This window comes from Comamonas thiooxydans (assembly GCF_000964545.1).
In the GTDB taxonomy this organism is placed as follows: domain Bacteria; phylum Pseudomonadota; class Gammaproteobacteria; order Burkholderiales; family Burkholderiaceae_C; genus Comamonas; species Comamonas thiooxydans.
In genome coordinates, this window is sequence record NZ_BBVD01000002.1 from 112,945 (window position 1) to 169,830 (window position 56,886).

Here is a 56,886-nt window from a genome sequence, read left to right on the forward strand (position 1 = left end):
AGGAAATCGATCCCGACTTTCTGTTCATGATGGGTCAGGCAACCTCCATCGTTGTCGAACCCAAGAGCGTCACCACCAACGCCAGCAAGCCCGTGGGCACCGGCCCCTACAAGCTGGCGGCCTGGGCCAAGGGCGCATCGGTCACGCTGACCGCCTGGCCCGGCTATCGCTCGGCACAGAGCATTCGCATCAAGCGCGCCGTGTTCCGCTTCATCCCCGACCCTGCAGCACAGGTTGCAGCCCTGCTGGCCGGCGATGTCGATGCCTTCCCGCGCGTCTCGCCACGCAGCGTGCCCCAGTTCAAAGCCAATGCCCGCTTTCAGGTGGTGGTGAGCAACTCGCGCGCCAAGACCATTCTGGCCATCAACAATGCGCGAAAGCCGCTCAGCGATATCCGCGTGCGCCGTGCCATTGCCGCCGCCATCGATCGCAAGGCCGTGATTGCCGGTGCCGCCGATGGCTATGGCGTGCCCATCGGCAGCTACTATGTGCCCACGGCCTTTGGCTATGTGGACACCACAGGTGTCAACCCCTTTGACCTGGAAAAAGCCAAGGCTTTGATGGCTGAAGCTGGCGTCAAGACCCCGCTGACGCTGACCATGACGCTGCCGCCCGCGCCCTATGCGCGCCAAGGCGGTGAGTTGATTGCAGCCCAGCTGGCCAAGATCGGCATCCAGCTCAAGCTGCAGAATGTGGAATGGGCACAGTGGCTGTCGGGCACCTACACCAACAAGAACTACGACCTGACCATCATTTCGCATGTGGAGCCGTTTGATCTGGGCAACTTTGCCAAGCCCGATTACTACTGGGGCTACCAGTCCCAGGAATTCAACGAACTTTTCGACAAGATCAAGCACACACCGCGCCCCGCCGACCGCGCACGCCTGCTTGGCGATGCCCAGCGCCTGCTGGCGCATGATTCGGTGCACGGCTTTCTCTACACCCCGCAGTGGGTGACCGTGGCAAACAAGAAGCTGCGCGGGCTGTGGAAGGACATGCCGGTGTTTGTGAATGACTTGTCTGCTCTATCCTGGGGATAAGAACGACAAGCCCCCTTGAGGCGCCATGCGCCTTCCCCCTGGCCGGCCGCCCCTCTCTCTACGTGCTTCGCACACTATGGGAGGGGGGCGGAGGGGGGCGACAGCCTCGCTGCGGGGCGTTGCAGCCGGCACAGGCCCTTCCTCGCTGTCCTGGCCTTTTGAGTCGCGCCAGTTTTAAGAGTGTTTGCCTCTAGCGTTGCACCATCACAAGACGAAGTGCGAGCGCACCGAAAACGGTCGCAGCAATGCGGTTCAGCCAGCGCTGGGCGCGCACGGAGCGCTGCAGGATCTGGCCAAAGAGCCCCGAGAAACAGGCGATAGAGCCAAAGACCAGCCAAGCTGCTGCCATGAAGACGCTGCCCAGCACCATGACCTGCACTGGCACGCTGCCGCGAGCGGGGTCGGCAAACTGAGGCAAAAAGGCCAGAAAGAAGATCAGCACCTTGGGGTTTGTCAGGTTCATGACCACGCCTCTGCCCACCCAGCCCATGGCGGAGCGCAGAGTCAGCACATCACGCTGCTCCTGCGCCTTGGCACTTTCTTCGACGCTGACCGGCGCATGCCATGCGCCCCAGGCCAGATAGGCCAGATAGGCGGCGCCGCAGAGCTTGAGCGCCGTGAACAGCATGGGCGATGTGGCCACCACGGCCGCCAGCCCCAGTGCCACGGCGGCCGTATGTCCGACAATGCCCAGACACAGGCCCAGCACCACGCACAGCCCCACGCGCCAGCCGCGCTGTGCCGATTGCACCAGCACAAACAGGTTGTCGGGGCCGGGGCTCAGGCCCAGCAGCAGGGCCACGCTAAAGAATGTGATCAGGACTTCCCAGGTCGGCATTTTCAGCTCTCTTCAAAAACAATAGCTATTTGCGATTCATCGACAAGGGCTACAGGCCTTTTCGACAAACGACTCACTTCAACCCAGCCCCAGTGCCGTCACGCCCAGGGCAATCATCACGGCCCCGGCAATGCGCAGGGCCCGGTCGCCCTCGCCCAGCAACCTGCCGCCGATCAGGGCTGCGAACAACATGGACACCTCGCGCGCCGGTGCGACATGGGAGATGGGCGCGCTTTGCACGGCATAGAGCACCAGTACATAGGCAATGGGGCTGAAGAAAGCCACCACGGCCGCATAGCGCCACTGCAGACGCCACAGGCGCTTGGTCTCGGGCCAGTCCCGGGCGGCCAGCGGCGCCAGAATCACCAGCCGGATCAGGTTGCCCATATAGTCCACCAGAATCGGCGACATCAGCAGCATCTTGACGGCATAGCTGTCCACCACGGTGTAGCTGGCAATGAACAAGCCCGTCAGCAGGCCGTAGTAGAGGCCCGCCAGCACACGCTGACGCGCCTCCAGGTCCTGTCCGTCGCGAATGGCCACGATCATGCGCGGACCGCCCGCGATCAGGAACACGCCCAGCACCACGCCCGCAATGCCGGCAGCCCCCAGCGTTGAAATCTGTTCCCCCAAAAACATCACCGCCACCAGCGATGAGATCAGTGGCCCGCTGCCGCGCGCCAGCGGATAGACCACGGTGAGATCGGCCACGCGGTAGCCACGCAGCAGCACCACGAAATAAGCCACATGCAGCACGGCGCTGGCGGTGACGAAGGCCCACTCCATCCAGCCCCAGCCCGGCACCACATCCTTGCCCAGCCACCAGCCCAGCGGCAGCCAGATGACGGCATTGCAAATGGCGGTGTAGAGCGAAAAACGGGCATCTCCGCCCGCCTTCTTGGCCACGATATTCCAGCCCGAATGAATCAGGCCGGCCAGAATGATAAGAGTGAACGCTTGCAGGGACATGAGAGCCGGAAATGCAAAAGGCCGCGCGATGCGCAGCCTTTTGAAAGGAAAAATTCAGTGCTTCATCTGGCCGAACATGGCCAGTGCGTGATGAAACTGGCGCAGCACATGTGAGAGACGCCAAGCAAGGGCCGCCCCGCAGTGAAGGCGTCGTCCCCCCTCGGGGGAAGGCGCGAAGCGCCACAGGGGGATCATTTACTTGCGGGCTGCTATGAGCGACAGGAATTCGCGGCGCAGTTCGGAGTTGGTGAGGAAAGCGCCGCGCATGACGGAATTCAGCATCTTGGAATCCATCTCGCGCACGCCGCGCCAGGACATGCAGAAATGCGAGGCTTCCATGACCACGGCCAGCCCGTCGGGTCGGGTCTTGTCCATGATCAGGTCGGCCAGCTGGATGATGGCCTCTTCCTGAATCTGCGGGCGACCCATGATCCAGTCCACCAGACGCGCGTACTTGGACAGACCGATCACATTGGTGTTCTTGTTGGGCAGCACGCCGATCCAGATCTTGCCGATCACGGGACACAGGTGGTGGCTGCAGGCGCTGCGCACGGTGATCGGACCGACGATCATCAGCTCGTTCAAGTGTTCGGCGTTGGGGAATTCGGTGATGGCCGGCTGATGCACATAACGGCCGCGGAACACCTCATTCACATACATCTTGGCCACACGGCGGGCCGTGGCGCGCGTGTTGTGGTCGTGCACGGTGTCGATGACCATGGAGTCGAGCACGCCCTGCATCTTCTCCTGCACCTCGTCCAGCAGCTTCTCCAGCTCGCCGGGCTCGATGAATTCGGCAATATTGTCGTTGGCGTGGAAACGTTTTTTAGCTGCCTGCAGCCGCTCGCGGATCTTGACCGAAACGGGTGTTCCTTCGGCTGAGTTGTCTTTTTTCATGTCGGCGAGATCTCTGAACATCCAAGAATGGTACCAGTGAATCAACTTCCCGAAGCTACAAAGGATTTGCCGTCCAGATGCATGTTTACAAGGCATTGGAAGCTATGGTTTCAGGAGCAATCTCAAAATAAGCATGCACCCGACCGGAGACAACGAGCAAGCGCCGCCACGCGGCGAGGCTGTCGCGCCCGCCCGAGCAGCGGGCGCGGGGCCGGGCTCAGGGCCGCTACAGCTTGAACTCTGCGATCAGCGGCAGATGATCCGACATGCGCCACCAGATGCGCCCCTTGGGCACCTGCAGCCCCAGCGGGGTCAGGCCGCGCACATAGATATGGTCGAGCTGCGCAATCGGCAGCCGCGAAGGATAGGTCAGAATGCCCTGCGTTTCCTCGTACTCGAACAGGCCGAAACCCGCCAGCATGCGCTTGATCTGGTTGCCCCAGTCATTGAAGTCGCCCGCCACCACCAGCGGCGCATTGGGCGGCACCTCGCGCTCGATGAAACGCTGCAGCAGTGCAATCTGGCGAATGCGGCTGCCCGGAATCAGACCCAGGTGCACGACGATGGAGTGCACGCGCTTGCCGTGGATGTCCAGCTCCACATGCAGCAGGCCGCGCTGCTCGAAGCGATGGTCAGAGATGTCCTCGTGCTGGTAGCCGATCACCGGCCAGCGACTGAGCAGCGCATTGCCGTGCTCGCCGTCCCGGGTATAGGCATTGGTCAGATAGACGGACTCGTAGCCTTCGGGAGCCAGATACTCGGCCTGAGGCACATTGGGCCAGCGGTCGAAATACTGCTCCTCCTTGCGGTTCATCTTGCGAACCTCCTGAAGGCAGACGATGTCCGCATCGAGCTGCTCCACCGCGAGTCCCAGATTGTGAATCTCCAGCCTCCTGGCAGGGCCCAGGCCCTGCACACCCTTGTGAATGTTGTAGGTGGCCACGCGCAGGATCTGCGGCTCTGGCGGCGTAAACAACTGAACTTCAGACATAGGCACTGTGGGTTTCAAGGCTGTTGCCTGCAGCGGCGCTCGACCAGCGCCGGCTCGAAGCGCGGCAACAGCAAAATAGCTTCTGCGTTGGAAGAAGAAAAGCAGCGCTGGGCTGCCTCACGCCAATCATGCCAATCATGTGCGGTGTGCTCCCGGGGATTCAAGTGCACGCTCATGTGAAGTGGCACACGAAGGCCGAAGACACGCTCCTGGTTATGGCTGACGCCCGGCGCGTAACGATGCAGCCATTGCGGATAGATGGCGTAGACGTTCTCGAGTTCCCAATCGGTCAGGCAACACTCCGGCGCCAGCGCATCGATGCCGGTTTCCTCGAGCACCTCGCGCACGGCGGTTTCATGCCAGTCCTCGTCCAGGCTGTCCTTGCTGCCCGTGACGGATTGCCAGAAAGGCTCTCCCTCGGGCGCGGCAATGCTTCGACGCAGCAGCAACACCTGCCCGTCTTCACGGTAGATCACGACCAGCACGGACTGCGGAATCTTGTAGGGCCTGGCTTCCATCGCAGCATATTAGCGCGGCCAGCATGACAGCAGGCTGAGTCGCCCTGCTGCTTGATAGCCATCAATATTCATAGCTTCAACCGCTCTCCATTCATTGAATTCAGACTGATAACCATCTGAATTTCAAGATTGACAGGCGCAAGCAGCTCCCGATTTCAAAGCAACAAAAAAGCGCCAGCCGCTTTCGCGAACTGGCGCCCGGCGGTGAACAGCGACCGGCGCTGTTCACGGGGAGCTTGGGAATCAAGCCTCGGTGGTGACCACCATGGGGTTGCGCAGCTTGATGTGCAGCTCGCGCAGCTGCTTCTCGTCCACAGGCGAGGGAGCCTGGGTCAGCAGATCCTGGGCGCGCTGTGTCTTGGGGAAGGCAATCACGTCGCGGATGGAGTCGGAGCCGGTCATCAGCGTGATCAGACGATCCAGGCCGAAGGCCAGACCGCCGTGGGGAGGCGCACCGTACTGCAGCGCGTCCAGCAGATAGCCGAACTTGGCACGTTGCTGCTCGGGCGTGATGTTCAGGGCTTCGAACACCTTGGCCTGCACGTCGGCACGGTGGATACGCACCGAGCCGCCGCCCAGCTCCCAGCCGTTCAGAACCATGTCGTAGGCCTTGGCAATGCACTTGCCTGGATCGGTGTCCATCAGGTCTTCGTGACCATCCTTGGGCGAGGTGAAGGGGTGGTGCACGGCCACCCAGCGGCCGCTGTCCTCGTCATGTTCGAACATGGGGAAGTCCACCACCCACAGAGGCGCCCACTTGTCTTCGAACAGGCCGCTCTTCTTGCCGAATTCGCTGTGGCCGACCTTCAGGCGCAGGGCGCCGATGGAGTCGTTGACGATCTTTTCCTTGTCGGCGCCGAAGAACAGCAGGTCGCCATCCTGTGCACCGGTGCGCTTGACGATTTCGGCCAGCGCTGCATCGTGCAGGTTCTTGACGATGGGCGACTGCAGGCCTTCACGGCCCTTGGCCACTTCGTTGACCTTGATCCAGGCCAGGCCCTTGGCACCGTAGATCTTGACGAACTCGGTGTAGCCGTCGATCTCGCCACGCGAGATGGCAGCGCCGCCGGGCACGCGCAGGGCCACGACACGGCCGCCCTTGGTGGTGGCGGGGGTGGAGAAGACCTTGAAGTCCACATCGCCCATGATGTCGGTCAGCTCGGTGAACTCCAGCTTGACGCGCAGGTCGGGCTTGTCCGAACCGAAGCGGAAGGCCGCATCCTGGTAGGTCATGATGGGGAACTCGCCCAGATCCACGTTCAACTGGGTCTGGAACACTTCCTTGATCATGCGCTGGAAGATGGCGCGGATTTCCTCTTCGTTCAGGAAGGAGGTTTCGCAGTCGATCTGCGTGAATTCGGGCTGACGATCAGCGCGCAGGTCTTCGTCGCGGAAGCACTTGGTGATCTGGTAGTAGCGGTCGAAGCCCGAGACCATCAGCATCTGCTTGTACAGCTGGGGCGACTGGGGCAGCGCGAAGAATTCGCCGTCATGCACACGCGAGGGCACGAGGTAGTCGCGGGCGCCCTCAGGCGTGGACTTGCCCAGCATGGGGGTCTCGATGTCGATGAAGCCTTCCTTGTCGAGGAAGTTGCGCACCTGGATGGCGGTCTTGTAACGCAGCATCATATTGCGCTGCATCACGGGACGACGCAGATCCATCACGCGATTCGTGAGGCGCACGGTTTCCGACAGATTGTCATCGTCCAGCTGGAAAGGAGGCGTGACGGAAGCGTTGAGCACGTTCAGCTCATGGCACAGCACTTCGATCTGACCGCTCTTGAGCTTGTCGTTGGTAGTGCCGGCGGGACGCGCACGCACCACACCCTTGACCTGCACGCAGAACTCGTTGCGCACGTCTTCGGCCACCTTGAACATCTCGGCGCGGTCGGGGTCGCAGACCACCTGCACATAGCCTTCACGGTCGCGCAGGTCGATGAAGATCACGCCACCATGGTCACGGCGGCGATTCACCCAGCCGCACAGGGTCACGGTTTCGCCCATTTGGGCTTCGGTCACCAGACCGCAGTATTGAGAACGCATTGCCATGAAAATTCTTCCTGCACCTTAGGGGTGCGACAAGGTTGTTTGTTTGGATTCTTCGATCAGGGCGAGGTCTGGCGGAGCCACCACGCCCATCGAAACAATGTATTTGAGCGCCGCATCCACGCTCATTTCCAGCTCGATGCACTCGCTCTTGCGCACCAGCACGAAGTAACCCCCTGTGGGGTTGGGCGTGGTGGGCACGAAGACGCTCACATATTCATCGCGCAGCAAAGCCGCCACTTCACCGCTGGGCTGGCCTGTGACGAAAGCCACGGTCCATACGCCCTCGCGCGGCCACTGCACCAGCACTGCCGTGCGAAAAGCGTTGCCGCTGTCGGAGAACACGGTGTCCGAGACCTGCTTGACGCTGGAATAGATGGAGCGCACCACGGGAATGCGACGCACCAGCGCATCACCCCAGCCCACCAGCTTGCGGCCGATGAAATTGCTGGCAATGCCGCCCACGAGCAGCAGAATCAGCAAGGTCAGAATAACGCCAAAGCCCGGAATATGCATGCCCAGCAATCTGTCGGGCTGCCAGGCCTCGGGAAGAATGGCCAGCGTCTGATCAAGCGTTCCGATGATCCAGTTGAGCACGCCCAGCGTGATCACCAGGGGAACGATGACCAGCAAACCGGCAATCAGCCACTTGCGCAATGCAGACATAGTGTGGGTAAGCCTCAGGAATTGGCGGGCGCAGGGGCAGGGGCAGCTGCTGCAGGTGCAGCGGCACTGTCACTGGATGAAGAGGTGCTTGCAGCCGGCTTGCTGCCGCTGTTCTTGAAGTCCGTGGCATACCAGCCAGAACCCTTGAGCTGAAAGCCCGGAGCGGTGAGCTGCTTGGAAAAGGCCTCGGCCCCGCAAGCTGGGCACACGGTCAGCGGCGCGTCCGAGATTTTCTGCAGCACATCCTTGGCGTGACCGCAGGAGCCACACTTGTATGCATAGATAGGCATAGCGCTAAAAACGGAGAAAGTGCAAAAACCCTCAATTATAGGCGCCGCCCCTGGTTTTGCTGCGCTGCGCAAGCAAGCCCCGGTGCAGCCGGTTTGCTCTCTCAAGCCTTGATCTCGACCAAGGACTCGATTTCACGGTGATGGTTGCTGATCCACTGGGGCAGCAGCGAGCCCGCCAGCATGCCGGCAACCGCAGCCAAAAGACCAGCCAGCTGCTGTGGAAAAGCCTGGTTGAGCGCGGGCGTGACCATGAAGACCAGCCACACACCTATGCCCAGCGCCACGGCACTGATGGCGCCCTGGGTGGTGGCTCGCTTCCAGTACAGGCCGAACACCAGCGGCACGAAGGCCCCCACCAGCGGCACCTGATAGGCGCTGGCGACCAGCTCATAGATGGGCGTGCCCTCCATGGCTATCGAATAGGCCAGCACACAGGCCGCAAACACCAGCACGCTGATGCGCATGGTCCTGAGGTTTTCCTTGTCCGTGGTGTAGGGGCGGAACTGGCGCCAGATGTTCTCGGTAAAGGTCACGCTGGGAGCCAGCAAGGTGGCCGACGCACAGGACTTGATGGCCGAGAGCAGCGCGCCGAAGAACAGCACCTGCATGGCAAACGGCATCTTGTCCATCACCAGGGTGGGCAGCACCTTCTGCGGATCATCGGCCAGCAGGGCCGTGGCTTCGGCGGGCATGATGATGAGCGCACTGGCCACCAGGAACATAGGTACGAAGGCAAAGATCACATAGCAGGCACCGCCGATAATGGTGCCGCGCACGGCCGACTTCTCGGTGTCTGCCGACATCACGCGCTGGAAGATGTCCTGCTGCGGAATCGAGCCCAGCATCATGGTCACGGCAGCGCCGATGAAGAAAACGATTTCATGCAGCGAGGGCTCGGGCAGAAACTTGAAGAGATCGCGGCTGGTGGCCAGATCGACCACCTTGCCCGCGCCGCCCGCCATGTCACCGGCAAAGAAGGCCAGTATCAGCAGGCCGGCGACCAGGATGATCATCTGCACGAAATCCGTCACGGCCACCGACCACATGCCACCGAACAGGGTGTAGACCAGCACCGAGAGCACGCCTATCGTCATGCCCATGGGAATGCTGACGACACCGCCCGAGAGCAGGTTGAACACCAGGCCCAGCGCCGTGACCTGGGCCGAGACCCAGCCCAGATAGCTGAGCATGATGATCAGCGAGCAGACCACCTCGATAGCTCGGCCATAGCGCGAGCGGTAGTAGTCGCTGATGGTCAGCAGATTCATGCGGTAGAGCTTGGCCGCAAAAAAGACGCCCACCAGGATCAGGCACATGCCCGCGCCAAACGGATCTTCCACCAGCGCATGCAGACCGCCTTCGATGAACTTGGCTGGCACGCCCAGCACCAGCTCGGACCCGAACCAGGTCGCGAATGTGGTGGTGATGATCATGTAGAGCGGCAGATGACGGCCGGCAATGGCGAAGTCCGCCGTGTTCTTCACGCGTCTGGCGGCCCACAGGCCGATGCCGATGGTCACTAACAGGTAGACGATCACCAATGAGAGCAGCACGCTGGCACTCCTCGAACTCTAAAGAAAGGGAAAGCTCAGAAGCGGATGCGCAGCAGAACCTGCAGCACCACCAGACCGATGACGAAACCGATGCCGCCGCAAAGGATGGCCTGCAGCAAACGGTTTGTCGTTTTCTGCTGCTGCAGCAGCTCCTTGAGCAAGGTCTCGCTGTCATTGCCAGCGCCATGCCTGGACAGATACTGGTGCAGCACACGCGGAATGTCGGGCAGGATCTTGGCGTAACGCGGCGCCTGCGCCTGCAGCTCATGCCATAGGCGCTGCGGCCCCATCTGGTCCAGCATCCATTTCTCGAGGAATGGCTTGGCCGTGCTCCAGAGGTCGAGGTTGGGGTCGAGCTGACGGCCCAGGCCTTCGATATTGAGCAGCGTCTTTTGCAGCAGCACCAGCTGGGGCTGGATCTCGACCTGGAAACGGCGCGAGGTCTGGAACAGGCGCATCAGCACCATGCCCAGCGAGATTTCAGCCAGAGGCCGGTCGAAATAAGGCTCGCAGACGGCGCGGATGGCCGCCTCCAGCTCCTCGACGCGCGTCGTGGCCGGCACCCAGCCGCTTTCCACATGCAAGGCGGCAACACGCTTGTAGTCGCGGCGGAAAAAGGCCAGGAAGTTTTGCGCCAGATATTCCTTGTCGAACTCGGTCAGCGTACCGACGATGCCGAAGTCCAGCGAGATATAGCGCCCGAAGGTATCGGGCTCCAGGCTGACCATGATGTTGCCCGGGTGCATGTCGGCATGAAAGAAGCCGTCGCGGAACACCTGGGTAAAGAAGATGGTCACGCCATCGCGCGCCAGCTTGGGAATGTCCACGCCGGCTTCGCGCAGGCGCTCGACCTGGCTGATGGGCACGCCCTTCATGCGCTCCATCACCATCACGTCGGTGTGGCAGTAATCCCAGTGGATCTCGGGGATCAGCACCAGATCCAGCCCTTCCATATTGCGGCGCAGTTGCGCGGCATTGGAGGCTTCGCGGATCAGGTCCAGTTCGTCATGCAGATAGTTGTCGAACTCGGCAACCACTTCCTTGGGCTTGAGGCGCTTGCCATCATGGGAGAGCTTTTCCAGCCAGCTCGCCATCATGTGCATCAGCGCCAGATCCTTGTCGATCACGGACTTCATGCCCGGACGCAGCACCTTGACGGCAACGTCGTGCTCGACGCCGGACTTGTCGCGAACCCTGGCAAAGTGCACCTGGGCGATGGACGCGCTGGCCACGGGCTCACGCTCGAAGCTGATGAAGATCTGCTCCAGCGGCTTGCGAAAGGAACGCTCGATGGTGTCCACCGCGATCTGGGAATCGAACGGCGGCACGCGATCCTGCAGCTTGGCCAGTTCCTCGGCCACATCGGGCGGCATCAGGTCGCTGCGTGTAGACAACACCTGACCGAACTTCACGAAGATGGGTCCCAGCTCTTCCAGCGCTTCGCGCAGGCGCACGCCACGTGGCTTGTCCAGCTTGCGGCCAAAGGTCAGCACGCCGCGCAGGCTGCGCAGGCGCGGATGCGGAATCCCGGAGAGCACCAGCTCATCGAGTCCATAACGAAACACCACCCAGAGGATGGCCCAGCCCCGCAGAAAGCGGCTCATGGCTGTGTGTAATCGGCCCCGGGCATGGCTGCCACGGGTGCCGTGCCGGCAGGATTGGCGACATCGGCAGCAGAGGCAGACTTGCTGCCCATGCGTGCGCCGACGAACTGACGCAGCCCCTGTGCGGCCGTGCGTGCCACCTTGCCAATGGTATGGGCCGGCACATCGCCAATCAGGCGAGCCAGATCTTCCTCCACATCCCACTTGACGTTATCCACCAGCCAATTAATCTCGGCGGCAAACTGCACATCGCCTTCGATGCGAATGCTGGGCTTGTCGCCACGCAAGGCCGTCTGGACCAGCGACAGAGGAGAGGTCTCGGTGACTTCCAGCATCAGATCGGGTGCAGCCTCCGCAGGAGCCACGTCGAACAGGCCAGCAGGAGTGACCAGCAAGGCGACCGAATACTGGCGCCATTGCACGCGAGCAATACGCCCCTTCTGGCGCACGAGGCGGTCCATGGCCTCTTTTTCCTGCATCAGCACGTGATTGAGGAAAAGCACCAGACGCTGGTGCATTTCACTCACCAGCCATTCGGGAGCTTGGGGACCGGCCATCACGCGTTCGACGAGACCGCCCAGAAAAGAAAAAGGGGACTGTGTTGCCATAGTCCCCGATTATTCATGAAATTGATTCCCCCCTGTGGCGCTTTGCGCCTTCCCCCCAAGGGGGACGGCACCATCGCTGCGGGGCGGCGCTTATTGCAGCGCCTGCACGCCTGCCACCAGCCAGCCGCTGGTGCCACTCTTGGGCTTGGTCATGTTCCAGACTTCACGGAAGGGACTGGGGCCTGCCGATGCCTCTTCGCGGATCATGCCGGAGAACTCGACGCTGGCCATATAGCCATTGCCCAGATCTTCGATGCCCAGCAGTTGCGCATCGATCATCAGCACGTCGGTGTGGTTGGGTTCACCGGCACGCTGGCTCTCGCGCTCGGACAGCTGGCTGCGGATTTCCGCGAGCATCTCGTCGGTCATCATGGAGCGCAGAGTGGTGATGTCGGACCTGTCCCAGGCCGACTGCAGCGTCACGAAGTTGCGCTTGGCTGCCGTGAGAAAACCTTCGGCATCGAAGTCTGCAGGCACGCCCCAGTTCTGCGAACCCGACAGGGCAGAGCCGATCATGGAGCCGCCAGCTGCAGCTGCGGCTTCGGGAATATGGTTCTGCTCCCAAGGACGAGCCGACGCGTCATTGCCCACTTTTTCGGGGTTGTACTGGCGTGCCTGAGGTGCATTCACATCACCGCCCAGATTGCCTGCGCCCTGAAAGGCGAATGGACTGCTGGTGCTCTGCACGGCAGGCGCTGCCTTGCGACGGCGCATGATCATGCCGACCACCACCATGATCACCATGGCCAGCAGACCGAACATCAGCATATTGGCAAAGGCTTCGCCCATGCCCAGGGAGTTGGCCAGCCAGGCCAGGCCCAGGCCTGCGGCCAGGCCGCCCAGCATGGCGCCCCATGGCTTCTTGGGTGCAGCGGCCGGAGCCGCTGCAGGCGGAGCAGCACGGTTTTGCTGCGCCGCGCTCTGCTGCGGAGCCTGCTGGGTATTCTGAGCGGGAGCACGAGACGCTTCGCGTTGAGTGACGTTGCCCGACTGCTTGCCGAACGATGAGCCACCGCCCATGCGTTTTGCATCGGCCTGACCATGTGCCACCACCAGCATTGCCACCAAGGCGATTGACCAAAGTTTCTTCATCTCATCTCCCTTCTTATAGAAAGTCGCTACAAATCTGCGCACAGGGCGCACTTAACATTTGATTCCCACATGCAAGGCACAGACGCCTCCTGTCATGTTGTGATAGTCCACATGGCCAAAGCCGCATTGCTGCATCAGGGCCTTGAGCTCCTTCTGGCCTGGGTGCATGCGGATGGACTCAGCCAGATAGCGATAGCTTTCGGCGTCGCCGGCAATCATCTTGCCCATGGTCGGCAAAATCTTGAACGAGTACCAGTCATAGACTTTCTCCAGCGGTTTGGCCACCTTGGAAAACTCCAGCACCAGCAGCTTGCCGCCGGGACGCAGCACGCGGTTCATTTCCTTGAGCGCTGCATCCTTGTGCGTCATATTGCGCAGACCGAAGGCCACGCTGACCAGATCGAAATAGTTGTCGGGGAAGGGCAGCTTTTCAGCATCGCAGACCAGCGTGGGCAGGATCACGCCCTTGTCGGTCAAACGGTCACGCCCCACGCGCAACATGGCTTCATTGATGTCGGTGTGCACCACCTGACCGCTGGCGCCCACCTTCTTGGAAAAAGCCAGGGACAAATCTCCTGTGCCGCCCGCGATATCCAGCGCCTTGTCGCCTTCCTTGAGGTTGGCCACCATCAGCGTGTAAGCCTTCCAGGCGCGGTGCAGACCGCCCGACATCACGTCGTTCATGACGTCGTACTTGGAAGCCACGGAGTCGAACACACCGCGTACGCGCGATGCCTTCTCGCTTTCATCAACAGTCTGGAATCCGAAGTGTGTGGAGCTCATAACAAAGAATGCTAAGCAGGCAGTGCTTGCGCGTACAGCGACAACCCCGTATGGCTACAGGCTTTGAAGCACTATGGTTTTTGGAAGGAATTCGCCTTGAGCGCTTATTTCACATGCGCTGCCAGCTATTGGAAATATAGCACCAGCCTCAATAACCCTGTACCGTATGCATGGGCTATGTGGCGTGTACGGGACGTTGCTGCCGGCTTTTGAGCCGACATGCAAGCCCCTGGGAGTCAAAGCTCAATGCACGCTGCAGCCATGACCGCCGGCGCCCTTCTCGGGCATGGGCGTGTCGCGCTCCATCCCGGCCTCTTCAAGGCGCTGCAGATATTGCTGCCACAGAGCATCCTGCTGGCTGCCCAGCTGGTAGAGGTATTCCCAGGTGTACAGACCGCTTTCATGCCCATCGCTGAAGAAGGGCTTGATGGCGTAGTTGCCGACCGGCTCTATGGTGTTGATGCCCACATCGCGCTTGCCGGTCTGCAGCACTTCCTGGCCCGGGCCATGGCCTTGCACCTCGGCCGAGGGCGAGTACACGCGCAGCAACTCGAACGGGATGCGGAAAGTCTTGCCGTCCGAATAAGAGACCTCCAGCACGCGCGATGCGCCATGCACGGTCAATGACTGGGGGGTGGGAGTATTGGCTTGCAGTCCTGCCATGTTTCTCTCCTAATCAATGCATAAAAGGGCAGCCTCAAGCTGCCCTTTGAATCTCCCGTCGGAGACGAAAAACATCACGCGGCCCAGAGGGCCAACGCCTTTTGCAGCACTTCATCCACCTGCGGCAGCTGGCGGGCAATCGCAGCTTCGCGCTCTTCATCGCGCTCGCGCTGGGCCGCAGCCCAGACGGAAGCGGGAAAGTGGCTGTCCCAGTCATAGCGCGCAATCACATGCCAGTGCAGATGCGCCACCATATTACCGAGCGCCGCCAGGTTGATCTTGGTCGGAGCCAGTTGCTCGCGCAGCACACGTTCGACCAGGGCCACGGCATCCATGCAGACAATGCGATCCGCCGCGCTCAGATCCGAGAACTCGGCCGCATGCTCATTCCAGACCACGCGATAGAAGGCCGGAAAGCCTGCCTCCACGGCTCGAATCACACGCAGCTTGTCGCCGCGCCAGACCAGCGCACCGCCATCGGCAATGCACAGAGGACAGTTTTCAACCAGCATCTGAAATCTCCATTGCAATGCTTCTTACCCACATCACTGCGATGCGACCCCAGCGCAGGCCAGAGACACCGAGGCAGGTCCGCCCCGGCCTCCCTTGGGGAAGGCGCGGAGCGACTCAGGGGGCATCACACCAGCACACGCTCGATACCGCCCTGGTTGGCGCGATTGACATACTCGGCCATCCAGTTCTCGCCCAGAATGTCGCGCGCCATCTCGACCACGATGTAGTCGGCTTCGAGCAGACCGTTGTTCAGATCGTTGCCATAGCGGCTCAGGCCTTGCAGGCAGCTGGGGCAGCTGGTCAGGATCTTGACGTTGTCCTGGGCACCCAACTGGCCGTTGTCGCGCAATGCGGCCTCGCCCTTGCGGATCTCCTCGGTCTTGCGGAAACGGATCTGCGTGGAGATATCGGGACGCGTCACCCCCAGCGTGCCGGATTCGCCGCAGCAGCGCTCGCTCTTGAGCACGTTGTCCCCCATCAAGGCCTTGACGGTCTTCATCGGGTCCTGCTGCTTCATGGGCGTATGGCAGGGGTCGTGGTACAGGTAAGCGCCCTTGTTCTGCAGCGTGATGCCTTTTTCAAGCAGATATTCGTGGATGTCGATGATGCGGCAGCCGGGGAAGATCTTGTCGAACTGGTAGCCCTGCAACTGGTCATAGCAGGTGCCGCAGCTCACCACCACGGTCTTGATGTCCAGATAGTTGAGCGTGGTCGCCACACGGTGGAAGAGCACACGGTTGTCCGTGATCATCTTCTCGGCCTTGTCGAACTGGCCCGAGCCGCGCTGAGGATAACCGCAGCACAGATAGCCGGGCGGCAGCACGGTCTGCACGCCGGCATGCCAGAGCATGGCCTGCGTGGCCAGACCCACCTGACTGAACAGGCGCTCCGAGCCGCAGCCGGGGAAGTAGAACACCGCCTCGGTGTCCGACTTGGTGGCCTGCGGGTCGCGGATGATGGGCACGTAATCCTTGTCCTCGATGTCCAACAAGGCGCGCGCCGTCTTGGTCGGCAGACCACCGGGCAGCTTCTTGTTGATGAAGTGAATCACCTGCTCCTTGATGGGAGCCGTGCCCACGGATGCGGGCGGATGTGCGGTCTGCTTCTTGGCGACAGCCCCCAGCACGTCGGCCGCCAGGCGCTGGGCCTTGAAGCCCACGCCCACCATGGCCGTGCGCATGAACTTGATGGTGTCGGGGTTGGTGGCATTGAGCATGGCCATGGCCAGCTTGTTGCCGGGACGGAAGCTCTTCTTGTCCATCTTGCGCAGCAGATTGCGCATATTCATGGTCACGTCGCCAAAGTCGATCTTGACCGGGCAGGGGTTGAAGCACTTGTGGCAGACCGTGCAGTGGTCGGCCACGTCTTCGAATTCCTGCCAGTGCTTGATGGAGACGCCACGGCGTGTCTGCTCTTCGTAGAGGAAGGCCTCCACCAGCAGCGAGGTGGCCAGAATCTTGTTGCGCGGCGAGTACAGCAGATTGGCGCGCGGCACATGGGTGGCGCACACGGGCTTGCACTTGCCGCAGCGCAGGCAGTCCTTGACGGAGTTGGCGATGGCGCCGATGTCCGACTGCTGCATGATGATGGATTCATAACCCATCAGGCCGAAGCTGGGCGTGTAGGCATTGGTCAGATCGGCAAACATCAGCGACTCGCGCGGCGAGCGACCGTCATGACTCTGGTGCGCCAGGGCATCCCACTCTTCGTTGCGGATCAGCTTGCCCTTGTTGAAGCGGCCTTCGGGGTCCACACGCTTCTTGTAATCGGCAAACGGTGCCAGCTCGGCATCCGAGAGGAATTCCAGCTTGGTGATGCCGATGCCGTGCTCGCCCGAGATCACGCCGTCCAGACTGCGCGCCAGCTCCATGATGCGGGCCACGGCTTCGTGCGCGGTCTGCAGCATTTCATAGTCATCGGAGTTGACGGGGATGTTGGTGTGCACATTGCCGTCGCCGGCGTGCATGTGCAGGGCCACCCAGACACGGCCCTTGAGCACGGTCTGGTGAATCTCGTTGACCGACTCGCGCAGCGGCTGGAAGGCAGCGCCCGCAAAAATCTTGGACAGCGGCTCCTTGAGCTGGGTCTTCCAGCTCGCACGCAGGCGGTGATCCTGCAGCTCGGGGAACAGCGTGGCCACGCCGTCCAGCCAGCCCTGCCAGAGCTCGCGCACCTCGGCCACCAGCGCCAGGGCCTGCTGCACGCGGTCTTCCAGCAGTTCGGCACTGGGGATGTCGCCGGCATCGTCGCTCTTGCCCAGGGGCAGATCGGAGTGCTTGAAGAAGCCGCTCAGCTCGTCGCAGAGCTTGAGCTTGTTGCGCAGCGACAGCTCGATATTGATGCGCTCGATGCCATCGGTGTACTCGGCCATGCGCGGCAGCGGAATCACCACGTCTTCGTTGATCTTGAAGGCGTTGGTATGGCGCGAGATCGCTGCCGTGCGCTTGCGGTCCAGCCAGAACTTCTTGCGCGCCTCGGCGCTGACGGCGGTAAAGCCCTCGCCGTTGCGTGAATTGGCGATGCGCACCACCTCGGCAGCCACGCGGGCCACTTCGTCGGCATCGTCACCGGCGATATCGCCCAGCAGCACCATCTTGGGCAGACGGCCGTTGCCCTTCTTGCTCTTGGTCGCGTAGCCCACGGCCTTGAGGTAGCGGTCGTCCAGATGTTCAAGGCCGGCCAGCAGCACGCCCGAGCGCTTTTGCTCGGCGAACATATAGTCCTTGATCTCGACGATGGAGGGCACGGCATCCTTGGCATTGCCGAAGAATTCCATGCAAACGGTACGCGTATGCGCCGGCATGCGGTGCACCACCCAGCGCGCGCTGGTGATCAGGCCGTCCGTGCCTTCCTTCTGGATGCCGGGCAGACCCGAGAGGAATTTGTCGGTCACGTCCTTGCCCAGGCCTTCCTTGCGGAAGGTGTGACCGGGGATGTCCAGGCGCTCGGTGCGCACATGGGTCTTGCCGTCCGCCTCGAAGTACTTCAGCTCGAAACAGGCCATCTCGGCATCATGGATCTTGCCGAGGTTGTGATCCAGGCGTGTGACCTCCAGCCATTGCGCATCGGGCGTGACCATGCGCCAGGACACCAGATTGTCCAGGGCAGTACCCCAGAGCACGGCCTTTTTGCCGCCCGCATTCATGGCGATATTGCCGCCTATGCAGGAGGCCTCGATGGAGGTCGGGTCCACGGCGAACACAAAGCCGCCGCGCTCGGCCGCATCGGCCACACGCTGGGTCACCACACCGGCTTCGGAGTAGATGGTGGGCACTTCGTGATCCACGCCGGGAATCATGCGCATCTCGACTTCGGTCAGCGCTTCCAGCTTCTCGGTGTTGATGACCACCGAGCGCCAGGTCAAAGGTATGGCACCACCCGTGTATCCGGTACCGCCTCCGCGCGGAATGATGGTCAGACCGAGTTCGATGCAGCCCTTGACCAGACCGGCCATCTCGGCTTCGGTATCGGGCGTCAGCACGACAAACGGGTATTCGACGCGCCAGTCGGTCGCATCGGTCACATGGGCCACGCGCGACAGACCGTCGAACTTGATGTTGTCCTTGGCGGTATAGCGACGCAGCGTCTTCTGCGCGCGGCGGCGCAGCTGCTCGGCCTCGACAAAAGTGGCGTTGAATTCATGCACGGCGCGGTGGGCCGCTTCCACCAGCTGACCCACCAGCTGATCGCGCAGCGCATCCTCGTTGGGCTCGCGGCGCTTGTCGATCTCGGCCAGGCGATGCTCCAGCGCCTCGACCAGCGACTTGCGGCGGTCGGGGTTGTGGATCAGGTCGTCCTGAAGATAGGGATTGCGCTGCACAACCCAGATATCCCCCAGCACTTCGTAGAGCATGCGGGCGGATCGGCCGGTACGGCGTTCCTGACGCAGCTGATTGAGCACATCCCACATGGATGAGCCCAGCAGACGAATCACAATCTCACGGTCAGAGAACGATGTGTAGTTATAGGGAATCTCGCGCAGTCGTGCGGGTTCGGCAGCCTGGGCCTGGAGGGCGGCAGCCAACGCAATCGGTACATTCATGGGGGTAGACCGTGTCGGGCGCCCTCTGTGTGGCGCCCCTAAGCCAGTGGGATGACGATTTTAAGCGACGGAGGCTCAGCCATGCTTTGCTATGGGTTCTGAGTGGCCAGCCCTGCTATCGCCAAAGCAGCAAGCCCCATCGGCATTTCGCAGGCGATCCGCTGCATGACGATGCACAAAGGCGCTGCGAACCCGTTCGCCGCTGCACGCAGCCAAAGGGTAGATGAATCTTTCATAGGCTATTTAGACAAAAATCATACATTTCCGAATCAAAAACAACTCAATACGAAAGACTACCAACAACAAACGAAATGCCGTTGACCTAGAATGGCGCAGCTTCGCGCACCATCAGATGTCACCGGATCGTCATACAAAGGCTTGTGACTGCGGGTTCTGCCCATGGTGCGGCGCGTTGCCCATGCAAACAATGACATCCATATGTCATACGGATGACTTAGTGTGCATCACCGCATATTTCGTCAACGATCGTTAGAGGAGCCTTCATGCAATTCAAGCAACTGGCCATGGCCGCCGCCGTCGCCGCTACTACTTTCTCGGCACAAGCCGTCACCGAAATCCAATGGTGGCACTCGATGACTGCCGTGAATAACGAGTGGGTCAATGACCTGGCCAAGCAGTTCAACGAAAGCCAGAAGGATTACAAGGTCGTGCCCACGTTCAAGGGCGTGTACGACGAATCCATGACGGCCGCGATTGCAGCCTTCCGCTCGGGCAACGCCCCTCACATCCTGCAGGTGTTTGAAGTGGGTACCGCCACCATGATGGCTTCCAAGGGTGCGACGGTGCCCGTGGGCAAGGTGATGCAGGACGCCGGCGTCGCTTTCGACCCCAAGACCTACATCCCCGCCGTGGCCGGTTACTACACGGCCCCCAACGGCCAGATGCTGAGCTTCCCCTTCAACAGCTCGACGACCATCTTCTACTACAACAAGGACGCCTTCAAGAAGGCCGGCCTGAACCCCGACGTCGCCCCCAAGACCTGGCCCGAAGTCTTTGCTGCCGCCAAGAAGCTCAAGGAAAGCGGCCACAGCTGCCCCATGACCCTGGCATGGCAAGGCTGGACCCAGCTGGAGTCCTTCTCCACCTGGCACAACGTGGAATTCGCCACCGAGCACAACGGTCTGAGCGCCAACGGCTACAAGGCGCGCATGAAGATCAACTCGCCTCTGCACGTCAAGCACATCGACAACCTGGCCGCAGCTGCCAAGGCTGGCGAGTTTGTCTACAAGGGTCGCGCCTCCACTTCCCAGGCTTCGTTCACCGCCGGTGAATGCGCCATGATCCAGACTTCGTCCGGCTTCTACGGCGATGTGGCCAAGAACGCCAAGTTCAACTACGCCCTGGCTCCCCTGCCCTACTATCCCGATGTCAAGGGCGCTCCCCAGAACACCGTGATCGGCGGCGCTTCGCTGTGGGTCATGGCTGGCAAGAAGGCCGAAGAGTACAAGGGCGTGGCCAAGTTCTTCGAGTTCCTGTCGCAGACCAAGGTACAGGCCGCTTCGCACCAGCGCACCGGCTACCTGCCCGTGACCATGGCGGCCTATGACCTGACCGAAAAGTCCGGTTTCTACGCCAAGCACCCCGGCACCGACACCGCCGTGACGCAGATGATCCGCAAGGTGACCGACAACTCGCGCGGCATCCGTCTGGGCAACTACGTGCAGATCCGTACCATCGAGGACGAAGAACTCGAACAGGTGTGGGCTGGCAAGAAGACCGGCAAGCAGGCGCTGGACTCCATCGTGAGCCGTGGCAACGAACTGCTGGCTCGCTTCGAGCGCTCCTACAAACAGTAAACCCTCCAGGCACCCGCAAGGGTGCCGCCAAGGCCTGCGGGGCCTTCAAACAAGGCTCTGCCCCCCCAAATACCCCGTTGACTGCACCCAGGCTCCGGCGGTTTTTTTATTTGTAACTCCTCATGGAAAAACGCGTTCTTTTCCGATCCAAGTGGCTTCCCTGGGTGCTGATCACCCCCCAGCTACTGATCATCGGCATCTTCTTCTTCTGGCCCGCCGGTCAGGCTGTGCTCCAGTCATTCCAGATGGAAGACGCGTTCGGCATGAGTACCGAATGGGTTGGCCTGGACAACTTCCGCCAGTTGTTCGCCGACCCCACCTATCTGAATTCCTTCAAGCGCACAGCACTGTTCTCGGTGCTGGTGGCCGGCGTCGGCATTGCCGTTTCGCTGGCTCTGGCCATCTTTGCGGATCGCATCATCCGCTTTGCCATGGTCTACAAGACCTTGCTGATCATCCCCTACGCAGTGGCTCCCGTGATCGCAGGCGTGCTGTGGGTCTTCATGTTCTCGCCCTCCATCGGTGTGGTGACCCATTACATGGGCAAGCTGGGCTATGAATGGAACCATCTGATGAACGAAAACCAGGCCATGGCCCTGATCGTCATCACCTCGGTGTGGAAACAGATTTCCTACAACTTCCTGTTCTTCCTCGCCGGACTGCAGTCCATTCCCAAGGCACTGATCGAAGCCGCGTCCATCGACGGTGCCGGCCCATGGCGACGCTTCTGGAACATCCAGCTGCCGCTGCTCTCGCCCACCACCTTCTTCCTGCTGGTGATCAACGTCGTCTACGCCTTCTTCGACACCTTCGGCATCATTGATGCAGCCACGCAGGGCGGCCCCGGCCAGTCCACATCGATTCTGGTCTACAAGGTCTACCAGGACGGCTTCAAGGCGCTGGACCTGGGCGGCTCCGCAGCCCAGTCCGTGATCCTGATGCTGATTGTTGTCGTGCTGACTGTGATCCAGTTCCGCTATGTTGAAAAGAAAGTGCAGTACTGATCATGGTCGATCGTAATCCCTGGCTTGCCTTCATCTCCCACGCCGTGCTGCTGCTGGGCGTGGCCATCGTGGCCTTTCCGCTGTATCTGGCGCTGGTCGCATCCACCCATACGGCGGACGCCATCGTGCAGTCCCCCATGCCGCTGCTGCCCGGCTCGCATATGTGGGAAAACTACCGCGACGCCCTGCTCGGTTCGGGCAAGCTCGGCTCCAACACCAATGTCGTGCAGATGATGTGGGTGAGCTTTGTCGTGGCCATGGTCATCACCGTGGGCAAGATCGCCATCTCGCTGCTGTCGGCCTTTGCCATCGTCTACTTCCGCTTCCCGTTCAAGATGGTCTGCTTCTGGGCGATTTTCCTGACGCTGATGCTGCCCGTGGAAGTGCGTATCCTGCCCACCTACAAGGTCGTGGCCGAGCTGGGCATGCTCAACAGCTACGCCGGCCTGACCCTGCCCCTGATTGCTTCGGCAACCGCCACCTTCCTGTTTCGTCAGTTCTTCCTGACCGTGCCGGACGAACTGGTGGAAGCTGCCCGTATCGACGGCGCCGGCGCCATGCGCTTTTTCAAGGACATCCTGGTGCCCTTGTCCAAGACCTCGATTGCCGCGCTGTTCGTGATCCAGTTCATCTACGGCTGGAACCAGTACCTGTGGCCGCTGCTGATGACCACCTCGGAAGACATGTACCCCGTGGTGATCGGCATCAAGCGCATGCTGGCAGGTGGTGAAGCCGCTGTGGACTGGAACATTGTGATGGCGACCGCCATTCTGGCCATGCTGCCCCCGACAGCCGTGGTGATGCTGATGCAAAAGTGGTTTGTCAAAGGCCTGGTGGATACCGAGAAATAAAGCTCGCCCCCACTGCCTCCGCCACCTTCTTTTGACCCATTGAACGAATACCTGGAATACCTCTCATGGCATCCATCTCCCTGAAGAACATCGTCAAGCGCTACGGCACCGGCAAGTCCGCCGTACCCGTCATCCACGGCATCAACGTCGAAATCAACGACGGCGAATTCATCGTGCTGGTCGGCCCCTCGGGCTGCGGCAAGTCCACACTGCTGCGCATGATCGCGGGCCTGGAAGAAATCACCGACGGCGACCTGCTGATCGGCAGCAACAAGGTCAACGACCTGGAGCCCGCCAAGCGCAATATCGCCATGGTGTTCCAGAACTACGCGCTCTACCCCCACATGAGCAACTACGAGAACATGGCCTACGGTCTGAAGCTCGCCAAGGTGCCCGAGGACGAGATCAAGCGCCGCGTGGACAAGGCTGCCAAGATTCTGGAGCTGAGCCATCTGCTGGACCGCAAGCCGCGCCAGCTCTCCGGCGGCCAGCGCCAGCGCGTGGCCATGGGCCGCGCCATCGTGCGCCAGCCCCAGGTCTTTCTGTTCGACGAGCCCCTGTCCAATCTGGACGCCAAGCTGCGCGGCCAGACCCGCCTGGAAATCCAGAAGCTGCACGCCGAGCTGGGCATCACCAGCCTGTTCGTGACCCACGACCAGGTCGAGGCCATGACCCTGGCCCAGCGCATGGTGGTGATGAACGGCGGCAATGTGGAGCAGTTCGGCACGCCCGAAGAGGTCTATCACACGCCCGCCTCCACCTTTGTGGCGGGTTTCATCGGCTCTCCTCCCATGAACCTGCTAAAGCACTCGCCCAACGGCAAGCCCGGCATGATCCTGGGCATCCGTCCCGAGCATATCGACCTGGTGGAAGCCGGCGGCGTGGAGTTCAAGGTCCAGACCGTGGAACTGCTGGGCGCCGAACGCCTGCTCTATGGCAAGGTGGGCGACGAAGACGTCACCGTGCGCGTGGAAGAAGGCAAGCCCTATCCCAAGCCCGGTGAAACGGCCCGCATCTCGGCGCGCGAAGACCGCCTGCACTGGTTCAACGCCGAAACCGGCAAACGCGTATAAATCGAAACACCCCCTGAGCGGCTTCGCCGCTTCCCCTGCTGGGCGCCTGGGGCGCCCGAGGGGGACGGCAACTTCGCTGCGAGGCGGCCCTGTCCCGGTGCCCTGGCACCGTGAATGCGCAGCCCTCAAGAACGAGTCCACGGACGCCAATGACCGACTCAATCTCATCGCATGCATACGCTCATGACTGCAGAATTCCTTCTGCCATAAACTTCTCCAAGCGCCCAAGCCCACGCTGACGGCGCTTTTTTCACGTCTACATGGGCGCAAATCCACTATGACTACTGCTTTAAAACCCTGGCCCTATCCCCGCTGGGTGGCCCACCGCGGCGCCGGCAAGCTGGCACCTGAGAACACCATGAGCGCCTTCCGTCTGGGCGCGCAGCATGGCTACCGCTTTTTTGAATGCGATGCCAAGCTCAGCCAGGACGGCGTGCTGTTTCTGATGCATGACGCCACGCTGGAGCGCACCACCAACGGCCAAGGCATTGGCGGCGAACTGAGCATGGGCGAGATCGCCCAGCTCGACGCCGGCAGCTGGCACTCGCGCGCCTATGCGGGCGAGGCCCTGCCCACGCTGGAAGCCCTGGCACGCTGGTGCCTGGCCAACCATCTGCACCTGAATGTGGAAATCAAGCCGACCCCGGGCCAGGAACTGGAAACCGGCCGTGCCTGCGGCGAGCTGATGCAGCGCATCTGGCCGCAAACCGAGGTACAGCCGCTGTTCACCTCGTTCAAGTCCGAGTCGCTCAAGGGCGCCCGCGAGACCGCAGCCCATATTCCGCGCGGCCTGCTGGTGGACAAGCTGGCCGACGCCAGCGGCGACTCCGACCTGAAGCTGGCCCTGGAGCTGGACTGCAGCGCCATGGTGCTCAACCATGCGCTGTGGACACCCGAGCTGGTGGCCAAGGTGCATGGCGCCGGCCTCTACTGCAGCAGCTACACCGTCAACGACCAATGGGCCGCACAGCGCCTGATAGACCTGGGCACGGACGGCATCATTACCGATCGTGTGGACATGTTCAGCCCCGCGCAGACAGGCGCTCAGCTGTAAATCAGTAGCTGCTTATGCAGACCCACCTTGAATTTCAGTATCAATCAATACTGAATTTCTCTCTAATCAAGCGCAAGCAGCTTCGATACCCATAGCAAAACAAAAGCCCGGCCACGCAAAGTGACCGGGCTTTTTTGCGTTCACCACCTCCAATACTGGCACTGACAAATCAGGGCAGCCGCGCAAGGGCCTCAGGGGGTGTCAATCCAGTTTCGTGCCCGAGGCCTTGACGGCTGCCGCCCAGCGCGGAGTCTCGCTGGCCAGGAACTTGCCGAAGGCCTCGGAGCCGAGGAAGGCCGGATCGGCGCCCTGCTCCACCATGCGGCTCTTCACGTCGGGCAGGTTCATCACCTGCTGGAAGGCATTGCTGAGCTTGGCCGTCACCTCCTTGGGCAGGCCGGCAGGCGCGAGGAAGCCATAGAAGCCCACCACCTCGAAGCCCTTGAGGCCGGACTCTATGGCGGTCGGCACCTCGGGCAGCGCGGGGTTGCGCTCCTTGCTGGTCACGGCCAGGGCGCGCACCTTGCCCTGCTTGTGATAGGCGGCCGCCTGAGGAATGCTCTCGGCCATGAACTGCACCTGGCCACCGATCAGATCGGTGAACGCAGGCGCGCTGCCCTTGTAGGGAATGTGCACCAGATCCACGCCTGCGGCGCTCTTGAACATCTCGGGCACCAGATGGCTGATACCGCCGTTGCCGGCCGAGCCGAAGTTGATCTTGCCGGGGTTGGCCTTGGCATAGGTCGTGAACTCGGTCAGCGTCTTGGCCGGCACCTTGTTGTTGACCAGCAGCGCCAGCGGCTGCATGGCGGTGCGGGCAATCGGCGTGAAATCCTTGAGCGTGTTGTAGGGCAGCTTGCTGTAGAGCGCAGGGTTGATGACCATCACGCCGGTATTGGCCAGCATCAGCGTGTAGCCGTCGGCGGGCGAGCGCATCACGTCCTGCGCCCCCACCGAGCCGCCCGCTCCGGGCTTGTAATCCACCACCAGCGGCTGACCGAGCACGCCTTGCAGCTTGTCGGTCAGCAAACGGGCATGCTGGTCCAGCGGGCCGCCGGCGGGAAAGCCCAGCACGATGCGAATCGGCTTGGTGGGGAAGGCGTCCTGAGCCTGTGCGCCCGCGGACAAAAGCAGGCCTGCGCCAGCCATCAGGCCGGCCAGTATGTTCATTGAAGTCTTCTTCATTGTTGTCTCCTTGGTTTTAGAAATCATCGGCCGCACAAAGCGCTGTCCGGGCAGCCTGATCTGGTAGCCAGCCTGCGCTGGATAGCAGCATTCGAGCCATGATTTGAGCCATGGCGGGAGCCGGCCGGCATAAAAAAGCGCTTCTCGATGGAAGCGCTTGGGTGCCTGAGTGCCAAGCGGCAATCAGCGCTTGGGCTGCCAGGCCAGCGCCTTGTTCTGCTGCTCGGCCACCTGGGCAATGCTGAGCTTGTTGGCCGCTTCGTCGCGGCGCTTGGCGGCATCGCCGCCCAGCTCCATGGCCGCCAGGTTGTACCAGAAGTAGGCCCTGGCATTGTCACGCGCCACACCCTGGCCCTGTGCATAGACCATGCCCAGGTTGTACTGGGCAGCGGCATCGCCCTGCTCGGCCGCACGCTGATACCACTGCACGGCCTTGCCGTAGTCGCGCGCAGCGCCCTGGCCTTCGGCGTACATCACGCCCAGGCGGTTCTGCGCACCGGAATGGCCTTGCTCGGCTGCCGCGGCATACCACTTCATCGCCTGAGCGGGGCTGGCTGCACTGCCCTGACCATCGGCATACAGACGCGCCAGGTTGAACTGGGCCGAGGCATCGCCCTTGTCGGCTGCGCGGCGGAACCACTGCATGGCCGTCGCATAGTTCTGCGGCACACCACGGCCTTCGGCGTACAAGGTGCCCACGTTGTTGATGGCGGCGGCATGGCCTTGCTCGGCCGCCTTCTGATACCACTGCAGGGCCGTGCCGTAGTTCTGGGGCGTGCCCAGACCTTCGGCATAGATGGTGCCCAGGTTGTACTGTGCATCGGCATGATTCTGGTCGGCCGCGCGCTGGAACCATTGCGCCGCATAGGCAGGACTTTGCTCCACACCCAGACCGTAAAGATACAGACGGCCCAGATGGTTCTGGCCGTCGGCATTCCACTGCTCGGCACTCTTCTGGAACCAGGAAGCCGCCAGCTTGTAGTCGCGCGAGACACCCACGCCATCCATATACATGCGGCCCAGGCTGTTCTGGGCCCTGGCATCGCCCTGCTCGGCAGCGCGCTGCAGCCACTGAGCGGCCTGCACGGGGTCCAGCTTCACGCCCACGCCGTCGGACAGCATGGAGCCCAGCTGGTTCTGCGCTTCCGCATGGCCTTGATCGGCCGCTTTCTTGAACCAGTCGGCAGCCGTCATGTAGTTCACGGCCACGCCATTGCCCTTGAGGTAGCGCTGGCCCAGCTCGAACTGGGCCGTCACATGGCCTTGCGCAGCGGATTTTTCCAGCCACTGGGCAGCGGTGCTGAAGCTCTGGGGCACGCCCAGACCTTCCTGATAGAGGTGGGACAGGTTGTACTGGGCCACGGCATTGTTCTGCTGCGCCGCGCGGCCATACCACTGGGCAGCCTCGCGATAGTTCTGCGGCAGGCCCTGGCCGTTGGCATACAGCGCCCCCAGGCTGTTCTGGGCACCCGCATGCCCCTGGGCTGCGGCCTTGCGGAACCATTGCGCGGCTGTGGCGGCATTCTGGGGCACGCCCTGTCCATGCACATACATTTCGCCCAGCTGGTTCTGCGCCTTGGCATCGCCGCGCTCGGCAGCCTGCAGCGGACCGGCCGTGGAGGCCACGCGCGAGCCTGCAATCGGCAGCGGGCCGTACTGCAGACGGCTGAATTCAAACTGGGGGCCCGATGTGGCGGCTCTGGAATCGCGCAAAAAATTCATGCGACCTTCCGCACCGGTTTGCGCGGATGCGCTCTGGGCAAAGGCCGCCAGACTCGACATGACCAGCGCTGCGATGGGAGTGAACTTCATTCCGGTACGATTCCTAGACGCTTGTTGTTACATCAGACATACGATGACACCAACCTGCGAGCGTAACTGATTCTGATAGCAGCTTCGATAAGGAATCCCTCAATCGCGGCATCCTAGCCACAGTTTTTTGACATTTGACCGTGACATGAAAAAGCCCGGCAAAGCCGGGCCTGGAGCGATGGACTGGTTTCAGCCTCTGGTCATCTGCTGGCGCACATAGTCCGCCAGCACCTGCATGAGCTCGGCAAAATGCCTGCGCAGCGGCTCGAAGCCGGCATTCGGTTCGCGCGTGTCCTCATCCATATAGACGGGGCGACGGATCTCGATCTGCATCGAGTGGCGATTGAGCTGCGGCTGGCCTATGCGCCCGATCAGCTCCACACCCTTGTAGGGCTCGTTGTAGGCCACGCTGTAGCCAAAGCCCTTGAGCGTATCGCCCACCAGATGGATGAACTCGGGCGAGCAGGTCGTGCCGTCACGGTCGCCCAGCACGAAGTCGGCCAGCGGCGGCGCATCGCTGCGTCCCAGTCGCTGGTACACATCGTTGGGCATGGAGTGCAGATTCAGATGCCACACGGCCCCGAACCGTGACACGCTGTCGTCGATGGCCTGCGCCAGCGCCACGTGATAGGGGCGCCAGTAGCGCTCGATACGGTGCTGCACTTCGGCCACGGTGCGCTTGCGCTCATACAAAGAAGTGGCCACGCCGGCCTTGCTGATGCGCTGCCAGATCAGGCCCAGCCCCTGCTGTGTCTTGATGCTGGGCGACAGCGGCACCGGCCACTCGCCCTCGATCTGCGCAGGGTCCAGGTCGGACTCGTTGCGATTGGGATCGACATAGGTGCGCGGGAAAGTCGCTTCCAGCAATGTGGCTCCGAACTCGGGCCAGCGGTCCCAGAGCGCGGCCACATGCGTGTCCTCGCCGCGACGCAGCAGACTCATGGGCACGACGGTGCCGAAGTCCTCGGGGTAGGCCGTGCCGCTGTGCGGCGAGTCGCAGACTATGGGCAGAACCTCGCCCCGGGCCGGGTGCACCAGCACCGGCTCGGCCGGTCTGGCTTGGAGAAAATCAGGCACAGACATTCAAACCTTCATCAGTCCAGCTTGATGTTGGCGCGCTTGGCCACGGCCGTGTAACGCTCGATCGCGGTCTTGATCTGCTTGGCAAACTGCTCGGGCGTGTTGCCCATGGACTCGCCGGAGATGGACTTCTGCTTTTCCAGATAGTCGGGCGAAGCCATGACCTTGTGCGCCGCAGCGTTGAGCTTGTCGATGATCGCTTTGGGTGTGCCCGCAGGCGCCACCAGGCCGAACCAGCCGCCGTCACCCATCTGGGGATAGCCCAGCTCGGTATAGGTGGGCACATCGGGCAGCACATCGCTGCGCTTGAGCGCCAGCACGGCCAGAGGACGCAGCTGGCCGGCCTTGATATGCGGCAGGGTCGAAGGCAGGTTGTCCGTCATGGCATTGACCTGCCCGCCCAGCGCATCGGTAATGGCCTGGCCCGCACCCTTGTAGGGAATGTGCAGCAACTGGATGCCCGCGAGGTTCATGAAGTTCTCGATATTGGCATGACCCAGGGAACCCGTGCCCGGCGATGCAAAGGTGTACTTGTCGGGGTTGGCCTTGGCCAGTGCAATGAATTCCTTCATGGTCTTGGCAGGCACGCTGGCGTTCACCACGAACACGCTGGGCACGCTCATCACATTGGTGATGGGGGCGAAGTCCTTGATCGCGTCATAAGGCAGCTTGCGGAAGATGGCCGGATTGGAGCCATGGGTGGACACCGTGGCCATGCCGATGGTGTAGCCGTCGGGTGCCGCCTTGGCGATTTCAGTCGCCCCGATGGAGCCGCCCGCGCCGCCCTTGTTGTCCACCACCACGGACTTGCCGAGCACCGTGCTCATTTTCTCGGCCAGCAGACGCGCCACCATGTCGGTGGACCCGCCGGCGCCAAAGGGCACAACCAGGCGGATGGGGCGATTGGGGTAGTCAGCTGCGGCATTGGCAGCGAACGCGGGGGACAGCGCGGCTGCAGCTGCGCAGGCGGCAATGGACGACAGAACGGTACGACGAATGGCCATGCGGCTTCTCCTTGGATCTCTTGAAAGACTGGTTATGGGCCGGTTCAGAGCGTTTCACCGGACGCTCCGACCTTTGTTTCATTCTGTGCCCCAGGCCGCATGGCGAAAAGCGACAAGACGGCACGCAAGTATTACCAACCGTCATAATCCAAACCGTCATGCGCATGCACTCTCCCTCCCTCTCCGAACTTCACGCCTTTGCCGCGGCCGCCCGCCTGGGCAGTTACTCGCTCGCCGCGCAGGAGCTGTATGTGACGCAGGGCGGCATCAGCCGGGCCATTGCCAGGCTTGAGGAACATCTGGGCTTTGCCCTGTTCGAGCGCCTGGGCAGACGCAACGCGCTTACCGCGGCAGGACAGGACTATCTGCAGGCGATAGAGCCTGCCGTGATGGCGATAGAGGCCGCATCGGCCGCCGCCCGCAGGCGCCGCCACGGGCCGCAGCTGCGCCTGTCGGTCGTTCCCACGCTGTTCAGCCACTGGCTGATTCCGCGCCTGCCCGACTTCAACCGCCGTCATCCGCAAATCATGCTTTCCTTCGCGCCCTACCGGCGCGACGATCCGCTCAATGCGCCTGAGATCGATGCCTGGATTCGCGTCGGCAGCCAGCAATGGCCGGCGGGCGTGGAGGCCGAGTATGTGATCGGCCGAGACCTGATACCCATCTGCCACCCGCGCGAGCTGCAAGGACCGAACCCCATCCGCAGCGAGCAGGATTTGCTGAGCCGCCCGCTGCTATTCCACACCAACTACCCGGGCAACTGGGCCAGCTGGATGCAGGCCCGGGGCCTGAGCCAGCCCTGCCCCGCCCCGGTCGCGGACTTTGAGACCGTGGCCTTGCTGGTGCAGGCCGTGGCCGCGGGCATGGGTGTGGCCATGGTACAGCGCTGCCTGGTGGAGGAGGATCTGGCCTCGGGCCGCGTGGCTCTGGCGCTGGATGCGCCGGTGCATATCGAACGCGGCTACTTTCTGTGCCAGCAAGGCAACCGCCCCCCCACGGAGACCTTGAAGCAGTTTCGCCGCTGGATACTGGAGCAGGCCGGGCCCAGGGCCGTCAGCGACTGAGGCCTGGCCAGACACTGGCGCGAATACAACAGGCACTCTTGAGTCAGATCAAGATTTCACGCAAAACAGCTTTCCGGCCGGTACGCCAATCAGCGCCAGGCTCTGGAAAGCACCCACTGGCAGCAGGCACTTGTGCAGACCAGTGCGGCATAAGCGAGCATCTTGCCGTCGCGTGAAAACAGCCAGAGACTGAGCAGCAAAACCGCCCCACCCAATATGAAATTAATAGCTACCTGCGCAATCAAGGATTGGGCTCCAGCCTTGTTTTGCTTTAAAACGCGAGCACAGATTGCCAGGCCCAGAGCGAGAAAAAACGCAGGGGCGAGGAAGTTGAGTAAATGATTAACGCTCGCAACAAAATCCATGGCAACAATCGATTCCAAGGCTTTGAGCCCGGGGGGTGCCCAATTCGGTACTAAATTTTATAATCCCCTGTTATGGCAGTCTGGGCTTTAGGTATCAATCACCACACGGCTCCGCTCGATATGCGGGGCCGTTTTGCGTTCGCGCTCGATCAGATCGCGCCGACGCTGCAAGGCCTGCGCGCATCTCTGTCCCACGCTGGCAGGGCTCACAGCGCCGTGGAAACCGCCATCCTCTCCACCTGCAACCGCACCGAGATCTACTGCGCTGCCGACGCCCCCGCCATGGATCACACCATGCACTGGCTGGCCAACAGCGGCGGCGTGGCGCCTGAATTGCTGCGCCAGCACTCGTATCTGCTGCAGGATGGCTCGGTCGCCCGCCACGCCTTCCGCGTGGCCTCGGGGCTGGACTCCATGGTGCTGGGCGAGGCGCAGATCCTCGGCCAGATGAAGAACGCCGTGCGCGCGGCCGAGACTGCGGGTGCCCTGGGCACCACGCTCAACCAGTTGTTCCAGCGCAGCTTTGCCGTGGCCAAGGAAGTGCGCAGCTCCACCGAGATTGGCGCACACAGCATCTCCATGGCTGCCGCTGCCGTGCGCCTGGCCGGCCAGCTGTTCGAAGACCTCAGCAAGATCCGCGTGCTCTTCGTGGGCGCGGGCGAGATGATCGAGCTGGTCTCCACCCACTTCGCCGCCCGCAACCCCAGGCAGATCACCATCGCCAACCGCACCATGGAGCGCGGCGAGAAGCTCGCCGCCCAGTTCGGCGCCGGCACCATGCGTCTGGCCGACCTGCCCGAGCATCTGCACGAGTACGACGCCATCATCAGCTGCACGGCATCCACCCTGCCCATCATCGGCCTGGGTGCCGTGGAGTCGGCCCTCAAGAAGCGCAAGCGCCGCCCCATCTTCATGGTCGATCTGGCCGTGCCCCGCGATATCGAATCCGAGGTCAAAGACCTCAACGACGTCTATCTCTATACCGTGGACGATCTGGCAACCGTCGTGCGCACCGGTCAGGCCCAGCGCCAGGCCGCCGTGCAACAGGCCGAAGTCATCATCGACACCGGCGTACAGAGCTTTATGCAGTGGATGGACCAGCGCAACCCCGTGGGTGGCGCGGTCTCGCTGATCCAGCAGGTCAATGCCCAGGCCGACGAATGGCGTGCGCTGGAAATTGCCCGCGCCAAAAAGCTGCTGGCCAAGGGCGAAGACATCGATACCGTGCTGGAAGCGCTCTCGCGCGGCCTCACACAGAAAATGCTCCACGGCACCATGGCCGAGCTGCACAAGGGCGATGCCGAAGAGCGCGCCCAGACGGCGGACACCGTCTCCCGCCTGTTCCTGCGCGCCAGCCGCAACCCCAGCAAGCTTTAGCGACGCTCGCCCGCTTGGTCGCTGCCGTCCTCGCGCAGCGCAAGGCCCGACCGTGGCCTGTCCTCCCTCTTCCCTGACTCCACAAAGGTGAGCCCCCTCACCTTTCCCAAGCCCTCGGTACCCCCTATGCAAGACTTTTTGCGCAACCAGCTCGAACGCTATGCCCAACGCCTGCAGGAGCTGGACTTTCTGCTCTCGCGCGAAGACATCATGGGCGACATGAAGCAGTACCGCACCATCTCGCGCGAACATGCCGATGTGACGGCCATTGCCAGTCGCTACACCCGCTACCTGCAGACCGAAGCCGACATAGCCGCCGCGCGTGAAATGCTGGACGACCCCGACATGGCCGAAATGGCTCAGGAAGAGATCGGCAGCGGCGAGGCCGAGCTGATCAAGCTCGAGGACGAACTGCAGCGCCTGCTGCTGCCCAAGGACCCCGATGATGCCCGCCCCGCCTTTGTCGAAATCCGCGCCGGCACGGGTGGCGACGAATCGGCCCTGTTTGCCGGCGACCTGACCCGCATGTACACCCGCTACGCCGCCAACGTGGGCTGGAAGGTGGAAGTGATGAGCGCCAGCGAAAACGAAATCGGCGGCTACAAGGAAGTGGTGCTGCGCATCGAGGGCGACAATGTGTACGGCGCGCTGCGCTTTGAGTCGGGTGGCCACCGCGTGCAGCGTGTGCCCGCCACCGAAACCCAGGGCCGCATCCACACTAGCGCCTGCACCGTGGCCGTGATGCCCGAGCCCGACGAGGCCGAGGCCATCACGCTCAATCCCGCCGATCTGCGCATCGACACCTTTCGCGCCAGCGGTGCCGGCGGCCAGCACATCAACAAGACCGACTCCGCCGTGCGCGTGGTCCACCTGCCCACGGGCATCGTGGCCGAATGCCAGGACGGCCGCAGCCAGCACAGCAACAAGGCCAAGGCCCTGCAGGTGCTGCAGGCCCGCATCCAGGAAAAGGAACGCAGCGAGCGGGCCGCCAAGGAAGCCGCCATGCGCAAGGGCCTGATCGGCTCGGGCGACCGCAGCGACCGCATCCGCACCTACAACTTTCCCCAGGGCCGCCTCACCGACCACCGCATCAACCTCACGCTGTACAAGCTGCTGGCCGTGATGGAAGGCGATCTGGGCGACGTGATCCAGGCCCTGCAACATGCACGCGAGGCCGAGTTGCTAGCAGAGCTGGCCGCTTCCTGAGTCTGCAGGCACCGGCAGGCTGCAGCCGACTCAAGCCGGGTCCGTTCGAACGCTTCGCCAGAAATGGGGACAATTTCAAGATGACACAGCGCTTTTTGCCGGCTCTGGTTTCTGCTCTGCTATCCGGCCTGTTGTTCGCATCGACCGCCGCCCAGGCTCAGGCCTTGCGCAAGCCATCGGCCTATGACTCGGGTGCGGGGCGCCCAGTCGACGCCAGCGGCAACCGCAACGCTCCTGCCAGCCTGCCGGCCCTGACCAGCCGCGCCGATTTCGATCGCGTGGCCCGCATCTTCGATCCGGTCAGCGCCATGCCCCATGTGCTGTTTGTGATCGACCGCCAAAGCAAGAGCACGCCGCTGCATTTCATCAACACGCCGCGTTACGCGTTTCACGAAGATTTTCTGCGCGCCAAAAGCCTGCTGCGGGGCGGCAAGCCAGAGCTCAACCGCAATTACCGCGAGCCGGGCCGTCGCTTCATTCTCGGCACGCTGAGCTGGCAGCCCGTGCTCAAGGACTACAGCTACGAGTTCTGGGAGGGCGACCAGCTCACGCCCGAGCTGCTGCAGACCACGGCGGCCGCGCTGAAAACCGGCTTCTTCGCCCCTGTGCGCTTCAAGGCCAACTCCACGCAGCAGGAAGCCGTGGCCCAGCAGGCCGGTGTTGCAGCGGTCACCCAGGCCCAGTTGCTGGGAGCCCAGACCTATCTGCCGCTGAACCAGGGCCAGGCCGTGGGCCGGCTGCGCATCCTGAACCAGGCCGAAGCCGTGAATGATCTCCAGCCCAGGGACATCGTGCTGTTGCGCGAAGTACCCATCAGCCTGCCGCCCGTGGCCGGCGTGGTGACGGAGCGCCCTTCCACGGTGCTATCCCATGTCAATCTGCTGGCGCGTGGCTGGGGCATACCTAATGCCTATGTGCAAAAAGCGGCCGAGCAATACGCGGACTTCAACGGCCGCTGGGTGCATATCGACGTACAGCCCGCCGGCTTTGCGCTGCGCGCCGCCACGGCTGCCGAACAACAGAGCGCCGAAAAGCAGGCCCAGCAACCGCCGCCCAAGGGCCGCAAGGTCTTGCTTCAGCCCGATCTGAGTCGCAGCGAACTGGTGCCCCTGGCGGCCCTGCGCAGTGCGGATCGCCGCCGCTGCGGTGCCAAGGCCGCCAATCTGGGCGAGATCCAGTCCGCCCGCCTCGCGGACGTCAGCGTGCCCGATGGCTTTTGCATTCCGTTTGCCGCCTATGCCGACTTCATGCGCTCCAACGGCCTGGCCGAGCGCATTGCCCGCATGCGCCAACAGCCCGGCTTCGCGACGGATGCAGGCATCCGAAGGCAGGCCCTGTCCGCACTGCAGGCCGAAATCGAGCAATGGCCCGTCAGCCCGGCCGTGGCCGATGCCTGGACCCAGCGCTGGTCCGGCCAGCTAGGCAGCCAGGGAGTGTTCGTGCGCAGCTCTTCCAGCTCCGAGGACCTGCCCAGCTTCAGCGGAGCAGGCCTCTACACCACCGTGCCCAATGTGCGCAGCGACACGGACCTGGTCGCCGCGGTGCGCAAGGTCTGGGCCTCGATCTACAACTTCGAGGCCTGGGAAGCCAGACAGGCAGCGGGCATCGACGATGCGCAGCTGATGATGTCGGTGTTTGTGCAAAAAGCCGTGGACTCCTCCGCCTCTGGCGTGATGATCACCCGCGACCCCTTCGATGCCTCGCACCGCCACATGAGCTATATCGCCGCCAAGCGCGGCATAGGCATCCGCGTGGTCGAGGGCAAGCGGGTCGCGGAGCAAATCCTCTACTCCAGCCGCAGCAAGGCCGTGCAGGTGCTCAACCGTTCCCAGGACGATGTGGCGCTGCAGCTGGATGCCAGGGGCGGCGTGCGCGAAGTGGCCGTGACTGCCGGCCGCGCCGTGCTCAGCGATACGCTGGTGCAGCGACTGGCCCGTGCCGGAGCCGGCATCAAGCAACGCTTTGGCGGCAAGGACCAGGACATCGAGTGGGCCGTGCAGGGCGATCAGCTCATCATCCTGCAATCGCGCCCCTTCATCTCGGCGCCCGGACGTTAAGAATCCGCCATGCTGAATTTCGAGTCACCTGTCGTCATTGAGCTGCTGCAAGCCCAGGGCTGGACCCCGCAGCGAGAGGTCGCCATACCGGCGCTTGTCCGGAGCGCTCTGGACCAACAGCCCGGTCCGGCCTGCCACCCCGCCGTGGCTGCGCTGCAGAACCTGGCGGGCTTGCACATAGGCCAGGTGGGCAAGGGGCTGGAATGCGCCAGCAGCGATATAGAGTTTGATTGGCTCGAAGCGCATTTCACCGGCGAAGATACGGACGACGCCCTGCTCTCCTGGGAACAGCGCCTGCACACCCGGCTGATAGCAGTTGCCGAAGTTCACCACTCCCACGGCCAGCTGCTGATGGCCGGCGATGGACGCTGCTTTTCCTGGTCTTTTGTAGGTATGAGCTTCGAGGGCGAGAATCTTCAGCAGGCGCTGGAGCATCTGTTGCTGGGAATACGTTCGCGCCCCATGCTGGAGCCCGGCCAGTCGTCGACCCAGCTGTACGGCACGCTCTACAAGGCGGGCGACCCCGAGATATACCGCTACTGAATTTCCGAAGAAGATGGCCGCCGGCCAAGCCATGACCGAACCCTCGCCCCCCACTTTCTCCGTCGCTCAAGCCCTGCAGCAAGCCGCCCGCCAAGGCCTGGCGCGTGTCGATGCACAGATGCTGCTGCTGCACTTGATGCAGCAGCCAGCGCATGCCCGCGCCTGGCTCATCACCCATGACTGCGATGCCCTCAGTCAGGAGCAGCAGCAACGCTGGGACCAGCTGTGCGCCCTGCGCCAGCAAGGCACGCCTGTCGCCTACCTGACCGGCAACAAGGAGTTCTACGGCCTGGATCTGGCCGTGGACAGCAGGGTGCTGGACCCGCGCCCCGACACCGAAACCCTGGTGGACTGGGCGCTGGAGCTCATGCCCGAAAGGCAGCCGGTTCGCGTTATAGACCTGGGCACCGGCAGCGGCGCCATCGCCCTGGCCCTGCAAAGCCAGCGCCCCTCAGCCCGGGTCATCGCCGTGGACGCCAGCGCCGATGCCCTGGCCGTGGCCCGCAGCAACGCCGCCCGGCTCCAACTGCCCGTGCAGTTTGCCCATGGCAACTGGCTGGAGCCTCTGGACGGGCTGGAACCCGTCGATCTGATCGTCAGCAATCCGCCCTATATTCGCGCCGACGACCCGCACCTGGCGGCGCTGACCCACGAGCCGCTGTCGGCCCTGGCTAGCGGCGCGGATGGGCTGGAGGACATACGCAGCATCATCGACCAAGCTCCGGCCCGCCTGAAAGACGGCGGCTGGCTGCTCTTCGAGCATGGCTGGGATCAGGCCGAAGACGTGGCGCGGCTCATGCAAGCGGCCGGCTTCGAACAGGTCCAGCACCGCCATGACCTGGCCGGCATTGCGCGCTGCACGGGCGGCTGCCGGAGCGGCAAGGCTTGATTTCCAGACCTCCACCCCAAAATATCCTGTCAGCAAGATTTCCTCACAGCATCGCATTCCTTGCGGTCGGTGAAATAATTGCAGACATCGCGGCTGGTACCGCCATTTCCAAAATCCGGAGCCCACTATGAGCAACACTCAACAACGCATCGACGACCTGGTCAAGAACAACGATATCCTGCTGTTCATGAAGGGCAACGCCAGCTTCCCCCAGTGCGGCTTCTCCGGCCGTGCCATCCAGATCCTCAAGGCCTGCGGCGTGGACGCCAAGTCCATCGCCACCGTGAACGTGCTGGAAGACCAGGAAATCCGCCAGGGCATCAAGGACTACAGCCAGTGGCCCACGATCCCCCAGCTCTACATCAAGGGCGAATTCATCGGTGGCTCGGACATCATGATGGAGATGTACGAATCGGGCGAGCTGCAGCAAGTGCTGGCCGCCAAGTAAGCCCAACCCCGTCTGCAAGCCACCGGCACCCCGGTGGCTTTTTTCATGCCGCCCCCCAAACCTGTTCCCCCTCACCACTGCTGCATCCATATCGATGGCAGTGCCCTGCCCAACCCCGGCCCCATGAGCCTGGGCGTGTTGCTGCAGCTGCCCGATGGCAGCCGCCATACGCTGTCGCAGGATCTGCACCGCAGCGGCTGCAACAACGAAGCCGAACTGCGCGCGCTGATGGCCGCCCTGAAGCTGGCACGCGATCTCGGCGCGCGCAGCCTGACCGTGCGTACCGACTCACAGGTCCTGCTGGAGCAGCTTGGCCCGCCCACGGCCAAGCCGGCGCGGCCCATCGCCCGGCTCAGCCAGCTGTTCGAGGCCGCCCGCGCACAGATGCAGGACTTTGACGAGCTGGTGCTGCAATGGGTGCCCAGACACCGCAATACCGAGGCCGATGCGCTGGCACGCATGGCCCGTTCGGCAGCCGCGCTTCAGCCCTGAAGCCAGTACGGCTGCCTGCCGCAGGCTTTATGTGGTCGAATAGAGACTCCTTGATAACCGGCCGCAGGCACGTCAACGTGCCGCAGCAGCCCTGCCTATGAGTGTGTCCCAAAGCCTTGCGGTGATTGTTCTGCTGATTCTGCTCAGCGCCTTTTTCTCTGTGGCGGAGATTTCTCTGGCCGCCTCGCGCCGCCTGCGCCTGCGCCAGATGGCCGACGACGGCAACGAGGGAGCCGAGCATGCGCTGCGCGTACAGGAGCAGCCGGGCGAATATTTCACCGTGGTGCAAGTGGGACAGAATGCCGTCGCCATACTCGGCGGCATCGTCGGCGAGGGTGCGTTCAGCCCTGCGCTGACCGAGTTCTTCTCGATCTGGTTCTCGCCCAGCCTCTCTACAACTCTGGGGTTCCTGCTCTCGTTTTTCATAGTCACCTCGGCCTTCATCCTGCTGGCCGATCTGTTGCCACGCCGCATCAGCATGAACGAGCCCGAGCGCTATGTGGTGCGCGTGCTCGCGCCCATGCGCTGGTTTGTGGTGATCTTCAAGCCCATCATCTGGTTCTATAACTTGGCGACCGACACCTTGTTTCGCCTGTTGGGCCTGCCTGCGACGCGCGACGAGCGCATCACCAGCGACGACATCCTGGCCATGACCGAAGCAGGCACCAAGGCCGGCGTGCTGGCCGCCCGCGAGCAACAGGTGATTGCCAATGTGTTCGAGCTGGACTCGCGCACCGTGGCCTCTGCCATGACCCAGCGCGACAGCGTGGCCTTCTTCTACCGCGACGACAGCGACGCCATCATCCGCGCCCGCATTGCCGAGGAGCCCTTCTCCACCTACCCGGTCTGCGACGGCGATATCGACCATGTGATCGGCTATGTGGACGCCAAGGATCTGTTCCAGCGCGCACTCAACAACCAGCCGCTGTCGCTCAGCGACGACAGCCTGATCCGCAAGGTGCTCATCGTGCCCGATCGCCTGACGCTGGCCGAGGTGCTGGAGCAGTTCCGCATGGTGCACGAAGACTTTGCCGTCATCGTCAACGAGTACAGCCTGGTCGTGGGTGTGGTGACGCTCAACGACGTGATGAGCACGGTGATGGGCGATCTGGTCGGCCCGGCCGACGAGGAGCAGATCATTCGCCGCGACGAGCATTCCTGGCTGATCGACGGCATCACGCCCATCGAGGACGTGATGCGCGTGCTGCATCTGGACGATATGCCGCATGACGACGAGTACGAAACGCTGGCCGGCTTTCTCATGGTCATGCTGCGCCGCGTGCCGCGCCGCACCGATACCGTCACCTGGGGCGGCTTCAAGTTCGAGGTGCTGGACGTGGACAGCTACCGCATCGACCAGGTCATGGTGACCCATCTGCCCGAGCCCGCGGCCGAATCTGCCGCACCTTCGGCGGCCGCTGCGGCCAAGGTACAGGGCAGCGCTGCCCAGTCCCAGGCTGGCAAAAGCAGCCACTCCTGAATCAGGAGCATCTTGCGCTTACCCCAAAAGGACTTCAGGTTCTTTTCTTGCTGAAACCAATGAAAAGAGAGCGCTAGGCGCTCTCTTTTTTTCTGTATATCGTCATGGCATCAGACCGGCTGCGGCTCTTCCAGCAGCCAGCGCCGCTGGGCGCCGAACACGGCATTCGGATACTGGGGCTGGCCCCGGCTGCCGTTGTAGCGGCCCAGCGCCATATAGGCATCACCTTTTTCGCGATCCATATAGTGGCGCAGGATCACGCAGCCGAAGCGCAGATTGGTCTGCATGTGGAACAGCTTGCCGATATCGCCGTCACCGATCAGCCGCATCCAGAACGGCATGATCTGCATATAGCCACGCGCGCCCACGCTGGAGATGGCGTATTTGCGATAGCCGCTCTCCACCTGTATCAGGCCCATGACCATGGACACATCGAGACCGGCGCGCTTGGACTCGTACCAGACGGTCTGCAGGAACTCGCGCCGTGCCTGCGGATCGGGCTTGCGCTTGGCCAGCTTGTCGCTGCTGGCGACCAGCCAGCGCAGATAGCTCATGCGCGCCGCTGTGGAGGCGAACTCCAGCTCGGGCGGCGCGCCCGAGCCCGCCACGGCCGCGCTGAGCGCCGTACGCACGGAGTCGGCCAGCGGCTCTTCGAGCTGCCCGCCGGCCCAGGCCGCCTGCGGCCACAGCCAGCCGGCCGCCGGGGCGGCCAGCGCAGCGGCAGTCCTCAGGCAGTGGCGTCGGCTCAGCAGGGTCTCGGGCATGGAAACAGCAGCTTACAGGCCCAGGCGGCTCTTGAGGTGAGCCAGCACCTCATTCGTCGCCAGCTTTGTGGCTTCTGTGTCACGGCGCTGCTGGTACTCGACCACGCCTTCCTTCAGGCCACGGTCGCCCAGCACCACACGATGGGGCACGCCGATCAGCTCCCAGTCGGCCAGCATGGCACCGGGGCGCTCGTCGCGGTCGTCGAGGATCACGTCCACGCCCAGTGCCAGCAGCTCGCCATAGAGCTTCTCGGCCTCGGTCTTCACGGCCTCGCTGCGACCCATGCCGATGGGGCAGATCACCACGGTGAACGGTGCAATCGCATCGGGCCAGATCATGCCGCGCTCGTCGTGGTTCTGCTCCACGGCAGCGGCGGGCAGGCGGGTCACGCCAATGCCGTAGCAGCCCATCTCGAAGTGCTGTGGCTTGCCGTTGTCGCCCAGGAAAGTGGCTTCCATGGCCTTGGAGTACTTGGTGCCCAGATAGAACACATGGCCGATCTCGATGCCGCGCTCGATCGCCAGCTCGCCCGCGCCGTCGGGCGATGGGTCGCCCGCCACCACATTGCGCAGATCCGCCACCACGGCGGGCTCGGGCAGGTCTCGGCCGAAGTTCACGCCGGTGATGTGGAAGTCTTCCTCGTTGGCACCGCAGACCCAGTCGGCCATCACGGCCACATCGCGGTCCACCACGATGTTCACGGGCTTCTTGAGGCCGATGGGGCCCAGATAGCCGGGCTTGGCACCGAAATGCTCTTCGATCTCGCCCACGGTCGCGAAACGGAAGCCCGCCAGGCCTTCGACCTTGCCGACCTTGATCTCGTTCATCTCGTGATCGCCGCGCAGCAGCAGCAGCCACACTTGCGACTTGACGATCAAACCCTTGTCGTCGAGCTCGTCCGTGGCCAGCACCAGCGACTTCACGGTCTGCGCCAGGGGCAGACCCAGCTGCTCGGCCACGGCTTCGCAGGTGCTGTTGCCGGGCGTGGCGACCTTTTGCATGGCCTGGGCGGCAGCAGGACGGGCCTGGGTGGGCGCCAGGCTCTCGGCCTTCTCGATATTGGCCGCGTAGTCGCTGTTCGGGCAGTACACGATGGCGTCCTCCCCCGTGGAAGCGATGACCTGGAACTCCTCGCTCAGATCGCCGCCGATGGCGCCCGAATCGGCACGCACGGCGCGGTACTGCAGGCCGAAGCGGTCGAAGATGCGCTTATAGGCTTCGCGCATGGTCTGATAGCTGATCTGGGCCGCATCGCGATCCTTGTCGAAGGAATAGGCGTCCTTCATGATGAACTCGCGACCGCGCATCAGGCCGAAGCGGGGACGGCGCTCGTCGCGGAACTTGGTCTGGATCTGGTAGAGGTTCTTGGGCAGCTGCTTGTAGCTCTTGAACTCCTGGCGCGCGATATCGGTGACCACCTCTTCGGACGTGGGCTGGATCACGAAATCACGGCCATGGCGATCCTGAATGCGCAGCAGCTCGGGGCCCATCTTCTCGAAACGGCCGGTTTCCTGCCACAGCTCGGCAGGCTGCACCACGGGCATGGTGGTTTCGATGGCGCCGGCGCGGTTCATTTCCTCGCGCACGATGGCTTCGACCTTGCGGATCACGCGCAGGCCCATGGGCATGTAGTTGTAAATGCCAGCACCCAGCTTTTTGATCATGCCAGCCCGCATCATGAGCTTGTGGCTGACCACTTCGGCGTCGGCCGGAGCTTCTTTCAGGGTGGAGATGAGAAATTGGGAGGCTTTCATGGAACTGGCAATTCAGTGGAAATAGGCATGGCCCGCTTGTCGATCACAAGGGGCCATGCATAATGAACACAATTCAAAAATTTGGGGTTTGATTATGCTTGACCGGGACGGATTTCGCCCGAACGTCGGCATCATCCTGCTCAACCAAAGAAACCAGGTGTTCTGGGGAAAACGCATTCGCACCCACAGCTGGCAGTTTCCGCAAGGTGGCATTGATCGGGGTGAGACACCCGAGCAAGCCATGTTCCGCGAGCTGCATGAGGAAGTGGGGCTGAAGCCCAATCACGTTCGCGTGGTTGCCCGCACCAGGGACTGGTTGCGCTACGAGGTGCCAGACAGGTACATCCGCCGCGACGCGCGCGGGCATTACAAAGGCCAGAAGCAGATATGGTTTTTGCTTCAACTGGTCGGGCATGACTGGGATTTGAACCTGCGTGCCACCGACCACCCTGAGTTCGATGCCTGGCGCTGGAATGACTACTGGGTTCCTCTGGATGTAGTGGTCGAATTCAAACGCGGCGTCTATGAAATGGCGCTGACCGAGCTGGCGCGCTTTCTGCCGCGCGGCGAGCAGCAGCGCAACCGCTATCTGCGCAGCGGCATGCGGCCACGCGATCAGGAGGCAGGCCAGACCACTGGCGGCACTCCCCATCCTGGGCAGCACCATCAGGTCATGTACCCTGCCCGTACAGGGAGCTTTCGCATCAACCCCGGCATAGAGCTGCCGCCTGGTGCCAGTTTTGACCCGGACCCGCAGACCGGCATAGACAATCCGCCCGATCACAAGCCTCTGCAATGAACAAAGCCGTAATGCCTTGCAGCATTACGGCTTTTTTTGTTGACAGCCGAGGCTCAGTGTCCGGCAACCACCATATTGTCGCGGTGCATTATTTCGGGACCTGCCGAGTAGCCCAACAGCGATTCAATCTCCGAGGAACTCTTGCGGCACAGCAGCCGCGCCTCGGCGCTGGCATAGCTGGCCAGACCACGGGCGATCTCGACACCGCTCTCATCACGCACGGCAATCACTTCGCCGCGCGAGAAATCGCCCTCCACGGTGATCATTCCTATGGGCAGCAGGCTCTTGCCTTCATCGCGCAGCTTGGAGACGGCACCCGCATCCACGGTCACCGAACCGCGCAGCTGCAGATGGTCGGCAATCCACTGCTTGCGCGCCTGCATCTTGTGCGTGTTGGCAACCAGCAGCGTGCCTATGGACTCGCCACGCGTCAGACGCAGCAACACGTCTTTCTCACGTCCCCAGGCGATCACGGTGGAAGCACCGGAGCCCGCCGCACGCTTGGCCGCCAGGATCTTGGTGATCATGCCGCCCGTACCGATGGACAGGCCCGCACCACCGGCCATGGCTTCGAGCTCGGGGTTGCCGGCTTCGGCCACGTCGATGAACCTGGCATCGGGGTTCTTGCGCGGATCGGCGCTGTAGAGACCGCGCTGATCGGTCAGGATGACCAGTGCATCGGCCTCGACCAGATTGGCCACCAGCGCGCCCAGAGTGTCGTTGTCGCCGAAACGGATCTCGTCGATCACCACCGTGTCGTTCTCGTTGATGACGGGCACCACGCCCAGTTGCAGCAGCGTCAGCAGCGTGGTCCGGGCGTTCAGATAGCGCTCGCGATCGGCCAGATCCGCATGGGTCAGCAGCACCTGGGCGCTGGGCACGCCTTCGCCGCGCAGCTTGGTCTCATACATCTGGGCCAGCCCCATCTGGCCGACGGCGGCTGCGGCCTGCAGCTCATGCACCTCGGTCGGACGCGTGGCCCAGCCCAGGCGCTTCATGCCTTCGGCAATGGCGCCACTGGAGACCATGATGACTTCGCGCTTGACGCCGTCTTCACCATTCACCAATGCCGCCAACTGGCGGCTCCACTCTTCAATGGCGGCCTCATCCAGACCACGACCTTCATTCGTAACCAGGCTGGAGCCGACTTTGACGACGATGCGACGGGCATCACGCAGCACATTGGAAGACATGAGAATTTACAGTGTTTTAAGCCTCTGGCGCTTATGGGTAAAGCGCAATAAGCTATTAAATTCAAAGCAAAACAGCGCACCAAGTGCGCTGCTGGGTTATACCCTCTAGCTTATTCCGGATCGTAAGAGGCGAAACGCGGATCGGTCATATCCAGACCAGAATCCTCACCTCCCGCAAAGCGAGGATCAATCTCCTTGGGTGCCTGCTCCGCGAGTTGCTGGTTGTGCACATGCTCGAAGATCTTGCGGATCAGCGGCTCGCAGCCTTCACGGGTCAGCGCCGAGATCTCGAAGACCGGGCCCTTCCACTTGAAGCGCTTGACGAAGTCCTTGACCTTGGCAGCACGCTCTTCCTCGGGAACCATGTCCAGCTTGTTAAGCACCAGCCAGCGCGGCTTGTCGTAGAGCTCGGCGTCGTACTTCTTGAGCTCGGCCACGATGGCCTTGGCCTGCTCGACCGGGTCCACGCCCTCGTCGAACGGTGCAATGTCCACGATATGCAGCAACAGACGCGTGCGCTGCAGATGGCGCAGGAACTGGTGACCCAGGCCCGCACCTTCGGAAGCTCCTTCGATCAGACCGGGGATGTCGGCCACCACAAAGCTCTGCTCGGCGGCCACGCGCACCACGCCCAGATTGGGATGCAAGGTGGTGAAGGGATAGTCGGCGATCTTGGGACGGGCGTTGGAGACGGCCGTGATGAAGGTGGACTTGCCCGCATTGGGCATGCCCAGCAGGCCCACATCGGCCAGCACCTTGAGCTCCAGCTTGAGGTTGCGGCGCTCGCCAGGATAGCCGGGAGTCTTCTGGCGCGGCGCACGATTGATGGCGCTCTTAAAACGCAGATTGCCGAAACCGCCGTCACCGCCCTTGGCGATGGTGATGACCTGGCCGGGCTCCAGCAGCTCGAACAGCACTTCGCCGGTATCCGCATCGCTGATGATGGTGCCCACGGGCATGTTCAGCGTGATGTCGTCGCCGGCGGCGCCGAACATGTCGGAACCCATGCCGTGCTGGCCGCGCTTGGCCTCGTGGCGACGCGAATAGCGGTAATCCACCAGCGTGTTCAGGTTCACATCGGCCACGGCATACACATGACCGCCACGGCCGCCGTCGCCACCGTCGGGGCCGCCAAATTCTTTGTATTTCTCGTGCCGGAAAGACACGCAACCATTGCCGCCGTCACCGGCCGCAATGTCGATAAAAGCTTCGTCAACGAACTTCATGAGGCATCCAGTCTACAAAATCAGTGTGCACCAGAAGCTCCGGGCCACACCTGAGTGGTCTATTACCATGCCCCATCTGCCAGAAATCTGCTGCCTGGAGCCTTTTCAAACAACAAAGCCCCGACAAGTCGGGGCTTTGTTTGAGTCAAAGACGACTTATGCAGCCGTGATGTTGACTGTTTGCTTGGACAGAGCGCCCTTCACACCGAACGACACGTGGCCGTCAACCAGTGCAAACAGGGTGTGATCCTTGCCCACGCCAACGTTCTCACCGGGGTGGAACTTGGTGCCGCGCTGACGCACGATGATGGAACCAGCTGTCACCAGCTCGCCACCAAAGGCCTTCACGCCCAGCATTTTTGGCTTGGAATCACGTCCGTTACGCGTAGAGCCGCCGCCTTTTTTCTGTGCCATGACTTAGCTCCTAAAATTAAGCAGCGATTGCCACGATTTGCAGTTCGGTGAACTGCTGACGATGGCCTTGGCGCTTTTGATAGTGCTTACGACGGCGCATCTTGAAGATGTGCACCTTGTCGTGCTTGCCGTGAGCAACCACAGTTGCCTTTACAGATGCACCGGACACCAGGGGGGCACCAACCTTGATTTCAGCGCCGTTGCCGACGGCCAAAACTTGGTCGATCACGATTTCCTGGCCTACGTCCGCAGCAATCTGTTCTACCTTGATCTTTTCGCCAGCTGCAACGCGATACTGCTTGCCGCCGGTTTTTATGACTGCGTACATTGAAAACCTCTAAAGTCTGAGAGTTCCATGAAATGATTTCCACGGAGCCGGCAATTCTAGCACGCATGCATTTTTTCTGCTGTCATACCCCTAGGAACCGATTCAGGATCTCCGGAGGCCGCGCGGAATGGGATGCCACGCAGGTGCGTGGCAAGGCTTGCTCCTTGCAAGCGACCGCAATGCCACAGACTGCCCGCAAAGCCTCTGTTCACTTGAACGGGCTCTGAGGACACCACGCAAAACCCTGTTGCATCTTCCTATAATCGTGAGTCCACTTGGCGGTTCATCACCTTGACTACAGAAATTTCCACATCCAATCCGCTTGCCTTGATCGCAGATGACATGCGCGAAGTGGATATCGTCATTGCTCAGCGACTGACAACCAGCGTCCCCCTGATCGCACAGATCTCCCAATACATCATTGCAGCGGGCGGCAAGCGCCTGCGCCCGGCGCTGCTGCTGCTGATCGCCGGTGCCCTGGGGCATCAGGGCAAGAACAAATACATTCTGGCCGCCGTGGTGGAGCTGATTCACACCGCGACCTTGCTGCACGACGATGTGGTGGACGAATCCACGCTGCGTCGTGGCAGGGCCACGGCCAACGAGACCTTTGGCAACCCTGCCAGTGTTCTGGTCGGAGACTTTCTGCATACCCGCTCCTTCCAGATGATGGTGGAAGTGGGCAGCATGCGCGTGCTGCAAATCCTGTCCGACGCCACCAACGTGATCGCAGAAGGCGAAGTCCAGCAGCTCATCAATACCCATGATGCTTCGCTGAATGAAGCCGGCTATCTGCACGTCATCCGCTCCAAGACCGCCCAGCTCTTCGAGGCCAGCGCCCAGCTGGCAGCCGTGCTGGCGGGTGCCACGCCTGCAGTGGAGCAGGCCTGCGCCGCCTATGGCCAGGCACTTGGAACGGCGTTCCAGATCATTGACGATGTGCTGGACTACACCGGCAACACTCAGGAAATGGGCAAGAACCTTGGCGATGACCTGCGCGAAGGCAAATGCACCCTGCCCCTGATCGCCGCCATGCAGCGCGGCAGCGCCGAGCAGGCCGCCATCGTGCGCAACGCCATCGAACAAGGCTCTACGGATCAACTGGATGCCGTGGTGGAAATCGTGCGCAGCACCGGTGCCCTTGACGTCGCCCGAGCCGCCGCGCACGCGGAAGCCCAGCGCGCCATTGATGCACTGGCCTCGCTGCCAAGCAATGCATACACCGCAAGTTTGCTACAATTGGCCTCTCAGCTTTTGGAGCGCCGCACCTGAATCGCCAGGTGCACCACGGTGCTCGACAAACAAAGCCTGCGGGGTGTAGCTTAGCCTGGTAGAGCGCTACGTTCGGGACGTAGAGGCCGGAGGTTCGAATCCTCTCACCCCGACCAATCTCATTTTTGTCGCAGTTTCTTGCGCCATGTTCAATGACGCTGGATTGACGCATGCATGCGCGCCTGGCGACCTGCCGTTTGCCACAACAAGAATGGTAGGATAGATCCTCTACTCCCCTCCCAGACTTGGATACATGGCTGCTGCCGACACTCTGCAAAAGAACACTCCTGCGCCCATTGCCATCCCAGGTTTGGGCAGGGCCCTGATTTCCGCAGGAAAGGTTTCGCAGCAAGCCGCCGAGAACGCAGCCAAGAAAGCCGCCACAGGCAAGACCCCGTTCATCACCGAGCTCAGCCAGTCTGGTGAAATCAGCGCGCTGGAAATTGCCGAAACCATTTCCATGATGTTCAGCACTCCGCTGCTGGACCTCAACGCCATCGACGTCCAGCAACTTCCGCGCGAGCTGCTGGACCCGAAAATCAGCAACGCCTATCGCGTGCTGGCACTCAGCAAGCGCGGCAATCGGCTCACCATCGCCACGGCAGACCCTACTCAGCAGGAAGCTGCCGAACAGATCAAATTCACGACTCAGTTGCTGGTGGACTGGGTGGTTGTCGAGGCCGACAAGCTGCAAAAGCTCGTCGAGCAGACCGGCAAGAGCGTCAGCGAATCTCTGGACACCTATTCCAGTTCTGGGGACTTTGACTTTGACGACGTCAAGATCGAGGATGCCCCCGAGGAAAAAGACAATGCCGTCGGCGCCGAGGTCGAAGATGCGCCGGTCGTCAAGTTTCTGCACAAGATGCTGCTGGACGCCTTCAATATGCGCGCGTCCGACTTGCACTTCGAGCCCTACGAGCACAATTACCGCGTGCGCTTTCGTATCGACGGCGAGCTGCGCGAGATTGCCTCTCCACCGATTGCGATCAAGGACAAGCTGGCTTCGCGCATCAAGGTGATCTCGCGCCTGGACATCTCGGAGAAACGCGTTCCGCAAGACGGCCGCATGAAGCTCAAGGTCGGCCCTGATCGCGTCATCGACTTTCGTGTCAGCACCTTGCCCACGCTGTTTGGCGAAAAGATCGTGATCCGTATTCTGGACCCGAGCTCGGCCAAGATGGGCATCGATGCCCTCGGCTACGAACCCGAGGAAAAAGAGCGCCTGCTCAAGGCCATCAACCGCCCCTACGGCATGATTCTGGTCACCGGCCCCACGGGTTCGGGCAAGACCGTGTCGCTCTACACCTGCCTGAACCTGCTCAACCAGCCGGGCGTGAACATTGCCACCGCCGAAGACCCTTCCGAAATCAACATGCCCGGCGTCAACCAGGTGAATGTGAACGAGAAGGCCGGCCTGACCTTTGCCGCTGCGCTCAAGTCCTTTCTGCGTCAGGACCCGGACATCATCATGGTCGGTGAAATCCGCGACCTGGAAACCGCCGACATCTCGATCAAGGCCGCCCAGACCGGGCACCTGGTGCTGTCCACGCTGCACACCAATGACGCTCCGACCACGCTGACGCGCATGCGCAATATGGGCATCGCCCCTTTCAATATTGCCTCCAGCGTGATCCTGATCACCGCCCAGCGTCTGGCGCGACGCCTGTGCGCGCAGTGCAAGGAACCCGCCGACATACCGCACGACGCCCTGATCGATGCCGGCTACGACGAAGCCGAACTCGACGGCAGCTGGGTCAGCTACAAGCCTGTCGGCTGCCCTGCCTGCAACAACGGCTACAAGGGACGTGTCGGTATTTATCAGGTGATGCCCATCAGCGAAGAGATTCAGCGCATCATCCTGCGTGACGGCAGCGCCCTGGAGATTGCCGCACAGGCCAAGGCCGAAGGAGTACGCTCTCTGCGCGGCTCGGGCCTGCATAAAGTCAAGCTGGGTCTGACCTCACTCGAAGAAGTGCTGGCGGTCACCAACGAATAAAACCAGTATCAGTGAGGGAACGCCATGGCAAGCGCAGCGTCCAAGGGAATCAAGGAATTTCTCTTCGAGTGGGAAGGCAAGGACCGCAACGGCAAGATCGTTCGCGGCGAAACTCGTGCCGGCGGAGAAAACCAGATCCAGGCCATGCTGCGCCGCCAGGGCGTGACTCCGTCCAAGATCAAGAAGCGCAGGACCCGCGGCGGCAAGAAGATCAAGCCCAAGGACATTGCGCTGTTCACTCGCCAGCTGGCCACCATGATGAAGGCCGGCGTGCCGCTGCTGCAGTCTTTCGACATTGTGGGTCGGGGCAACACCAACCCCAACGTCACCAAGCTGCTCAACGACATCCGCTCAGACGTGGAAACCGGTACCTCGCTGAGTGCGGCCTTTCGCAAGTTTCCGCTCTATTTCAACAGCCTCTACTGCAATCTGGTGGAGGCCGGCGAGGCCGCAGGTATTCTGGAATCGTTGCTGGACCGTCTTGCCACCTATATGGAAAAGACGGAAGCCATCAAGTCCAAGATCAAGTCGGCGCTGATGTACCCCACGTCGGTCATGATCGTGGCCTTCGTCGTGGTGACCGTGATCATGATCTTCGTGATCCCTGCCTTCAAGGAGGTCTTCACCTCCTTTGGCGCCGACCTGCCCGCGCCCACGCTGCTGGTGATGGGCATCAGCGATTACTTTGTTCAGTACTGGTGGCTGATCTTCGGCGTGCTGGGCGGCGGCATCTATTTCTTCATGCAGGCCTGGAAGCGCAACGAGCGCGTGCAGCAGTTCATGGACCGCACCATACTCAAGCTGCCCATCTTCGGCGTGCTGATCGAGAAGTCCTGCGTGGCCCGCTGGACGCGTACGCTGTCCACCATGTTTGCCGCCGGCGTGCCGCTGGTCGAGGCGCTGGACTCCGTGGGAGGCGCCTCGGGCAACTACCTCTACAGAAATGCCACCGACAGGATTCAGTCGGAAGTCTCCACGGGCACCAGCCTCACGGTTGCCATGGCCAATGCCAACATCTTCCCTTCCATGGTGCTGCAGATGTGTGCCATCGGCGAGGAATCTGGCGCCATCGACCATATGCTGGGCAAGGCAGCCGATTTCTATGAAAGCGAAGTCGACGAAATGGTGGCGGGCCTCTCCAGCCTGATGGAGCCCATCATCATCGTCTTCCTGGGCACCTTGATCGGCGGCATCGTGGTGTCCATGTATCTGCCTATCTTCAAGCTGGGTCAAGTGGTCTGATGATTTCCGAACTGGTGTTGAATGCCGCTGTCGGCGGCGTGCTGGGCTTGCTGATCGGCAGCTTTCTGAATGTGGTGATCCACCGCCTGCCTCTGATGATGGAGCAGGAATGGCATGCCGAAGGTGCGCAATGGGCCGAGGAACAAAAGGACAAGGGCGCCAAAATCGAGCTGCCGCCGGCCAAGCCTGCCATCACGCTGAGCCAGCCTCGTTCGCGCTGCCCGCATTGCGGCCATCAGGTCGCCTGGTACGAGAACATTCCCGTGCTGAGCTACCTGTTTCTGCGCGGACGCTGCGCCGAGTGCAAAAAGCCCATCAGCCTGCGCTACCCTGTGGTTGAGTTGGTCTGCGCCGCGCTGTTTGCCTTCTGCCTGGGCCGCGACGGCCTGACCGCCACCGGCTTTGCCTGGTGCGGCTTCAGCGCGGCGCTACTGGCGCTTGCACTGATAGACTGGGACACCACATTCCTGCCGGACTCCATCACTCTGCCCCTGCTCTGGGCCGGCCTGATCGCCTCCGCACTGCAGTGGACCAGCGTGCCTCTGCAACAATCGCTGTGGGGCTCCGTCGCAGGCTATATGTCGCTATGGCTGATCTTCTGGGCCTTCAAGCTGGCAACGGGCAAGGAAGGCATGGGCTACGGCGACTTCAAGCTGTTTGCCGCACTCGGTGCCTGGTTTGGCTGGCAGGCACTGGTGCCCATCATTCTCATGGCATCGGTCGTGGGCGCCGTCATCGGCATTGCACTCAAGATCAACAGCAAGCTGCGAGAAGGCGGCTATGTGCCCTTCGGCCCTTTTCTTGCCGGCGGCGGTTTCGTCAGCCTGATCTGGGGCCCGCAGGCGGTGCTCAGCTTTGCAGGCCTGTAAGCCATGAAAGTCGCACCTGAGCGCTCACCATTCAGACTGGGGCTGACGGGCGGCATCGGCAGCGGCAAAAGCACGGTTGCTGCCAGGCTGCAGGCATGCGGCGCGACGCTGATCGATGCCGACCATATCTCGCGCAGCTTGACGGCAAGCGGCGGCATGGCCCTGCCCCTCATCGCTCAGGCTTTTGGTGCCGATCTGATCGACGCACAGGGCGCCCTCAACCGCGCCCGCATGCGCGAGCTGGTCTTCGCCGATCCGTCCGCGCGCCAGCGCCTGGAAGCCATTCTCCACCCCCTGATCGCCGAGCAGACCCGGCAGCAGCATGAAGCAGCCGTGGCTGCGGGCAGCAAACTCATCGTGCACGACATTCCGCTGCTGGTCGAGTCCGGCCACTGGCGAACACGCCTGGATGGCGTGCTGGTCGTGGACTGCCGCGAAAGCACTCAGACAGAGCGCGTCATGGCACGCAGCGCTCTCACACGCGAGGCCGTGCAGGCCATCATCGACGCCCAGGCCACGCGTGCCCAGCGTCTGGCCACGGCCGACTGGGTCATCTATAACGATGACGGGGTCACAATCGAAACTCTCCACGCATATACCGATCAAATCGCTGCATGGTTCGGGCTATGATGCAGACCATGGCTTGGCCTGTGCGTGTGATCGCCGCATGTGCACGTTGACCGCTGATTCCTGTGCACCCCGAGGAGCCCAGCAAACGTGATCCTGTACGAATATCCATTTAACGAGCGTCTGAGAACTTATCTGCGTCTTGAGCAGCTGTATCGCCGTCTGCGCGAGCTGCTGACCCGCGCGCATTCGGTCGATCATCATTTCGCCCTGATCACCATCTTCGAGATCATGGATGTGGCTTCGCGCAGCGATCTGCGGGCCGACGTCATCAAGGACCTGGAGCGCCAGAAGCATCTGCTGGACGTGTTGCGCGACAACCCCGATATTTCCCAGCACATGCTGCACCAGGTGGCGCGCCAGGTGGAGAGCTGCTTTGCCACCATCAATGCACAGACCGGCAAGACCGGCCAGGCGCTGACCGAAAACGAATGGCTGATGTCCATACGCAGCCGTGTGGGCATACCCGGCGGCACCTGCAGCTTTGACCTGCCGGCCTATCACGCCTGGCAGAACCTCGATCCGCGCTACCGCCAGCGCGACCTCGAAGACTGGGCCGGCGAGCTGACCCCGCTGGGTCAGGCGCTTGAGCTGATCCTGCAGCTGCTGCGCGAAACCGGCATTCCCCAGCGCGTGGTGGCCGAGCAAGGCGTGTTCCAGCAGGCCATGCCGGCCGGCCGCAGCTTCCAGCTGCTGCGCCTGCGCATAGAGCCGCATCTGAATCTGGTGCCGGAAATCAGCGGCAACCGCCTGCTGGTGTCGGTGCGCCTGCTCAAGCTGGCCCATGGCAGCAAGCCCCAGCCCAGCAATGACGACGCCACTTTCGAGCTCACGCTCTGCGCATAAGTCCCCGGCAGTCTTCTCGTCCCGATTGAGCCGCACATTGCGGCTCAATGGCTTTCAGGGTCGGCCACCCGTGTTTTCCAGCTGTGATACATCTACGCCATGAGCACTGACAAGCAATCCCCCACCATGGTGAAATGCCCGACCTGCGGCGGCCCCAGCGTTTTTTTGCCCAGCAACAAATTCCGCCCCTTCTGCAGCGAGCGTTGCCGCAATATCGACCTGGGCGCCTGGGGCAATGAAGAGTTCCGCGTCCCGGCTCAGACACCTCCCGAAGATGCGCCGTTTGGTGATCCACGCACGGAAAACTAAGCAAGGCAGCAAAAAACAAGAGCGCCTTGCGCATGGAATGTCTTGATTTCAGCTTGATTGACCAAGAAAATCGAGATTCAACCAGAGCAAGGCGCTCTTTATTTCAGAGCATACCGCTTCAGACCAGAGGCTGCTGCGCCTCGTAATGGCTTTGATCAAAGACCAGGCCGCGCTCCTCGCTCAGCCATTGCAGCACGGGATAGGCACCGGGCAGGACGGGGTGCACATCGAGCGGCAACTGCTGCCAGGCCATTTGCTGGCCCTCACGCATCTCGAACTCGCCCGTCCATTCCGTCACCTTGCACCAATGCAGACGCACCAGCGCATGCGGGTAGTCATGCTCGGTCACCTTCCAGGCATGGGCCTGGCCAATGGTCACGCCCAGCTCTTCGATCAGCTCGCGGCGCAAAGCCTGCTCCACGCTCTCGCCTGCCTCCAGCTTGCCGCCAGGAAACTCCCAGTAGCCTGCATACGGCTTGCCTGCAGGGCGGCTTGAAATCAGCAGCGCCCCATCGGATTCGCGCAACAGCACGCCCACGGCCACTTCCGTGTGCTTGCGCTGCGCCTGTGTTTCAGCAGTCACTTCCACAAAACTCTTTCTTCATTCCAGGTCTGCTTCTTCAGCCAGACCGTCCACATCTTCAATGCGCTTCTTGACCGTCACGGGGCGCTCGTTGCGGCCCGCGTAGTCGCGCGCGAACTGGTGGGCCACACGACCGCTGCGCGAGCCGCGCTCCAGCGCCCAGACCAGGGCTTCGGGCCTGGCCGCCTCGATGGTGGCCTGGTCCATGCCCAGCGCAGACAGCCACTGCGCCACCACGCGCAGATACTCGTCCTGGCTGAAGGGGTAGAAGCTCACCCAGAGGCCGAAGCGCTCGGACAGCGATATTTTTTCCTCCACCACCTCGCCGGGATGGATCTCGCCGTTCTCGCTTTTTTGCTGTGCCAGGTTGTCCGTCATGTACTCAGGCAGCAGATGGCGGCGATTGCTGGTGGCATAGACCAGCACATTCGGCGTGGCTGCGGAAACCGAGCCATCCAGCATGGATTTCATGGCCTTGTAGCCTGGCTCGCCCTCTTCAAAGCTCAGATCGTCGCAATAGATGATGAATTTCTCGCTGCGGCCGGCGACCACGTCGACGATGTCGGGCAGATCGGTCAGATCGGCCTTGTCCACCTCGATCAGACGCAGGCCCTGGGGCGCAAAGCTGTGCAGACAGGCGCGGATCAGCGAGGACTTGCCCGTGCCGCGCGCCCCCGTCAGCAACACGTTGTTCGCCGTGCGACCACTGACGAACTGCTCGGTATTGCGCGCAATCTTTTCCTTTTGCACGTCGATGTTCTGCAGATCGGACAGCTGCATGGCGCCCACATGGCGCACCGGCTCCAGCACGCCGCAGCCGTTGGCGCGCTTGCGATAGCGCCAGGCAATCGCCGCATTCCAGTCGGCGGGTGCCTGCAGGGGCTGGGGCAGCACGGACTCAATGCGCTGCATCAATTGCTCGGCACGCTCGACCAAGCGCTCCAAAGGGTTCATCACATCTTGCACGATCGAATCTCCATCTGTTTTTATAGCTGTTAGCGCTTGATGCTGCTTGATTTCAATGAGAAAAATAACTGGAATCAACTAAATACAAGCGATAGCAGCTGCTTAATTTATAGCCCCATCACTTTAAAACTGGCGCACCCCAAACCAGAGACAGCGAGCAAGCGCCGCCGCGCAGCGAGGCTGTCGTCCCCCTCCCATAGCGCGCAGCGCGTAGAGAGAGGGGGAAGCCGCGGTGCCGCCCAGGCGCCGCCGCTCAGGGGGTGATCATTTACGACCGGTAATCCGCATTGATCGTCACATATTCGTGACTCAGATCGCAGGTCCACACCGTCTGCGCGGCATCGCCACGACCCAGCAGCACGCGCACCAGGATCTCCTGCTGCTTCATCACGCGCTGACCGTCTTCTTCCTTGTAGGAAGGATTGCGACCGCCATCGACCACCACATGCACATCGTCCAGGTACAGATCGATCTTGGTCTGATCCAGATCGGCAATGCCGGCATAGCCTACAGCGGCCAGGATGCGGCCCAGGTTGGGGTCGGAAGCAAAAAAGGCCGTCTTGACCAGGGGAGAGTGGGCAATGGAGTAAGCGACCAGGCGGCACTCCTCCTCATTCTTGCCACCCTCGACCTTGACGCTGATGAACTTGGTGGCACCCTCGCCATCGCGAACAATGGCCTGCGCGAGTTTTTGCGCCACTTCCAGCAATGCTGCCTTGAGCTGCTCGCCTTCGGCACTGGAGAGCGCCGTGACCTGGGCATTGCCAGCCTTGTGGGTGGCGATCAGCACGAACGAGTCATTGGTGGAAGTGTCGCCATCAATGGTCACGCGGTTGAAGGAGCCGTCGGCCAGTTCCTTGACCAGGGGCTGCAGCAGCTCGGGGGCAATCGCCGCATCGGTAGCCAGAAAGCCCAGCATGGTCGCCATATTGGGGCGGATCATGCCCGCGCCCTTGCTGATGCCGGTGATGGAAACCGTCTTGCCGCCAATGCTGACGCTGCGGCTGAAAGCCTTGGGCAAGGTGTCGGTGGTCATGATGCCTTCGGCAGCGGTGGCCCAGTTATCAGCCTTGGCGGCAGCAATGGCCTTGGGCATGCCAGCCACGATGCGGTCCACGGGCAGCTCTTCCATGATCACGCCGGTGGAAAAAGGCAGGATCTGGCCCGCGTTCAGATCCAGCTCCTTGGCCAGCGCAGCGCAGGTGGCACGGGCATTGGCCAGACCGGCGGCGCCGGTGCCGGCATTGGCATTGCCGGTGTTGACGACCATGGCGCGGATGCCGGTGTCGGCCGCCAGATGCTCGCGGCAGATCTGCACGGGAGCGGCGCAGAAACGGTTCTGGGTGAACACGCCGGCCACCGAGGCGCCTTCGTCGAGCAGGAACACCGTCAGGTCCTTGCGATTGGCCTTGCGCACGCCGGCTTCGGTAACACCAATGCGAACGCCATTGATCGCCAGCAGATCAGCGGCGACGGGAGCGGAAAGATTCACGGACATTTCTGTATGTTCCTGAGAAAAGCCTCCCCCTGAGCCGCTGCGCGGCTTCCCCCTGAGGGGGACGACATCTTCGCCGCGAGGCGGCTCTTGCTCGATGTCTCCGGCCAAGAGCGCGCCCCGTGCAGCAGCCTAGGGGTCGAAAGTTAAAACGTTCCCCATTATCGGAACAAACAGAGGCCCGAACGGACTTGCCGGATTTTGTTGCGCAAAAAGCTGCGCCCCAATGCAAACACGAGCCGCAGCCCGTGTTGTTCGATAACGCATGCTCCAAGCCAGAGACGGCCA

54 protein-coding genes and 1 tRNA gene (1 of these 55 only partly in view) are annotated in these 56,886 nt (G+C 62.1%); 25 read left to right on the forward strand and 30 right to left on the reverse strand.

The window, feature by feature from the left end; genetic code table 11:
• Positions 1-1,040 carry the 3' portion of an ABC transporter substrate-binding protein gene (locus Cth01_RS02020; RefSeq protein WP_034389237.1) on the forward strand. It extends 448 nt beyond the left edge of the window, so only the last 1,040 of its 1,488 coding nucleotides appear in the window; its start codon lies off the left edge, out of view; the stop codon is at positions 1,038-1,040.
• 190 nt (positions 1,041-1,230) lie between these two features.
• Here the strand turns inward: Cth01_RS02020 and Cth01_RS02025 are convergent, their stop codons facing one another.
• From Cth01_RS02025 to Cth01_RS02100, 16 genes are all read right to left on the reverse strand, one after another.
• Entirely contained in the window at positions 1,231-1,878 is a 648-nt protein-coding gene (locus tag Cth01_RS02025; RefSeq protein WP_045838425.1) for a LysE family translocator, read from the reverse strand.
• Between the two features lie 78 nt (positions 1,879-1,956).
• Positions 1,957-2,847 carry an EamA family transporter gene (locus Cth01_RS02030; protein WP_003066016.1) on the reverse strand — a complete coding sequence of 297 codons (891 nt, stop codon included), beginning with the start codon at positions 2,845-2,847 and terminating at the stop codon, positions 1,957-1,959.
• A gap of 195 nt (positions 2,848-3,042) precedes the next feature.
• Positions 3,043-3,765: a GTP cyclohydrolase I gene (gene folE, locus Cth01_RS02035; RefSeq protein WP_003073932.1), complete on the reverse strand. Its 723-nt coding sequence runs from the start codon at positions 3,763-3,765 to the stop codon at positions 3,043-3,045.
• A 205-nt stretch (positions 3,766-3,970) separates the two neighbouring features.
• Positions 3,971-4,735, reverse strand: coding sequence for an endonuclease/exonuclease/phosphatase family protein (locus Cth01_RS02040; protein ID WP_003066010.1), 765 nt, complete (start codon positions 4,733-4,735; stop codon positions 3,971-3,973).
• A gap of 14 nt (positions 4,736-4,749) precedes the next feature.
• Complete coding sequence (nudB, locus tag Cth01_RS02045; RefSeq protein WP_045838426.1) at positions 4,750-5,253, reverse strand: dihydroneopterin triphosphate diphosphatase; 504 nt, start codon at positions 5,251-5,253, stop codon at positions 4,750-4,752.
• A gap of 243 nt (positions 5,254-5,496) precedes the next feature.
• Positions 5,497-7,302: an aspartate--tRNA ligase gene (gene aspS, locus Cth01_RS02050; RefSeq protein WP_045838427.1), complete on the reverse strand. Its 1,806-nt coding sequence runs from the start codon at positions 7,300-7,302 to the stop codon at positions 5,497-5,499.
• An 18-nt stretch (positions 7,303-7,320) separates the two neighbouring features.
• Complete coding sequence (locus Cth01_RS02055) at positions 7,321-7,965, reverse strand: DUF502 domain-containing protein (protein ID WP_003058473.1); 645 nt, start codon at positions 7,963-7,965, stop codon at positions 7,321-7,323.
• 14 nt (positions 7,966-7,979) lie between these two features.
• Positions 7,980-8,255, reverse strand: coding sequence for an FmdB family zinc ribbon protein (locus tag Cth01_RS02060; protein WP_012837126.1), 276 nt, complete (start codon positions 8,253-8,255; stop codon positions 7,980-7,982).
• Positions 8,256-8,356: 101 nt separating this feature from the next.
• Positions 8,357-9,808: a high affinity choline transporter 1 gene (locus tag Cth01_RS02065; RefSeq protein WP_045838428.1), complete on the reverse strand. Its 1,452-nt coding sequence runs from the start codon at positions 9,806-9,808 to the stop codon at positions 8,357-8,359.
• Between the two features lie 35 nt (positions 9,809-9,843).
• The gene (gene ubiB / locus Cth01_RS02070) at positions 9,844-11,412 is read right to left on the reverse strand and encodes a ubiquinone biosynthesis regulatory protein kinase UbiB (RefSeq protein WP_012837124.1); all 1,569 of its coding nucleotides are present in this window, start codon (positions 11,410-11,412) and stop codon (positions 9,844-9,846) included.
• Entirely contained in the window at positions 11,409-12,020 is a 612-nt protein-coding gene (locus tag Cth01_RS02075; protein ID WP_045838429.1) for a hypothetical protein, read from the reverse strand. Before Cth01_RS02075 ends, ubiB begins: the two co-directional genes overlap by 4 nt.
• A gap of 90 nt (positions 12,021-12,110) precedes the next feature.
• Complete coding sequence (locus tag Cth01_RS02080) at positions 12,111-13,112, reverse strand: Tim44 domain-containing protein (protein ID WP_034362179.1); 1,002 nt, start codon at positions 13,110-13,112, stop codon at positions 12,111-12,113.
• Positions 13,113-13,163: 51 nt separating this feature from the next.
• Positions 13,164-13,895, reverse strand: a complete 732-nt coding sequence (ubiE, locus tag Cth01_RS02085) for a bifunctional demethylmenaquinone methyltransferase/2-methoxy-6-polyprenyl-1,4-benzoquinol methylase UbiE (protein ID WP_003065997.1) — start codon at positions 13,893-13,895, stop codon at positions 13,164-13,166.
• Positions 13,896-14,138: 243 nt separating this feature from the next.
• The gene (locus Cth01_RS02090; protein WP_003065996.1) at positions 14,139-14,558 is read right to left on the reverse strand and encodes a gamma-butyrobetaine hydroxylase family protein; all 420 of its coding nucleotides are present in this window, start codon (positions 14,556-14,558) and stop codon (positions 14,139-14,141) included.
• A gap of 74 nt (positions 14,559-14,632) precedes the next feature.
• On the reverse strand, positions 14,633-15,070 hold the full coding sequence (locus Cth01_RS02095) for an HIT family protein (protein WP_034357570.1): 438 nt from the start codon (positions 15,068-15,070) through the stop codon (positions 14,633-14,635).
• A 125-nt stretch (positions 15,071-15,195) separates the two neighbouring features.
• Complete coding sequence (locus Cth01_RS02100; RefSeq protein ID WP_034357568.1) at positions 15,196-19,113, reverse strand: DUF3683 domain-containing protein; 3,918 nt, start codon at positions 19,111-19,113, stop codon at positions 15,196-15,198.
• Positions 19,114-19,215: 102 nt separating this feature from the next.
• On the opposite strand from Cth01_RS02100, the gene Cth01_RS02105 reads away from it, so the two are divergent.
• The 6 genes from Cth01_RS02105 (at position 19,216) to ugpQ (ending at position 24,912) form a co-directional block, all read left to right on the forward strand.
• Positions 19,216-19,434 carry a hypothetical protein gene (locus Cth01_RS02105; protein ID WP_131394622.1) on the forward strand — a complete coding sequence of 73 codons (219 nt, stop codon included), beginning with the start codon at positions 19,216-19,218 and terminating at the stop codon, positions 19,432-19,434.
• Positions 19,435-19,616: 182 nt separating this feature from the next.
• A complete protein-coding gene (gene ugpB / locus Cth01_RS02110) occupies positions 19,617-20,930 on the forward strand; it encodes a sn-glycerol-3-phosphate ABC transporter substrate-binding protein UgpB (protein ID WP_034357566.1) in 1,314 nt (437 codons plus the stop codon).
• A gap of 122 nt (positions 20,931-21,052) precedes the next feature.
• Entirely contained in the window at positions 21,053-21,934 is an 882-nt protein-coding gene (gene ugpA / locus Cth01_RS02115) for a sn-glycerol-3-phosphate ABC transporter permease UgpA (RefSeq protein ID WP_034357563.1), read from the forward strand.
• Between the two features lie 2 nt (positions 21,935-21,936).
• Positions 21,937-22,785: a sn-glycerol-3-phosphate ABC transporter permease UgpE gene (gene ugpE, locus Cth01_RS02120; protein ID WP_034357561.1), complete on the forward strand. Its 849-nt coding sequence runs from the start codon at positions 21,937-21,939 to the stop codon at positions 22,783-22,785.
• A 65-nt stretch (positions 22,786-22,850) separates the two neighbouring features.
• Positions 22,851-23,858 (forward strand): sn-glycerol-3-phosphate import ATP-binding protein UgpC, encoded by a 1,008-nt coding sequence (locus Cth01_RS02125; protein WP_034381667.1) that lies wholly within the window; start codon positions 22,851-22,853, stop codon positions 23,856-23,858.
• Positions 23,859-24,135: 277 nt separating this feature from the next.
• Complete coding sequence (ugpQ, locus tag Cth01_RS02130; protein WP_045838430.1) at positions 24,136-24,912, forward strand: glycerophosphodiester phosphodiesterase; 777 nt, start codon at positions 24,136-24,138, stop codon at positions 24,910-24,912.
• Between the two features lie 201 nt (positions 24,913-25,113).
• On the opposite strand, the gene Cth01_RS02135 is transcribed toward ugpQ, so the two are convergent.
• The 4 genes from Cth01_RS02135 to Cth01_RS02150 form a co-directional block, all read right to left on the reverse strand.
• Positions 25,114-26,097: a Bug family tripartite tricarboxylate transporter substrate binding protein gene (locus Cth01_RS02135; protein ID WP_233425097.1), complete on the reverse strand. Its 984-nt coding sequence runs from the start codon at positions 26,095-26,097 to the stop codon at positions 25,114-25,116.
• A gap of 183 nt (positions 26,098-26,280) precedes the next feature.
• Positions 26,281-27,909, reverse strand: a complete 1,629-nt coding sequence (locus Cth01_RS02140) for an SEL1-like repeat protein (protein ID WP_045838431.1) — start codon at positions 27,907-27,909, stop codon at positions 26,281-26,283.
• Positions 27,910-28,098: 189 nt separating this feature from the next.
• Positions 28,099-28,992 carry an N-formylglutamate amidohydrolase gene (locus Cth01_RS02145; protein WP_045838432.1) on the reverse strand — a complete coding sequence of 298 codons (894 nt, stop codon included), beginning with the start codon at positions 28,990-28,992 and terminating at the stop codon, positions 28,099-28,101.
• 11 nt (positions 28,993-29,003) lie between these two features.
• Positions 29,004-29,993, reverse strand: a complete 990-nt coding sequence (locus Cth01_RS02150) for a tripartite tricarboxylate transporter substrate binding protein BugE (RefSeq protein ID WP_034389215.1) — start codon at positions 29,991-29,993, stop codon at positions 29,004-29,006.
• 158 nt (positions 29,994-30,151) lie between these two features.
• Here Cth01_RS02150 and Cth01_RS02155 point away from each other — a divergent pair, with 158 nt between their 5' ends.
• Entirely contained in the window at positions 30,152-31,057 is a 906-nt protein-coding gene (locus tag Cth01_RS02155) for a LysR substrate-binding domain-containing protein (RefSeq protein WP_034357549.1), read from the forward strand.
• An 89-nt stretch (positions 31,058-31,146) separates the two neighbouring features.
• On the opposite strand, the gene Cth01_RS02160 is transcribed toward Cth01_RS02155, so the two are convergent.
• On the reverse strand, positions 31,147-31,422 hold the full coding sequence (locus tag Cth01_RS02160; RefSeq protein WP_034389210.1) for a hypothetical protein: 276 nt from the start codon (positions 31,420-31,422) through the stop codon (positions 31,147-31,149).
• A gap of 72 nt (positions 31,423-31,494) precedes the next feature.
• Here Cth01_RS02160 and hemA point away from each other — a divergent pair, with 72 nt between their 5' ends.
• The 8 genes from hemA to paeA all read left to right on the forward strand — a co-directional run bounded on the left by hemA (position 31,495) and on the right by paeA (position 39,914).
• Positions 31,495-32,799: a glutamyl-tRNA reductase gene (hemA, locus tag Cth01_RS02165; protein WP_012837115.1), complete on the forward strand. Its 1,305-nt coding sequence runs from the start codon at positions 31,495-31,497 to the stop codon at positions 32,797-32,799.
• 126 nt (positions 32,800-32,925) lie between these two features.
• The gene (gene prfA, locus Cth01_RS02170; RefSeq protein ID WP_003058512.1) at positions 32,926-34,005 is read left to right on the forward strand and encodes a peptide chain release factor 1; all 1,080 of its coding nucleotides are present in this window, start codon (positions 32,926-32,928) and stop codon (positions 34,003-34,005) included.
• Between the two features lie 80 nt (positions 34,006-34,085).
• Positions 34,086-36,062: a PEP/pyruvate-binding domain-containing protein gene (locus Cth01_RS02175; protein WP_045838433.1), complete on the forward strand. Its 1,977-nt coding sequence runs from the start codon at positions 34,086-34,088 to the stop codon at positions 36,060-36,062.
• 9 nt (positions 36,063-36,071) lie between these two features.
• Positions 36,072-36,605 carry an SUKH-3 domain-containing protein gene (locus Cth01_RS02180; RefSeq protein WP_034389202.1) on the forward strand — a complete coding sequence of 178 codons (534 nt, stop codon included), beginning with the start codon at positions 36,072-36,074 and terminating at the stop codon, positions 36,603-36,605.
• 13 nt (positions 36,606-36,618) lie between these two features.
• The gene (prmC, locus tag Cth01_RS02185; protein ID WP_045838434.1) at positions 36,619-37,494 is read left to right on the forward strand and encodes a peptide chain release factor N(5)-glutamine methyltransferase; all 876 of its coding nucleotides are present in this window, start codon (positions 36,619-36,621) and stop codon (positions 37,492-37,494) included.
• A gap of 127 nt (positions 37,495-37,621) precedes the next feature.
• Positions 37,622-37,942 (forward strand): Grx4 family monothiol glutaredoxin, encoded by a 321-nt coding sequence (gene grxD, locus Cth01_RS02190; RefSeq protein WP_003058519.1) that lies wholly within the window; start codon positions 37,622-37,624, stop codon positions 37,940-37,942.
• Between the two features lie 33 nt (positions 37,943-37,975).
• The gene (locus Cth01_RS02195) at positions 37,976-38,434 is read left to right on the forward strand and encodes a ribonuclease HI family protein (RefSeq protein WP_034409161.1); all 459 of its coding nucleotides are present in this window, start codon (positions 37,976-37,978) and stop codon (positions 38,432-38,434) included.
• A gap of 97 nt (positions 38,435-38,531) precedes the next feature.
• Positions 38,532-39,914: a polyamine export protein PaeA gene (paeA, locus tag Cth01_RS02200; protein WP_034381637.1), complete on the forward strand. Its 1,383-nt coding sequence runs from the start codon at positions 38,532-38,534 to the stop codon at positions 39,912-39,914.
• Between the two features lie 110 nt (positions 39,915-40,024).
• Here the strand turns inward: paeA and Cth01_RS02205 are convergent, their stop codons facing one another.
• Together Cth01_RS02205 and Cth01_RS02210 are read right to left on the reverse strand one after the other, a co-directional pair.
• Entirely contained in the window at positions 40,025-40,678 is a 654-nt protein-coding gene (locus Cth01_RS02205) for a lytic transglycosylase domain-containing protein (RefSeq protein ID WP_045838436.1), read from the reverse strand.
• Between the two features lie 12 nt (positions 40,679-40,690).
• Positions 40,691-42,433, reverse strand: coding sequence for a proline--tRNA ligase (locus tag Cth01_RS02210; protein WP_045838437.1), 1,743 nt, complete (start codon positions 42,431-42,433; stop codon positions 40,691-40,693).
• 94 nt (positions 42,434-42,527) lie between these two features.
• Here Cth01_RS02210 and Cth01_RS02215 point away from each other — a divergent pair, with 94 nt between their 5' ends.
• Entirely contained in the window at positions 42,528-43,232 is a 705-nt protein-coding gene (locus Cth01_RS02215; protein WP_034357533.1) for an RNA pyrophosphohydrolase, read from the forward strand.
• Positions 43,233-43,285: 53 nt separating this feature from the next.
• On the opposite strand, the gene proB is transcribed toward Cth01_RS02215, so the two are convergent.
• The 4 genes from proB to rplU form a co-directional block, all read right to left on the reverse strand.
• On the reverse strand, positions 43,286-44,425 hold the full coding sequence (gene proB, locus Cth01_RS02220) for a glutamate 5-kinase (RefSeq protein ID WP_034357531.1): 1,140 nt from the start codon (positions 44,423-44,425) through the stop codon (positions 43,286-43,288).
• A 110-nt stretch (positions 44,426-44,535) separates the two neighbouring features.
• Positions 44,536-45,651, reverse strand: a complete 1,116-nt coding sequence (cgtA, locus tag Cth01_RS02225) for an Obg family GTPase CgtA (RefSeq protein WP_034357529.1) — start codon at positions 45,649-45,651, stop codon at positions 44,536-44,538.
• A 156-nt stretch (positions 45,652-45,807) separates the two neighbouring features.
• On the reverse strand, positions 45,808-46,065 hold the full coding sequence (rpmA, locus tag Cth01_RS02230; RefSeq protein WP_003058534.1) for a 50S ribosomal protein L27: 258 nt from the start codon (positions 46,063-46,065) through the stop codon (positions 45,808-45,810).
• A gap of 16 nt (positions 46,066-46,081) precedes the next feature.
• Positions 46,082-46,393, reverse strand: coding sequence for a 50S ribosomal protein L21 (gene rplU / locus Cth01_RS02235; protein ID WP_003058536.1), 312 nt, complete (start codon positions 46,391-46,393; stop codon positions 46,082-46,084).
• 342 nt (positions 46,394-46,735) lie between these two features.
• Here rplU and Cth01_RS02240 point away from each other — a divergent pair, with 342 nt between their 5' ends.
• From Cth01_RS02240 to Cth01_RS02275, 8 genes are all read left to right on the forward strand, one after another.
• A complete protein-coding gene (locus tag Cth01_RS02240) occupies positions 46,736-47,665 on the forward strand; it encodes a polyprenyl synthetase family protein (protein WP_045838548.1) in 930 nt (309 codons plus the stop codon).
• A gap of 39 nt (positions 47,666-47,704) precedes the next feature.
• Positions 47,705-47,781, forward strand: a tRNA-Pro gene (locus Cth01_RS02245).
• 137 nt (positions 47,782-47,918) lie between these two features.
• A complete protein-coding gene (gene pilB, locus Cth01_RS02250; protein WP_003062195.1) occupies positions 47,919-49,661 on the forward strand; it encodes a type IV-A pilus assembly ATPase PilB in 1,743 nt (580 codons plus the stop codon).
• A 24-nt stretch (positions 49,662-49,685) separates the two neighbouring features.
• Positions 49,686-50,903, forward strand: coding sequence for a type II secretion system F family protein (locus Cth01_RS02255; RefSeq protein ID WP_012837103.1), 1,218 nt, complete (start codon positions 49,686-49,688; stop codon positions 50,901-50,903).
• The gene (locus tag Cth01_RS02260) at positions 50,903-51,772 is read left to right on the forward strand and encodes a prepilin peptidase (RefSeq protein WP_034389189.1); all 870 of its coding nucleotides are present in this window, start codon (positions 50,903-50,905) and stop codon (positions 51,770-51,772) included. Before Cth01_RS02255 ends, Cth01_RS02260 begins: the two co-directional genes overlap by 1 nt.
• Positions 51,773-51,775: 3 nt before the next feature.
• Positions 51,776-52,402: a dephospho-CoA kinase gene (gene coaE, locus Cth01_RS02265; RefSeq protein WP_034357524.1), complete on the forward strand. Its 627-nt coding sequence runs from the start codon at positions 51,776-51,778 to the stop codon at positions 52,400-52,402.
• 87 nt (positions 52,403-52,489) lie between these two features.
• The gene (gene zapD, locus Cth01_RS02270) at positions 52,490-53,245 is read left to right on the forward strand and encodes a cell division protein ZapD (protein WP_003062189.1); all 756 of its coding nucleotides are present in this window, start codon (positions 52,490-52,492) and stop codon (positions 53,243-53,245) included.
• A gap of 99 nt (positions 53,246-53,344) precedes the next feature.
• The gene (locus tag Cth01_RS02275) at positions 53,345-53,554 is read left to right on the forward strand and encodes a DNA gyrase inhibitor YacG (protein ID WP_034357520.1); all 210 of its coding nucleotides are present in this window, start codon (positions 53,345-53,347) and stop codon (positions 53,552-53,554) included.
• A 118-nt stretch (positions 53,555-53,672) separates the two neighbouring features.
• Here the strand turns inward: Cth01_RS02275 and Cth01_RS02280 are convergent, their stop codons facing one another.
• The 3 genes from Cth01_RS02280 to argJ all read right to left on the reverse strand — a co-directional run bounded on the left by Cth01_RS02280 (position 53,673) and on the right by argJ (position 56,601).
• Positions 53,673-54,143 carry an NUDIX domain-containing protein gene (locus Cth01_RS02280; protein ID WP_003062186.1) on the reverse strand — a complete coding sequence of 157 codons (471 nt, stop codon included), beginning with the start codon at positions 54,141-54,143 and terminating at the stop codon, positions 53,673-53,675.
• Between the two features lie 12 nt (positions 54,144-54,155).
• A complete protein-coding gene (locus tag Cth01_RS02285) occupies positions 54,156-55,091 on the reverse strand; it encodes an ATP-binding protein (RefSeq protein ID WP_034357518.1) in 936 nt (311 codons plus the stop codon).
• A gap of 280 nt (positions 55,092-55,371) precedes the next feature.
• The gene (gene argJ / locus Cth01_RS02290) at positions 55,372-56,601 is read right to left on the reverse strand and encodes a bifunctional glutamate N-acetyltransferase/amino-acid acetyltransferase ArgJ (RefSeq protein WP_045838438.1); all 1,230 of its coding nucleotides are present in this window, start codon (positions 56,599-56,601) and stop codon (positions 55,372-55,374) included.
• Positions 56,602-56,886: the final 285 nt, after the last annotated feature.

Excerpts from the sequence above, each read along its gene's own strand:
- Cth01_RS02025 (WP_045838425.1), bottom strand. The coding sequence starts at position 1,878 with ATGCCGACCTGGGAAGTCCTGATCACATTCTTTAGCGTGGCCCTGCTG.
- Cth01_RS02030 (WP_003066016.1), bottom strand. The coding sequence starts at position 2,847 with ATGTCCCTGCAAGCGTTCACTCTTATCATTCTGGCCGGCCTGATTCAT.
- folE (WP_003073932.1), bottom strand. The coding sequence starts at position 3,765 with ATGTTCAGAGATCTCGCCGACATGAAAAAAGACAACTCAGCCGAAGGA.
- Cth01_RS02040 (WP_003066010.1), bottom strand. The coding sequence starts at position 4,735 with ATGTCTGAAGTTCAGTTGTTTACGCCGCCAGAGCCGCAGATCCTGCGC.
- nudB (WP_045838426.1), bottom strand. The coding sequence starts at position 5,253 with ATGGAAGCCAGGCCCTACAAGATTCCGCAGTCCGTGCTGGTCGTGATC.
- aspS (WP_045838427.1), bottom strand. The coding sequence starts at position 7,302 with ATGGCAATGCGTTCTCAATACTGCGGTCTGGTGACCGAAGCCCAAATG.
- Cth01_RS02055 (WP_003058473.1), bottom strand. The coding sequence starts at position 7,965 with ATGTCTGCATTGCGCAAGTGGCTGATTGCCGGTTTGCTGGTCATCGTT.
- Cth01_RS02060 (WP_012837126.1), bottom strand. The coding sequence starts at position 8,255 with ATGCCTATCTATGCATACAAGTGTGGCTCCTGCGGTCACGCCAAGGAT.
- ubiB (WP_012837124.1), bottom strand. The coding sequence starts at position 11,412 with ATGAGCCGCTTTCTGCGGGGCTGGGCCATCCTCTGGGTGGTGTTTCGT.
- Cth01_RS02075 (WP_045838429.1), bottom strand. The coding sequence starts at position 12,020 with ATGGCAACACAGTCCCCTTTTTCTTTTCTGGGCGGTCTCGTCGAACGC.
- Cth01_RS02080 (WP_034362179.1), bottom strand. The coding sequence starts at position 13,112 with ATGAAGAAACTTTGGTCAATCGCCTTGGTGGCAATGCTGGTGGTGGCA.
- ubiE (WP_003065997.1), bottom strand. The coding sequence starts at position 13,895 with ATGAGCTCCACACACTTCGGATTCCAGACTGTTGATGAAAGCGAGAAG.
- Cth01_RS02090 (WP_003065996.1), bottom strand. The coding sequence starts at position 14,558 with ATGGCAGGACTGCAAGCCAATACTCCCACCCCCCAGTCATTGACCGTG.
- Cth01_RS02095 (WP_034357570.1), bottom strand. The coding sequence starts at position 15,070 with ATGCTGGTTGAAAACTGTCCTCTGTGCATTGCCGATGGCGGTGCGCTG.
- Cth01_RS02100 (WP_034357568.1), bottom strand. The coding sequence starts at position 19,113 with ATGAATGTACCGATTGCGTTGGCTGCCGCCCTCCAGGCCCAGGCTGCC.
- ugpB (WP_034357566.1), top strand. The coding sequence starts at position 19,617 with ATGCAATTCAAGCAACTGGCCATGGCCGCCGCCGTCGCCGCTACTACT.
- ugpA (WP_034357563.1), top strand. The coding sequence starts at position 21,053 with ATGGAAAAACGCGTTCTTTTCCGATCCAAGTGGCTTCCCTGGGTGCTG.
- ugpE (WP_034357561.1), top strand. The coding sequence starts at position 21,937 with ATGGTCGATCGTAATCCCTGGCTTGCCTTCATCTCCCACGCCGTGCTG.
- Cth01_RS02125 (WP_034381667.1), top strand. The coding sequence starts at position 22,851 with ATGGCATCCATCTCCCTGAAGAACATCGTCAAGCGCTACGGCACCGGC.
- ugpQ (WP_045838430.1), top strand. The coding sequence starts at position 24,136 with ATGACTACTGCTTTAAAACCCTGGCCCTATCCCCGCTGGGTGGCCCAC.
- Cth01_RS02135 (WP_233425097.1), bottom strand. The coding sequence starts at position 26,097 with ATGAAGAAGACTTCAATGAACATACTGGCCGGCCTGATGGCTGGCGCA.
- Cth01_RS02140 (WP_045838431.1), bottom strand. The coding sequence starts at position 27,909 with ATGAAGTTCACTCCCATCGCAGCGCTGGTCATGTCGAGTCTGGCGGCC.
- Cth01_RS02145 (WP_045838432.1), bottom strand. The coding sequence starts at position 28,992 with ATGTCTGTGCCTGATTTTCTCCAAGCCAGACCGGCCGAGCCGGTGCTG.
- Cth01_RS02150 (WP_034389215.1), bottom strand. The coding sequence starts at position 29,993 with ATGGCCATTCGTCGTACCGTTCTGTCGTCCATTGCCGCCTGCGCAGCT.
- Cth01_RS02155 (WP_034357549.1), top strand. The coding sequence starts at position 30,152 with ATGCGCATGCACTCTCCCTCCCTCTCCGAACTTCACGCCTTTGCCGCG.
- Cth01_RS02160 (WP_034389210.1), bottom strand. The coding sequence starts at position 31,422 with ATGGATTTTGTTGCGAGCGTTAATCATTTACTCAACTTCCTCGCCCCT.
- hemA (WP_012837115.1), top strand. The coding sequence starts at position 31,495 with ATGGCAGTCTGGGCTTTAGGTATCAATCACCACACGGCTCCGCTCGAT.
- prfA (WP_003058512.1), top strand. The coding sequence starts at position 32,926 with ATGCAAGACTTTTTGCGCAACCAGCTCGAACGCTATGCCCAACGCCTG.
- Cth01_RS02175 (WP_045838433.1), top strand. The coding sequence starts at position 34,086 with ATGACACAGCGCTTTTTGCCGGCTCTGGTTTCTGCTCTGCTATCCGGC.
- Cth01_RS02180 (WP_034389202.1), top strand. The coding sequence starts at position 36,072 with ATGCTGAATTTCGAGTCACCTGTCGTCATTGAGCTGCTGCAAGCCCAG.
- prmC (WP_045838434.1), top strand. The coding sequence starts at position 36,619 with ATGGCCGCCGGCCAAGCCATGACCGAACCCTCGCCCCCCACTTTCTCC.
- grxD (WP_003058519.1), top strand. The coding sequence starts at position 37,622 with ATGAGCAACACTCAACAACGCATCGACGACCTGGTCAAGAACAACGAT.
- paeA (WP_034381637.1), top strand. The coding sequence starts at position 38,532 with ATGAGTGTGTCCCAAAGCCTTGCGGTGATTGTTCTGCTGATTCTGCTC.
- Cth01_RS02205 (WP_045838436.1), bottom strand. The coding sequence starts at position 40,678 with ATGCCCGAGACCCTGCTGAGCCGACGCCACTGCCTGAGGACTGCCGCT.
- Cth01_RS02210 (WP_045838437.1), bottom strand. The coding sequence starts at position 42,433 with ATGAAAGCCTCCCAATTTCTCATCTCCACCCTGAAAGAAGCTCCGGCC.
- Cth01_RS02215 (WP_034357533.1), top strand. The coding sequence starts at position 42,528 with ATGCTTGACCGGGACGGATTTCGCCCGAACGTCGGCATCATCCTGCTC.
- proB (WP_034357531.1), bottom strand. The coding sequence starts at position 44,425 with ATGTCTTCCAATGTGCTGCGTGATGCCCGTCGCATCGTCGTCAAAGTC.
- cgtA (WP_034357529.1), bottom strand. The coding sequence starts at position 45,651 with ATGAAGTTCGTTGACGAAGCTTTTATCGACATTGCGGCCGGTGACGGC.
- rpmA (WP_003058534.1), bottom strand. The coding sequence starts at position 46,065 with ATGGCACAGAAAAAAGGCGGCGGCTCTACGCGTAACGGACGTGATTCC.
- rplU (WP_003058536.1), bottom strand. The coding sequence starts at position 46,393 with ATGTACGCAGTCATAAAAACCGGCGGCAAGCAGTATCGCGTTGCAGCT.
- Cth01_RS02240 (WP_045838548.1), top strand. The coding sequence starts at position 46,736 with ATGCGCGAAGTGGATATCGTCATTGCTCAGCGACTGACAACCAGCGTC.
- pilB (WP_003062195.1), top strand. The coding sequence starts at position 47,919 with ATGGCTGCTGCCGACACTCTGCAAAAGAACACTCCTGCGCCCATTGCC.
- Cth01_RS02255 (WP_012837103.1), top strand. The coding sequence starts at position 49,686 with ATGGCAAGCGCAGCGTCCAAGGGAATCAAGGAATTTCTCTTCGAGTGG.
- Cth01_RS02260 (WP_034389189.1), top strand. The coding sequence starts at position 50,903 with ATGATTTCCGAACTGGTGTTGAATGCCGCTGTCGGCGGCGTGCTGGGC.
- coaE (WP_034357524.1), top strand. The coding sequence starts at position 51,776 with ATGAAAGTCGCACCTGAGCGCTCACCATTCAGACTGGGGCTGACGGGC.
- Cth01_RS02275 (WP_034357520.1), top strand. The coding sequence starts at position 53,345 with ATGAGCACTGACAAGCAATCCCCCACCATGGTGAAATGCCCGACCTGC.
- Cth01_RS02285 (WP_034357518.1), bottom strand. The coding sequence starts at position 55,091 with ATGAACCCTTTGGAGCGCTTGGTCGAGCGTGCCGAGCAATTGATGCAG.
- argJ (WP_045838438.1), bottom strand. The coding sequence starts at position 56,601 with ATGTCCGTGAATCTTTCCGCTCCCGTCGCCGCTGATCTGCTGGCGATC.